Source organism: Pseudomonas fluorescens (genome assembly GCF_000967965.1).
In the GTDB taxonomy this organism is placed as follows: Bacteria; Pseudomonadota; Gammaproteobacteria; order Pseudomonadales; family Pseudomonadaceae; genus Aquipseudomonas; species Aquipseudomonas grandcourensis.
Genome location: NZ_LACC01000031.1, coordinates 57,672 through 101,629, shown reverse-complemented (window position 1 = coordinate 101,629; position 43,958 = coordinate 57,672). Strand labels below are relative to the sequence as shown.

The window sequence follows — 43,958 nt, the reverse complement described above, 5'->3', positions numbered from 1 at the left end:
TAACTGACTGGCATTAGGCGCAAGGGCCGGTTTATTTTTGTCCGAGATTTGCGTCGTGAGGGCCGGCCTCATCGCGAGCAGGCTCGCTCCTACAATTGGAATGCGTTCCCCTGTAGGAGCGAGCCTGCTCGCGATAGGGCCATCAGCCCCACCATAAAAACATCAGGCTGCCGCGAAACGCTTGTCCAGATAATCAATGATCACCTTGGACTCATACATCCAGGTGGTCTGGCCATTCTCTTCAATGCGCAGGCACGGCACCTTGATCTTGCCGCCTTGCTCGAGCAAGGTCTGGCGATCCTGTTCGTTGTTCTTCGCATCGCGAAGGGCCACCGGCACATTCAGGCGGCGCAGGGTGCGGCGGGTCTTCACGCAGAACGGGCAGGCGTGGAATTGATACAGCGTCAGGCCCTTGGCAGCCGAGTTGACCTGTGCCTGAACTTCCGCCGGGCGCTGCTTCTTGCCTGGGCGGGTAATGAAGTCAATGAAGATGATCAGTTGGCCAAGGCCGACACGAAGCGCTTTTACGAACACGTTGAAAGCCTCACGGTGCAAACGAAGAAGGGCGCGCAGCTTACCTGATTTTTTGCAGACGAAAAAAAACCAGCGATGAACGCCGGTTTTCTTCGTGCGACGAATTACTTGATGAGGCTGAGGAATTCGCTGCGGGTGGCAGCGTTCTCGCGGAACTCGCCGAGCATCACCGAGGTGATCATCGTCGAATTCTGCTTTTCCACGCCGCGCATCATCATGCACATGTGCTTGGCCTCGATCACCACAGCAACGCCCAGGGCACCGGTGACCTGCTGGACCGCATCGGCAATCTGGCGGCTGAGGTTTTCCTGGATCTGCAGGCGACGGGCGTACATGTCGACGATCCGCGCGACCTTCGACAGGCCCAGGACCTTGCCGCTCGGGATGTAGGCGACGTGAGCCTTGCCGATGAACGGCAGCAGGTGGTGTTCGCACAACGAGTACAACTCGATGTCCTTGACCAGCACCATTTCGCTGTTGTCGGAGCTGAAGAGGGCACCGTTGGTGACCTCTTCCAGTGTCTGTTCATAGCCGCGGCAGAGGTACTGCATGGCTTTGGCGGCACGTTTTGGCGTGTCGAGCAGGCCTTCGCGGGAAACGTCCTCGCCGAGCTGACCGAGGATCGCCGTGTAATTCTGTTCCAGGGACATGAAACTACCTGTGGGATTTTACGCAAAGGGCAAGGGTACGGTGACGGACACGACGCTGCAAGCGTGACGCGTCAGCTTTACTCGTCGCGACCTTCCATCATGGTGCGTTTGAGCATCACATAAACCGCGCCGGCACCGCCGTGTTTCGCCTGGCACGAGGTGAAGCCTAGCACCTGTGGATGCTGGCGCAGCCAGGTGTTGACGTGGCTTTTGATCATCGGCCGCTTGCCGTCAAGGCGAACAGCCTTGCCATGGGTGACGCGCACGCAGCGGATTTCGAATTTGGTGGCTTCGGCCAGGAACGCCCAGAGGGTTTCCCGGGCCTTTTCCACGCTCATACCGTGCAGGTCGAGACTGCCCTCGAACGGAATCTGTCCGATCTTGAGCTTGCGCATCTGGCTTTCCTGCACGCCATCGCGAGCCCACATCAGCTCGTCTTCAGGGCCGACGTCGATGACGAACTGATCAGACAGCCCGTCAACGGTGGTGGATTCGGTGCGTACGGTGGCCGCTAGACGCAGCTTGGCAATCTGCGCGCGGTCAGCCTTGGGTTTGCCGGTTTCGGCGCGATCGTGCTTGATCGGCTTGACGCCTTGGATCGCGCTTTTGAACAGGGAAAAATCGTCGTCTTGCATGTCAGCCTCCGCGAAGGGCGGCCAGTTTACCCAACTCGAAGCGAATCGGGCGCGACAAAAACGCGCGCGACGCCAGGCTCAGTCGTGTTTTTTCATCAGGTGCGGCGACATGGCCAGTTCCCGGGACTGCCGCGAGCGACGACGGCAACGGCGCCACAGCCAGACACCGAGGTACAGCACGAACAGGCCGATGGCCAGGATCACGGCAGCACCGGTGCGGCTGGTGTTCAATTCACCCAGGGCGGGTGCGTGGCCGAGCAGGCTGGCGGCGCCGGCCATGGCGAGCAACACGCCGCACATCGCCAGCAACGCCGCGAACGTCGCGCCGATTCGAAAACGCCAGTTGCTTTGGCCTTTGGGCCGCAAGCGGCGAGCGTCAAAACCATCGGATAACTTCATTCCGACCTTCCTCAATGGGTATCGGCCCTTCGACCGGGAGTTGACCGGGATGTTCCTGAGGCTAAGACAATTACGGCAAATGGGAGGCTTTTGCGGATGAGCGGCGTTCCCGGCCGCTCATTGAGCGTCGATCAGATCAGTTCACGGGTCAGCGCGAGGGTGGCGAAGTTGTCGCCCATGATCGCCATTTCCGTCTGATGAACGTGTGCGGCACTGAGCACGCCGCCCTTGTAGGGCAGGTCGCGGGTGGCGCAGGCGTCTTCCACCAGGGTGCAGCGAAAGCCCAGGTTCTTGGCGGCGCGCACCGTGGTGCTGACGCTGGAATGGCTCATGAAACCGCAGACGATCAGGTCAAGGGCACCGAGGTCTTCCAGGCGTTTTGCCAGTTCGGTGCCGTGAAACGCGCTTGGCAACAATTTGCCGATGACGGTTTCATCGCTCTGTGGCTCCAGGCCCGGAATGAACTCACCACCTACACCCTGGGGGTTGAACAACCCGCCGAGCGTGCCGAGGTGGCGGACATGCACGATCGGCCGGCCGGCGGCGCGGGCAGCGGCGAGCAGTTGCTTGATGTTCGCGACAGCTTCATCCATGCCGCTCAGGGCCAGGGGACCGCTGAGGTATTCTTTCTGGGCATCGATGATGACCAGTGTGGCATGGCTCAGATTGGCCGCTGCATAACCGCGGCCGCTGAGTTGAAACATCGTTTTTGGAACAGACATTCTGGGGCTCCTTGGAGTGGGGCTTTTGCGCTATTGTCCTCTGGCTGAGCGGTTCTGTGAATCGCTACGATCACAGGTGCCGTCGTTGCTGGCCTGTAGCCTTGTCAATAGTCACGTTTTGTTCAATAGCCTAGCGAAAAAATGGATAACTCCTACATTTGAATCGGTAGTTTCCCGCGTCGTCGTGACGTCGTTTGACTGGTAGAATCGCCCGTCGATTTTTCTGGAGTTTGCCGTCGTGATCACTTCCCGCCTTCGCACCCTGCGTGACCATATCCGTTGGGCCGTCAGCCGCTTCCATGGGGAGGATCTATTTTTCGGCCATGGCACTGACAACGCCTGGGACGAAGCCCGGCAATTGGTGTTGGGCGCGCTGCACCTGCCGTGGGAAATCGCCGACAGCTACCTCGACTGTAATCTGGAAGAGGACGAAGTAGTTCACCTGCAGCTTTTGCTCAAGCGCCGCGTCGAAGAGCGGGTGCCTACCGCGTATCTGCTGGGCGAGGCCTGGTTCTGTGGCATGTCGTTCATCGTCGATGAGCGCGTTTTGATCCCGCGTTCACCTATCGGCGAGTTGATCGAAAACCGTTTTACCCCGTGGCTGGCTACCGAGCCGGCGCGGATTCTCGACCTGTGCACCGGTTCCGGCTGCATCGGCATCGCCTGCGCCTACGAGTTCCAGCATGCCGAAGTGGTGTTGGCGGACCTGTCGTTCGAAGCACTGGAAGTGGCCAATCAGAACATCGAGCGCCATGGTGTCGATGAGCGCGTGTACACGGTGCAGGGCGACGGTTTCGAGGGTTTGCCGGGGCAGCGTTTCGACCTGATCGTGTCGAACCCGCCCTACGTCGATGCGGAAGATTTCGCCGACATGCCGGACGAATACCAGCACGAACCGGAATTGGGCCTGGCCTGTGGTGATGACGGTTTGAACCTGGTGCGGCGCATGCTCGCCGAGGCGGCGGATCATCTGACCGAGAAGGGCTTGCTGATTGTCGAAGTGGGCAACAGCCAGGTGCACGTCGAGGCGTTGTACCCGGAAGTCGACTTCGCCTGGCTGGAGTTCGAGCGTGGCGGCCATGGTGTGTTCATGCTGAGCGCGCAGCAATGCCGTGAGCATCAGGCGTTGTTTGCTTCCCGCGTCTGACCGGGCATTTGTGGCGAGGGGGCTTGTCGGAGCGCCGAACCGCCCCGTTCGAGCGCGAAGCGGTCGTAAAACAGCTACCACAGGCTTACCTGGATAAATCTGGTGGGAGGGTTCAGGGCTGCTTTGCAGCCCAACGGGGGCAAGCCCCCTCGCCACAAAGTGCAGTAACTCAAGCCTTCAGCGGTGCGTGGCAATCCAGATCAACAACCCCGCCTGAAACACCGCAAACGCCACCAGGCAGGTGATGGTGAATCGCAGCCCGGCGTCTTCGCGTTTGTACTTGCTGACTTTCTCTTCGTGTTTCTTGAGTTTGACTTCCTGCTCGGCCAGGTTCTGCTCGGCTTGCTGGAGCATCTGCGCCGCCTCGAGAATTTCCACGACCTGCAGTTTTTCGCTGTTCCAGTCGCCAGAAAGGTCGCCGACCTTGACCGGCTTGACGCTGCCTTTCAAATGCTGGGCATCGGCATACACCACGTCGAAACCGTGCGCATGCAAAAAATGATCGCGGCGCAGGCGGGTGTCTTCGTTCAGTGCATCCTTGTTGTTCAGGTCAAAGCCGTCGACGGTGTAGGTCGGCCAGCGCTTTTTCGCCCAGTTGATGCCCTGGGCCGCCATGTAGCGGCCAATGCCACGGTTCAGCGGTTCGATCTGCAAACCGCTTTCCGGTCCGAAATGCACGCGTTTTTCGGCGTGATCGACCCACACGTCCAGATGATTCTGTTCCTTGCGTACGCGCTGACTGGGCAGGGTGATGCTCATGCGCATCAGGCTGCGTTCCTTGTCGTTGCGTTCGGCATAGCCTAATTCGACAAAGCGCAATGGGCGTCCACCGGTGTTGCGGTCTGTCTGCAATGGCGCCAGACGGAGCATCTTGTGGTGCTCGACGTGGACGTCCGCCCAGGGCAGCTCGACCGCTGGCGGTGCGTCTTTTTCAGCGCTGGTGTCGGGTGAAGTCTGGGTGTCAGTCATAACGGCGAGATCCTGTCCAAGCTCAGCTTGTCGCCAACCAATGTGTTGGCGACAAAGGCTTATCGGCCGCTTTTTTCAAGACTGGAGGTTAACTGGCGCGAAGTCCGTCAATAAAACCGAGGATTCGCGTGCCCAGTTCCGCCGCCAGGGGCAACTGCGGGTCCTTATAGGAGGCCATCTGGCGTTTGACGTCGTTGGGCACGATGCGCATGACATGGTTCATGCCCTCGATCAGCGCCAGTTCGGCGTCCGGCTTGGCCGCCTTGAGCAGCCTTGCGTCATTGACGCCGACCTGGATGTCGTTGCTGCCCTGAATGATCAGCGCCGGCATCTTCAGCCTGGCAAACGCCGCGGCCGGGTCCTGGCGGAACAGGGAAATCAGGTAAGGCTGCACGCTCGGGCGGAAAATCGCTTGCAAGGGTGGCGGCACATTGTCGTCGGTTTTCCCGGCCTTGAGGCTGTCGAGCAGTTCATTGCTGCGTAGCATCAGCGGTGGGGGCAGGCGATTGCCCAGTTGCTCGCGAATGACCTGATCCACCGGCCTTGCGCTACCCGAGACAGAAATCACCGCGTCGGCATCGATGTCCGGGGCAGCGAGGCTGGCGATCAAGGCGCCTTCGCTGTGACCGAGCACAATCAATTGGCCGAAACGCGGATCGGTCTTGAGCTTGCGGCCCCAGGCCTGGGCGTCGCCCACGTAGGCGTCCACCGTCAGATTGCGTTCATCCGGGGTCGCGGCCAGGCTCGCCGCCACGCCGCGCTTGTCGTAGCGCACGCTGGCGATGTTGTGTTTGGCCAGCACCCAGGCCAGGCGCTTGAGGCTGTCATTGCGCCCGCCGTCGGTGTTGTTTCCGTCACGGTCCGTAGGGCCGGAACCGGAAATGATCAGGACAACCGGCACCGGATTGTCGGATTTTGGTAGCAACAGGGAGCCGAAAAGCTCGCCGGTGCCCGTATCCAGTGTGATAGGTCGTTGCAGGACGGTCGCCTGGGCGAAGCCGGAAATCAGGGTAAGGCTCAAGGCTAGAACTCGCAGCATCATCGCGCCATCATCAAGAAGATGCCGGTTGGACTCACAGGCACCCATAAGGTTCGAGGATGAACTACTCGGGTAGCCTGCGTATACTGGCGCGCATTACGTATTCAGGTTCATTTCACGGAGCGTCCTGCATGTCCGGCAATACCTACGGCAAGCTGTTCACTGTCACCACCGCGGGCGAAAGCCATGGCCCGGCGTTGGTCGCCATTGTCGATGGCTGCCCGCCGGGGCTGGAGATATCCCTGGAGGATCTGCAGTGTGACCTGGACCGCCGCAAGCCCGGCACCAGCCGCCACACCACCCAGCGCCAGGAAGCCGACGAAGTCGAAATCCTCTCTGGCGTGTTCGAAGGTCGCACCACCGGCTGCCCGATCGGCCTGCTGATCCGCAACACCGACCAGAAGTCCAAGGACTACTCGGCGATCAAGGATCTGTTCCGCCCGGCTCATGCCGACTACACCTACCACCACAAGTACGGTGAGCGCGACTACCGCGGTGGCGGTCGCAGTTCGGCCCGCGAAACCGCGATGCGCGTGGCGGCCGGTGCGATTGCGAAAAAATACCTGGCCAGCCAGGGCATCGTCATTCGCGGCTACATGAGCCAGCTCGGGCCGATCGAAATCCCATTCAAGACCTGGGATTCGGTCCAGCAGAACGCCTTCTTCAGCCCGGACCCGGACAAGGTGCCGGAACTGGAAGCCTACATGGACCAGTTGCGTCGGGACCAGGATTCGGTCGGCGCCAAGATCACCGTGGTCGCCGAAGGCGTGATGCCGGGCCTGGGTGAGCCGATCTTCGACCGCCTCGACGCCGAACTGGCCCATGCGCTGATGAGCATCAACGCGGTCAAGGGTGTGGAAATCGGCGCCGGTTTCGCCAGCGTCGCCCAGCGTGGCACCGAGCACCGCGATGAAATGACCCCGGAAGGTTTCCTCAGCAACAACGCGGGCGGCATTCTCGGCGGCATTTCCTCCGGTCAGCCAATCGTTGCTCACCTGGCGTTGAAGCCAACCTCGAGCATCACCACGCCGGGCCGCTCCATCGACATCCATGGCAACCCGGTGGAAGTGATCACCAAGGGCCGCCACGATCCGTGCGTCGGCATCCGCGCCACGCCGATTGCCGAGGCGATGATGGCCATCGTGCTGATGGATCATCTGCTGCGCCACCGTGGGCAGAATGCCGATGTGCGTGTGAGCACGCCGGTGCTGGGTCAGCTGTAAATGGCTGACTTCATGGTCGCAGCCGTCTGATGGCGACTGCGGCGCTCCCGTACTGGCGGCTCTCCAGTTTCTATCTGTTCTATTTCGCCTTGCTCGGTTCGACAGCGCCGTTTCTGGCGCTGTATTTCGATCACCTGGGTTTCAGCGCCGCGCGCATCGGCGAGCTGGTGGCGATCCCGATGTTGATGCGCTGCGTGGCACCGAACATCTGGGGCTGGCTGGGCGACTACACCGGTCGGCGGCTGGCCATCGTGCGCTTTGGCGCGGTGTGCACGCTGCTGACCTTTTCGCTGATTTTCGTCAGCAAGACCTACGCCTGGCTGGCGATGGTCATGGCCTTGCATGCGTTCTTCTGGCACGCGGTGTTGCCGCAGTTCGAAGTCATCACCCTGGCGCACTTACAAGGGCAGACCTCACGCTACAGCCAGATTCGCCTGTGGGGCTCGATCGGTTTCATCATCACCGTGGTCGCGCTGGGCCGTTTGTTCGAATGGCTGAGCCTGGACATCTATCCGGCGGCGCTGGTGCTGATCATGGTCGGCATCGTGATCAGCAGCCTTTGGGTGCCCAATGCCCAGCCGGCGCCGGGCAACCGGGTGACGGGGGAAGGATTCCTCAAGCAATTGCGCAGCCCCGGCGTGTTGGCGTTTTACGGCTGCGTGGCGCTGATGCAGATGAGCCACGGGCCTTATTATACGTTCTTGACGCTGCATCTTGAGCACCTGGGTTACAGCCGTGGTGTGATCGGCATGCTCTGGGCGGTGGGGGTGGTCGCCGAAGTTTTGATGTTCTTGGCCATGAGCAAAATCCTCGCGCGGTTTTCCCTGCGCCGGGTGCTGATGGCGAGTTTTCTGCTGGCGGCATTGCGCTGGTTGCTGCTCGGGTCGTTGGCCGAATTCCTTTGGGTATTGCTGTTTGCCCAGGTGCTGCACGCGGCGACATTTGGCAGCTTTCACGCCGCTGCCATTTCATTCGTGCAACGTAGCTTCGGCGCGCGCCAGCAAGGCCAGGGCCAGGCGCTGTATGCCGCATTGGCCGGCACCGGCGGTGCGTTGGGCGCGCTGTATTCCGGCTACAGCTGGAATGCCCTCGGCGCGGCATGGACATTCAGTATTGCCAGTCTCGCAGCCGTCGCGGCTGCCGTTATCATTGCCACACGCATGCAAGAGGACAGGCCATGAGCCTTACCCGTGAACAACTCGCCCAGGAAATCATCGACGCCGGGCGTTTTCTGTATGGCCGCGGCTGGTCGCCGGCCACCAGTAGCAATTACTCGACCCGCCTGTCGCCGACCGAAGCCTTGCTGACCGTGTCCGGCAAGCACAAGGGGCAACTGGGCATGGACGATGTGCTGGCCACTGACCTGTCGGGCAACAGCCTGGAGCCGGGCAAGAAACCGTCCGCCGAAACCCTGTTGCACACCCAACTCTACACCTGGCGCCCGGAGATCGGTGCGGTGCTGCACACCCACTCGGTGAACGCCACCGTGCTGTCGCGCCTGACGCCGCAAGACTTCATCGAATTCGAAGACTACGAACTGCAAAAGGCCTTCAGCGGTGTGACGACCCACGAATCCCGGGTGCGCGTGCCGATTTTCGACAACGACCAGGACATTGCGCGACTGGCCGCCAAGGTGCAGCCTTGGCTCGACGCCCATCCCGATTGCGTCGGCTACCTGATCCGTGGCCATGGCCTCTACACCTGGGGCGCGCGCATGAGCGATGCCCTGCGGCAGATCGAGGCCTTTGAATTTTTGTTCGAGTGCGAGTTGAAGGTGCGCTCGCTCTTTAAAGCATGAACTGTTAAGGAGTTGCCCTGATGAGCAGCCTGTCCGTCTATCACGTCTCCAGCCCTGAAATCCCCAACAAGGTGCTGACCCATTTCGAAGACATCGCCTCGACCCTGGCCGAGCAGGGCGTGCGTTTCGACCGCTGGCAAGCGGCGGCGAAGATCCAGCCGGGCGCCACTCAGGAAGAAGTGATTGCCGCCTACCAGGAACAAATTGACAAGCTGATGACCGAGCACGGTTACGTCACTGTCGACGTGATCAGCCTCAACAGCGATCACCCGCAAAAAGCCGAACTGCGTGCCAAATTCCTCGACGAACATCGCCACGGCGAAGATGAAGTACGATTTTTCGTCGCCGGCCGTGGCCTGTTTACCCTGCACATCGACGATTACGTCTACGCGGTGCTCTGTGAGAAAAACGACCTGATCTCGGTGCCGGCTGGTACCAAACACTGGTTCGACATGGGCGAACATCCGCATTTCGTCGCGATCCGTCTGTTCAACAACTCGGAAGGCTGGGTGGCCAATTTCACCGGCGAAGACATCGCCAGCCAATTCCCGCGCCTGGAGGACTGAGTCGATGCCGATCAAAGCGATTCTCACCGACATCGAAGGCACCACCAGCGCGGTGAGTTTTGTGTTCGACGTGCTGTTCCCCTATGCCGCCAAACATCTGCCGGCGTTTGTCCGTCAGCAGGCCGAGCGCGCTGACGTGGCCGAACAACTGGCCGCCGTGCGCCGCGACAGCAATGAACCGAATGCCGATGTCGAACGGGTCATCGAAATCCTGTTGGGCTGGATCGCTGAAGACCGCAAGGCCACGCCGTTGAAAGCGTTGCAGGGCATGGTCTGGGAGCAGGGCTATCAGGCCGGGCAGTTGAAGGGGCACGTGTACCCGGACGCCGTTGAAGTGCTCAAGCGCTGGCATCAGGACGGCTTTCAACTGTTTGTTTACTCGTCCGGCTCGATCCAGGCCCAGCGGTTGATCTTCGGTTGCTCGGAGGCGGGGGATCTCACGCCGTTGTTCAGTGGTTACTTCGATACGACGTCAGGGCCCAAGCGCGAGGCGCAGTCCTACGCCAACATCAGCCAGGCGATCAGCATTGAGGCGGGGCAGATTCTGTTTCTGTCGGACATCGTCGAAGAACTCGACGCGGCGCGCACGGCGGGTATGGCTACGTGCGGGCTGGCTCGCGAGGGTGGCGAACTGGCGGGGCATGTCACCGTGGACAGTTTTGCGCGGATAAATCCTGCTGCCTTCTAAGCACTACACAACTTGTAGGAGCGAGCCTGCTCGCGATAGCGGAGTGTCAGTCAACATCAATGTTGAATGACACTCCGCTATCGCGAGCAGGCTCGCTCCCACAGAGTTTTTCCCACATTTTCTACAGCGAGTGATAGGTCGGCAGGGCAAACCGTTGCTGGCTCTGCAGCATCGAAATCTGCGGCAGTTCACTGGCTTGTTCGGCGAGGTCGCGGCGAATCGCGCTGATGACCCACGTCAGTTGGTCGCCATTGTGCAATTGCTGGTAGGAAATCGAGCGCTTGAACACTTTGCCTTCGCCGCCGCTCAGGGTCAGCAGGATCCCGCCGTCAGGACGGGCCTGGGTGGTGACTTCGAAGTTGGAGAACAGGGACGAAAATTTTTCCTGAATCAGGTTCATGTCTTTCAGCTCCGTTGGCTCTTGAATAGCAAGCATACGGAGAGGGTTGCAGTGATTGTGCCAGCCTTGGTTGTTTATAAATAACCTTATAAAACAACAAATTAGTATCTATGGTGATTTTTGCTTTCGTGCATTCTGCATGAACGGCCATCGTGCATCCTGCATTTTGCGCGGTCGCTCGGCGATTCGATGGAACCATTGCGTGTGCGTGGGTTCAGGATCGGCCCTGTATCAACAGCGGATCAGATCGCAGATCAAGATCGCAGATACAAAACATTTCAAAAACCGCGTGTACAGCTCAAGAACCGTTGACGTATTTTCGGCCTCAGTCATCGCAGCCCGACAATAAAAAGATCGAACGGGAGCAACATGAGTCGCACGTCGAACGACACGATTACCTGGGGCATGATGCTCCGCAAGCTGCCTTCCATTGCCAAGGCCATCCCCCGGGTGGTGAAGGGCATGAAGGCCGCCAACGTCAAGGACCCGACCCAAGCGTGTGGTTTGGGCTGGAGTTTCGAGCAAGCCACGTTGCGCAACCCGGATGGCCCGGCGCTGTTGCAAGGCGATGTAACGCTCAGTTACTCCGAGGTCAACCAATGGGCCAATCGCATCGCCCATCACCTGATCGGCCAAGGCATCGGCAAGGGTGATGTGGTGGCGGTCTTCATCGAGAACCGCCCGGAACTGCTGGTGACGATCCTGGCGGTGGCCAAGGTCGGGGCGATCAGTGCGCTGCTCAATACCTCGCAGACCCGCGATACCCTGGTGCACAGTGTGAATCTGGTGGCACCGGTGGCGATCATTGTCGGTGAGGAGCTGGTCCCGGCGTACCTGGCGGTGCGTGATCGGGTATCGATCAAGGCTGCGCGAACCTGGTTTGTTGCCGATCAGGACACCTCTCGCCAACCGGGTATCGCGCCTGAAGGTTTCATCAACCTGATGACCGTCAGTCTCGATGATGCCAGCGACAACCCGGCCAGCAGCCGGCAGATTTTCTTCGACGATCCCTGCTTTTACATCTACACCTCGGGCACCACGGGGCTGCCCAAGGCTGGCGTGTTCAAGCACGGGCGCTGGATGCGCAGCTCGGCGAGCTTCGGCATGATCGCCCTGGACATGCGCCCGGACGATGTCGTCTATTGCACCTTGCCGCTGTACCACGCCACGGGCCTTTGCGTGTGCTGGGGTTCGGCCGTCAGCGGTGCCAGTGGGTTCGCCATCCGCCGCAAATTCAGCGCCAGTCAGTTCTGGAACGACGCGCGCAAGTACCGGGCGACCACCATCGGTTATGTCGGCGAACTGTGCCGCTACCTGGTCGATCAACCGCCCGGCGCCGACGACAGCCGGCACGATGTGAAGAAAATGATCGGCAACGGATTGCGTCCCGGAGCCTGGAACGAGTTCAAGACCCGCTTTGCGGTGAATCACATCTGCGAGCTGTACGCCGCCAGCGACGGCAACATCGGTTTCACCAACATTCTCAATTTCGACAACACCATCGGTTTTTCCCTGATGTCCTGGGAACTGGTCGCATACGACCACGACAGCGGCGCACCGATTCGTGAGGCCAATGGCCTGATGCGCAAGGTCGCCAAGGGCGAGCAGGGGTTGTTGCTGGCAAAAATCGACGACAAGGCACCCCTGGACGGCTACACCGATCCGCAGAAAACCGCCAAGGTCGTGCTCCAGGATGTGTTCGAAAAGGGCGACCGCTACTTCAACACCGGCGACCTGTTGCGCAACATCGGCTTTGGGCATGCGCAGTTTGTCGACCGCTTGGGTGACACCTACCGCTGGAAGGGCGAAAACGTCTCGACCACTGAGGTCGAAAACATCCTCCTGCAACACCCGCTTATTTCCGAAGCCGTGGCCTATGGCGTGGAAATCCGCAACACCAATGGCCGGGCCGGGATGGCGGCGATCACTCCCGCCGAATCCCTGGCAACCCTGGACTTCAGTGAGCTGCTGGCCTTTGCCCGCGAGCAAATGCCGGCCTATGCGGTGCCGTTGTTCCTGCGGGTGAAAGTGAAAATGGAAACCACCGGGACGTTCAAATATCAGAAGACCCGACTCAAGGACGAGGCCTTCGACCCGGGTAAAACCGGCGATGACCCGATCTATGCCTGGCTGCCGGGGACGCAGACTTATGTACAGGTCACGGAGCAGTTGTTGTCCGACATTCACGGCGGCAAGTACCGCTATTGAATCTGGCTATGGCGGTCCATGAGAAAAAACAAGTGACAGTGCCGGGGGCGCTCGGGAAACTGTCGGCTTTTACGAATGACAGAAAAGGGAGTGCCCAATGTCAGACAAAAGCCGCCAGATGACCCCCGAAGAAGCCGCCGAATTCACCGAACAGGTATTCAACAAGGCACGGGAGGGCGATGCGGCGATGATGGCCGCGCTGCTGACCAAGGGTTTGCCGCCGAACCTGCGCAACCACAAGGGCGATACCTTGCTGATGCTGGCCGCTTATCACGGTCATGTGGACACGGTAAAAGTACTGCTGGAACACAAGGCCGATCCGGAGATCCGCAACGACAACGGCCAGAGCCCGATTGCCGGCGCCGCCTTCAAGGGCGACCTGGCAGTGATCAAGGCCTTGGTCGATGGCGGCGCCCAGGTTGAAGGCTCGTCCTTCGATGGCCGCACGGCGCTGATGATGGCGGCGATGTTCAACCGCGTCGAAGTGGTCGAGTACCTGGTCAGCAAGGGCGCCGACCCGAAAGCCAAGGACGCCAATGGCATCACCGCGCTGGAAGCGGCTAAAACCATGGGCGCTTCCGATACCGTTGCGCAGCTTGAAAAATTGCTGGGCTGATGTTGAACCCTGTGGCGAGGGGGCTTGCCCCCGTTCGGCTGCGCAGCAGTCGTAAAGTCAGCATATGCGGTCTTTCTGATGTACCCCAATTCAATGTTTTGGGGCCGCTCCGCGACCCAACGGGGGCAAGCCCCCTCGCCACAGGTCCGCATTTCACTCATTAATGCGCTATCCTTCGCGCCCTCAAAATTCACCTCGCTACAGGATCCTCCCCATGAAAACCGCACTCGTCGAACTCATCAGCAAAATCAGCTCCGGGTGCATGGGCGAAGATGAAATCCTCAAGGTCGCGGATGAAGCGGCCCAGGCCTACGCCGATCAGGATGCTTTCCTGACAGCCAATCCGGACATCAACTACGACGAAACCTTCCCGATCCCGCTGGGTGAGTGGGTGGTGGTCGGCAGCCTGCCGGAAACGGTGCTGTTCCAGGCTGACACCTACGTGGACCTGTTCGCCCAGATCGTCGCTTCCTTCGGCCCGGGGGTGGAGTTCAATCTCAAGCCCAAGCAACTGGCCAAGACCGAAGCCCTGACCGCGCTCAACCGCATCCAGGTGCAGATGAGCAGCATGAACAAGGAAGGCGGTGGCTACACGCTGATGAATTTCAGCCAGTTGCTCGATGACGAGTTGCAGGTGGTCCTGGTCTACGGCAATGACCTGCCACGGGTGCTGGAATTGTGCGCCGAAGTCGGCATTGCAGCCGCGCCATCCCTGGAAGCCCTGAAAGTGGCGATCCACGTCTGATCCAGACACTGTCAATAAAAAGGAATCCTCGCGACGACCGTCTATCCTGAGGGGGTATATCACTCTTTGGGAGCGTCACCATGGGTTCCACGTTCAACAGCCTGGTTGCCTTGATCATTTTTGTCCTGGACATCTGGGCCATCATCAACGTCTTCAAAAGTAGCGCCGAGACCGGGATGAAAATCCTCTGGGTACTGCTGATCGCGCTGTTGCCGGTGCTGGGACTGATCATCTGGGCCATCGCCGGGCCGCGGGGCAACGTCAAACTCTGAACAGGCGACACGGGACCTGTGGGTACTTCGATGACGAAGGTTCGACCTGTCATGTTCCGCGACGTAGAATGCGCGCCTTTCCCGGTCAATCGAGACGCTCGATTGGCCATCATGGGCGGGTAACCGTCCGTTGCCACCCGCATTCATCGGAGCACTTCCCATGAGCAACACCCCGACCAGCGACTACCTGGAAACCCTCTACGAAGGCTACGGCCAGCGTTTTCGCATGGAAAAACTGCTGCACGAAGTGCGCACCGAGCACCAGCACCTGGTGATCTTCGAGAACCCGCGCATGGGCCGTGTGATGGCGCTGGACGGCGTGATCCAGACCACTGAAGCCGACGAATTCATCTACCACGAAATGCTGACCCACGTGCCGATCCTGGCGCATGGTGCTGCCAAGCGCGTGCTGATCATCGGCGGCGGCGACGGCGGCATGTTGCGTGAAGTGGCCAAGCACCGCAGCGTCGAGCACATCACCATGGTCGAGATCGACGGCACCGTGGTCGACATGTGCAAGGAATTCCTGCCGAACCACTCCAAGGGCGCGTTCGATGATCCACGCCTGAACCTGGTGATCGACGACGGCATGCGTTTCGTCGCCACCACCACTGAAAAGTTCGACGTGATCATTTCCGACTCCACCGACCCGATCGGCCCGGGTGAAGTGCTGTTCTCGGAAAACTTCTACCAGGCCTGCCACCGTTGCCTGAACGAAGGCGGCATCCTGGTGACCCAGAACGGCACGCCGTTCATGCAGATCGAAGAAGTGAAGACCACCGCCGGTCGCCTGCGCAGCCTGTTCCCCGACTGGCACTTCTACCAGGCCGCCGTGCCGACCTACATCGGTGGCTCGATGACCTTCGCCTGGGGCGCCACCAATACCGCTTATCGCAAGTTGTCCCGCGAAACCCTGCAACAGCGCTTCACGGGCAGCGGCATCATCACCCGCTACTACAATCCAGAAATCCACATCGGCGCCTTCGCCTTGCCTCAATACGTATTGCAGGCAGTGAACAAGCCAAGTAACGACTGATCTTTCAGTCCACGCACCAAACCTGTGGGAGCGGGCTTGCTCGCGAAGAGGGTGTATCAGTCAGCAATTCAGTCAACTGACACACCGCTTTCGCGAGCAAGGCGGAACAATTAGCCAGCTAACAAGGTCGAGATAGAGGTAAGCCCATCCATGGGTTTTATCGAGGAGGCACCAATGCAAAAGTGGAAAGTCACTTTCGTGGATGATCATGGCGAAACCATCAACGAAGTCTTTGAGTGCACCGAGCGCCCGGACTACGAGCGTGCCGCCAAGCTCATCAAGGCCCGGCTTCTTCCTGTCGCCGCCGAACTGGATCTGAACGATCTGGAAGGGCGGACCAGTGACGCGAGCGTCAAAGAGCTCAAGTCCCAGAACAGCATTCAAATCCTCGGCATTACTCCAATCTGAACGGCACCTGTCGCATTCACATCCCGGCCTTGGCAGGGGCTCTGTCTTGAGGCTACTCTGCAAGCGAGATCAGCGAATGAATCGCTAAGGTCTGGTCTTGTCAGCTCCATGCTTGTTTCCCGCCGGCACATCGTTTGCCGTCGCTCGCGCTGTTCGGTTGCGGGTGAGGGAGTACGGAAAGTCTATCCATCGTTTTGAGGAGGACGTTTCATGAGCACAGCCTATCAAGAAGACATCAGCAGCAGCGTGCTGCGCCGCATGAAAGAAGGCGGTTTTGACTTTTCGCGGTTTCATCCCATCGAGTTCTACGCCATTTTCCCGGACGAGGAGCGGGCACGCAGGGCAGCAGGTCATTTCCACCGTGGTGAATCCCTGGATGCGCAAGTCAGTGTGCGCGACGACGGCGCCTGGGCGCTGGAGCTGTGCAAGGTCATGTATGCCACCTACGACGATATCGGCGACTTCGAACAGGGTTTCGAAGCAGTGGTCGAGCCTCTGGGCGGCATCATCGAAGGCTGGGGTGTGAAACAGGAGGTACGAGGGCGACTCGCATAACCTTATGAACAGTGACAATCAGCAATGACGGCTGACCTTCGGGTTGGCCGTTTTCGTTTCAGCACGTTGCAGAAAGGAAAAAAACCGCCTGGGCAGGCGGCTATAAGGGGAGATCGGCAGGTTTCCCAGCGAATGCATGAATTATCCACAGCGACTGCCGGGCAGTGAAATCAACTCTGGCTATGCTGGTGATAGGCGACCACCACGCCTTGCAATGAAGCGGGGGCAATCAGGTTGGGGCATTTACCGCACAGGATTGGTGCGGTGCGTGTGTCTTGATTATCCAACCGATTGAAATTTAAGCGTTTATGCCGATGGCACGGGCCTTGCGAAGGTCTGGACGTCCGAGTGACAAGGAGTACGGCATGATCCGCACCTATTTTGATGAGATGTACGATGCCGGCGGCCTGGTCCGCCCGCATTATCGGGAGTTTGCCCGTTGGCTGGCCGAGACGCCTGACGAGCTTTTGGCACAACGGCGACGCGAGGCCGATCTGCTGTTTCATCGCGCCGGGATTACTTTCACGCTCTACGGGGACGAGCAGGGCACAGAGCGCCTGATTCCCTTCGACACCATCCCCCGCAGCATCCCCGCCAGCGAATGGCGGATTGTCGAGCGCGGCTGCATCCAGCGGGTCAAGGCGTTGAACATGTTCCTCGCCGATCTCTACCACGAGCAGCGCATCATCAAGGCCGGCATCATTCCGGCCGAGCAGGTGCTGGCCAACGAGCAGTACCAGTTGGCGATGCAAGGGCTGGATCTGCACCGCGATATCTATTCGCACATTTCCGGCGTCGACCTGGTGCGTGACGGCGACGGCACCTACTACGTGCTCGAAGACAATCTGCGTACACCGAGCGGCGTCAGCTACATGCTCGAAGACCGCAAGATGATGATGCGCCTGTTCCCCGAGTTGTTCGCGGCGCAACGCATTGCCCCCATCGACCACTACCCGAACCTGCTGCTCGACACCCTGAAAAGCTCAAGCCCGATCGATAACCCGAGCGTAGTGGTGCTGACGCCGGGGCGCTTCAACAGTGCGTTCTTCGAGCATGCGTTCCTGGCGCGGGAAATGGGCGTGGAACTGGTGGAGGGTGCGGACCTGTTCGTGCGTGACGACAAGGTCTACATGCGCACCACCGACGGGCCGAAAGCGGTCGACGTGATTTATCGTCGCCTCGACGATGCCTTCCTCGATCCCCTGGCCTTCAACCCGGAATCGATGCTCGGCGTGCCGGGGCTACTGTCGTCCTACCGTTCCGGCAATGTGGTGCTGGCCAATGCCATCGGCACGGGCGTGGCTGACGACAAGTCGGTGTATCCATTCGTTACCGACATGATCCGTTTCTACCTGGATGAAGAACCGATCCTGAAGAACGTTCCTACGTGGCAATGCCGTAATCCGTCTGAGCTTTCCCACGTGCTGGCCAATCTTCCGGAACTGGTGGTCAAGGAAACCCAGGGCTCCGGCGGGTACGGAATGCTGGTGGGGCCGGCGGCGACGGCGGCGGAAATCGAAGCCTTCCGCGCGCGGATCATCGCCAAGCCCCATGCGTATATCGCGCAACCGACGCTGTCGCTGTCGACCTGTCCGACCTTTGTCGAAAACGGCATTGCGCCACGCCATATCGACTTGCGGCCGTTTGTCCTATCAGGTCGTGAAACCCGGGTCGTGCCCGGCGGCTTGACCCGCGTCGCCCTGCGCGAAGGCTCCCTGGTGGTCAATTCCTCCCAGGGCGGCGGAACCAAGGACACCTGGGTTGTCGAGGATTAAAGGAAGCCTGTCATGTTAAGTAGAACTGCCTCGGATTTGTATTGGATGTCGCGTTATCTGGAGCGCGCGGAAAACCTCGCACGGATGCTCGACATCAGCTACTCGCTGTCGCTGATGCCGCAAGACGGTCGTGGCGACGGTTTGCACGAACTGGCCATGCCGCTGTTGATCACCGGCACCCTGGACGATTACCTGGAGCGCCATGGTGAACTGCATGCCGAACGGCTGCTGCATTTTTTCGCCCTGGATGCGGCCAACCCGGCGAGCATCTACAGCTGCCTCGGTGCAGCACGGGCCAGCGCCCATGCGGTGCGTGGGCGCATCACCGCCGACATGTGGGAAAACATCAACGCCACCTGGCTGGAAATTCGCGGCATCGCCGAACAGGGCCTAAGTCGCTACGGCATGAGCCGTTTCTGCGAGTGGATCAAGGAACGTTCACACCTGTTCCGGGGCGCGTCCTACGGCACCATCATGCGTAACGACGCGTTTCGCTTCATTCGTCTGGGGACCTTTATCGAACGGGCGGACAACACTTTGCGCCTGCTCGATGCCCGCTACGAAATGGCCGGCGATCAGGCCGAAGCGGTCAGCGATGGCACCGCTCATGCGTATTACCAATGGAGCGCGTTGTTGCGGGCGTTGTCGTCGTTCGAGGCCTACACGGAAATCTACCGCGACGCCCCCGGCGCCCGGCATGTCGCCGAATTGCTGTTGCTGCGGGCCGATGTACCGCGATCCCTGCGTGCCTGCACCGAAGAAATCGACCAGATCCTCGCGCAATTGCCGGGGGCCAACGGTCGTCCCGCACAACGCCTGGCGGCAGAAATGGACGCACGCCTGCGCTACACCGGCATCCATGAAATTCTCGAAGAAGGCCTGCACGCCTGGCTGACCGAGTTCATCCCGCTGGTGCGCCAGTTGGGTAACGCGATTCACAGTTCTTATCTGGAGGCCGCATGAGACTTTCCATTAGCCACGAGACCACCTATCACTACGAAGACAAGGTGCGGGCGAGCATCCAGTATCTGCGCCTGACTCCCCACGACAGCGAGCGCCAGCATGTGCTCAGCTGGCAGCTCGATCTGCCGCGTCCGGTGCGGGCGCAACTCGATCCGTTCGGCAACATCCTGCATGTGCTGACCATGGACGAGCCCCACGAGGCGATCATCATCGGCGCCCGTGGCCAGGTCGATATCGACGAATGGCGTGAGGCCGAACACGAGAGCCAGTCGGCACTGCCGTTCCTGCGCTTTACTCGTTTGACCGAAGCCGACGCCGCCCTGCGTGCGTTCGCCGAGAAGGAGTGCAAGCAACGCCGCGATCGTACGGCGCTGATCGATCTGATGCATGGGCTCAATCAGCATATGACCTATACGCCGGGCTCCACGGAAGTGGACACCAGCGCGGCCCAGGCCTTTGCCGGAGGCTCCGGCGTGTGTCAGGACCACACCCACGCGTTTCTCGCCTGCACCCGCAGCCTGGGCATTCCAGCGCGTTATGTGTCGGGCTATCTGTACAGCGAAAGCAGCGAACACCTGGCCAGCCATGCCTGGGCGGAAGCTTGGTTGGATGATGCCTGGTACAGCTTCGACGTGACGAATGAACTGGCCCGGCCGGAACGCCACCTGAAGCTGGCGGTGGGCCTGGACTACCTGGATGCCTGCCCGGTGCGCGGCATGCGCCGGGGCGGCGGGTGTGAGCAGATGCACGCCAAGGTGCTGGTGTCACCGACGCCCGCGCCGGTGATCTCAGTGCAGCAGTAATCGCGGTCCATTGATGCAAGAGGGAGTTCTGTGGCGAGGGAGCTTGCTCCCGCTCGGCTGCGCAGCAGTCGCAAACCTGGTGAATGCAATTTACCTGACGGATTGCATCGCCTGAATTGAGGGCCGCTTCGCGCCCCAGCGGGAGCAAGCTCCCTCGCCACAGATATGTGTTACTTGGCGGAAACCTGTTTACGCCCAACCATATGCTGCAAATACCCCACCAGCATCTGCAGATCCCCATCCGGCAACACCTCGGTCGAGAACCCGGGCATCTTCGCCTGCGGCCACTGGCGCAAACTCTGTGGATCGCGAATGTAGCGCTTGAGGAAGTCCGCGCCGAAGTACTCGGTCGGGTTGTACGGAACATTCAGGTCCGGCCCGAACTGCGCGTCCCCGGCGCCATTGAGTCGATGACACGCCAGGCAGTTCTTCTGGAACAACGCAAAGCCCTTGTTCACCGGATCATCCGCCTTCAAGGCCGGATCGGGCAGCAGGGCAGGGAAGCGCTCGGCTACGGGCGACAGGCGTTTGATGCTCGCCACCTGGAACGGCCATTGCTCGGGGCTGATGTTGCCGGCCTGCGGATTGCTCCAGACCAGATAGAACGGCCCTGCACCTGGCTTGCCTTCCGATAGCGGCGGCCAGGGTTTGGCCGGGTCTTCGATCGCCAGCCAGGCCTGTGCCCCCTGGGTATTGAGCAACGGCGCCGCGGCCATTTCCGCGGCAAAGCCGTCCAGGGCCACGGCTTGCAGGTGGTCTTCAGGCTTGATGCCGGTCAGCAATGCGGACAGCGGCACGGCGCGGTAACTCATGTCCCGTTTGTAGGAAACGTCGTTGCTGATGTTGATGGTTTGAACCTGAGGATGCGTGAGCAATTGCTCGGTCTGCCAGGTGCGACTGTTCGCGCCCAGCTCCAGGTTCAGCTGTGCGGCATACAGGGGCGAGCCGAACAGCATGGCCCCGAGAAGAATGAGCATTTTCAAGTGATCGCCGTCCATGTCGTGCAAGTGCCGTAAAGATTGGCACAGCCACGCTGGCCCGGGTAGCGGGCCAGTCACATTTTGAGAGTGGCAATTCAAAAACTGTGACGCCGTATCTTTTAGACGCGACTAGCCGATGACCTTGGTCAGGTTCGGCAGTATCAACAACAGCGTGGTGGCGAAAAGGATGAGCCCGGCTTGACGTACTTTCGATTGTTTGAACATGGCTTGACCGCCTTTTTTGTTATTTCCTGATGCCTGCCCACATAGCTCCATGATGGCAGCGCGTTGCACTTCCTGTAGTGACGAGCGCCTCGGCAAAACCCGACGACAACTTCGTACAAGTTCACCTTAGAGCCCGCGTTAAGCTTGGCTTAGATCCATTTCGTATGGTGTTCTTGCAATTCGCTTTAAAAAAGGCATGAGGCCTATTGCCAGCTTCTTTGCCGCCCGTTGGCTAGACAGCTTGCTGTCGTGAATCGGTTAATCCGGTAGCTGACTACCGTCCGTCTGAGCGTGAGCGTCAACGTCTGTGAGCGCTGCGGTCATTGAATCAAACGCGGCTCGGGCCAAGAGTGGGCACTCGGTATTTACCCACATGCACTGCGGTTCGAGGATGTCATGACCCAAGCATTGATTTTCGACGCGTTACGCACGCCCCGTGGCAAAGGCAAGGCCGATGGCGCCTTGCACAGCGTCAAGCCGGTGAACCTGATTGCCGGTTTGCTCACCGCACTGCAGCAGCGTACGGCACTGGACACCAGCCAGGTCGATGACGTGGTGCTCGGCTGCGTGACACCGGTTGGTGATCAAGGTTCCGACATCGCCAAGACCGCCGCTCAGGTGGCCGATTGGGATGTCAGCGTGGCGGGAGTACAGATCAACCGTTTCTGCGCTTCGGGGCTGGAGGCCGTGAACCTCGGCGCGATGAAAGTGCGTTCCGGCTTCGAAGACCTGGTGGTGGTCGGTGGTGTCGAGTCGATGTCCCGGGTGCCGATGGGTAGCGATGGCGGGGCCTGGGCGCTGGACCCGGCGACCAACCTGCACAGTCACTTCACGCCACAGGGCGTGGGCGCCGACCTGATCGCCACCCTTGAAGGTTTCAGCCGTCAGGATGTCGACGCCTACGCGCTGCATTCCCAGCAAAAGGCTGCGCGGGCACGGGCCGATGGTTCGTTCAACAAGTCGCTGGTGCCGGTGCGGGACCAGAACGGCATCATCCTGCTCGATCACGATGAGTTCATCCGCGCCGAATCGACCCTGGAAGGCCTGGGCAAGCTCAAGCCGAGTTTCGAGATGATGGGGCAGATGGGCTTCGATGCCACCGCACTGCGGGTCTACAGCCATGTCGAGCGGATCAACCATGTGCACACCCCCGGCAACAGTTCCGGGATTGTCGATGGCGCGGCGCTGATGCTCATCGGCTCCGAAGCCAAGGGCCGGGCGCTGGGCTTGCAGCCACGGGCGCGGATTGTCGCCACGGCAGTCACCAGCACCGATCCGACCATCATGCTCACCGGCCCCGCGCCGGCGACCCGCAAGGCGTTGGCCAAGGCCGGGCTGCGGGTCGAAGACATCGATCTGTTCGAGGTCAACGAGGCGTTCGCGTCGGTGGTGTTGAAATTCATCAAGGACATGGCCGTCGATCCGGACAAGGTCAATGTCAACGGTGGCTCAATCGCCATGGGCCACCCGCTGGGCGCCACTGGTTGCGCCATTCTCGGCACGCTGCTCGATGAACTGGAAGCCCGGCGCCTGCGTTATGGCCTCGCGACCCTGTGTGTCGGCGGCGGCATGGGCATTGCCACCATCATCGAACGCCTCTGAGCCCGGACTTCAAGGAACCCCGTTATGAGCGAAGCCATTCGTTACGAAAAAGACCAGGACCAGATCGTTGTCCTGACCATCGACATGCCGGGCCAGAGCGCCAACACCATGAACGCGGTGTATCGCGAGGCCATGGCGGACTGCGTTGCGCGCCTGGTGGCCGACAAGGACAGCATCGCCGGCGTGATCATCACCTCGGGCAAGAAGACCTTCTTCGCTGGCGGCGACCTCAACGAATTGATCAAGGTCGGCAAACCCCAGGCCAAGGCCTTCTACGACATGGTGCTGAGCCTCAAGGGCCAGTTGCGCACCCTGGAAACCCTTGGCAAGCCGGTGGTTGCGGCGATCAATGGCGCCGCATTGGGCGGCGGCTGGGAAATCTGTCTGGCCTGCCATCACCGCGTGGCGCTGGACAACCCGTCGGTGCAACTCGGCCTGCCGGAAGTCACCCTCGGCCTGCTGCCGGGCGGCGGAGGCGTGGTGCGCATGGTGCGCATGCTCGGTCTGGAAAAAGCCCTGCCTTATCTGCTTGAAGGCAAGAGGCTGCGACCGCAACAGGCGTTGCAGGCAGGATTGATCGACTCGCTGGCGAGCGATCACGAAGACCTGTTGGCCAAGGCGCGAGCGTGGATCCTCGCCAATCCGGCGGCGGTGCAGCGCTGGGACGTGAAGGGCTACCAGATTCCTGGCGGCACACCGTCAAACCCGAAAGTCGCGCAGATGCTGGCGATTGCGCCGTCGATACTGCGCAGCAAAACCCAGGGTACGATGCCCGCGCCGGAGAAAATCCTCTGCGCGGCGGTCGAGGGCGCCCAGGTGGACTTCGACACGGCGCATCTGATCGAAACCCGCTACTTCACCGAACTGACCACCGGCCAGGTCTCGAAAAACCTGATTGGCACATTCTGGTTCCAGCTCAATGAAATCAATGCCGGCGGCTCGCGGCCTCAAGGCTTTGCGCCTTATGTCACCCGCAAGGTCGGCGTGCTCGGTGCCGGAATGATGGGCGCCGGTATCGCCTTTGTCAGTGCATCAACGGGGATCGATGTAGTGCTCAAGGACATCAGCCTCGCGGCGGCTGAGAAGGGCAAGGCGCATTCGGCGGCGCTGCTGGACAAGAAGGTCGCTCGCGGACAAATGAGCATCGAGCAACGCGACACCGTTCTGTCACGCATTCAAACCAGCGAAAGCGATGCCGACCTGGCCGGTTGCGACCTGATCATCGAGGCCGTGTTCGAGGATCGGGATTTGAAGGCCAAGGTCTCGTTGGCGGCGCAGAAGGTCGTCGGCGCGGACGCGGTGATCGCCTCCAACACCTCGACCTTGCCGATCAGCGGCCTGGCGTGCGCCGTGCCCGATCAGAGCAAGTTCATCGGCCTGCACTTTTTCAGCCCCGTGGAAAAAATGCCGCTGGTGGAAATCATCAAGGGCGCCAACACCAGCGACGAAACCCTGGCCCGCGGCTTCGATTACGTCCTGCAAATCAAGAAAACCCCGATTGTGGTCAACGACAGTCGCGGTTTCTTCACGTCGCGGGTGTTCGGCACCTTCACCAACGAAGGCATCGCCATGCTGGGCGAGGGCGTGAGCGCGGCGATGATCGAGACTGAAGCGCGCAAGGCCGGCATGCCGGTAGGACCGCTGGCGATCTCTGACGAAGTTTCCCTCAGCCTGATGAACCATATCCGTCTGCAAACCGCCAAGGACCTGCAAGCAGAAGGCAAACCGCTGACAGAACACCCGGCATTTGCCGTGATTGACTTGTTGCTCAATGAGTTCAAGCGTCCGGGCAAGGCTGGCGGTGGAGGTTTCTACGAGTATCCGGCGGGCGGCCAGAAACACCTGTGGCCTGAGTTGAAAACCCGCTTCGAGAAAGCCGACGGTCAGATTTCACCTAAAGATGTGCGCGATCGCCTGCTGTTCGTGCAAGCCATTGAAACCGTGCGTTGCGTGGAGGAGGGCGTGCTGACCTCGACGGCGGATGCCAACGTTGGCTCGATCTTCGGCATCGGTTTCGCCGCCTGGACCGGCGGTGCACTGCAGTTCATCAACCAGTACGGCGTGCAGGACTTTGTTGCCCGCGCCCAGTATCTGGCCACGCAGTATGGCGAGCGGTTCGCGCCGCCTGCACTGCTGTTGGAAAAAGCGGCGAAAGGGGAGATCTTCTAAGGGTGCGATGATGCATTTCGGGGCTTGCCTTGACGCAGTGTTTCAAGGCAGGCTCTGGGGTGTGCATTATTCCCATCACGTGTCAGGTATTTTTTATGTCGTTACGCATCTGCATTCTGGAAACCGACCACCTGCGTCCGGAATTGGTTGACCAATATCAGGGCTACGGGCAGATGTTCAAACACCTGTTTTCGCAGCAACCGATTGCCGCCGAGTTCACCGTCTACAACGTGGTGCAGGGTGAATACCCAAGCGACGACCTGACGTTCGACGCCTACCTGGTGACAGGCAGCAAGGCCGATTCCTTCGGCACCGACCCGTGGATCGAAACCCTCAAGAAATATCTGCTGACCCGCTACGAGCGCGGCGACAAGTTGCTGGGCGTCTGCTTCGGTCATCAGTTGCTGGCGCTGCTGCTCGGTGGCAAGAGCGAGCGTGCGACCCAGGGCTGGGGCGTCGGCACCCACAAATACAAATTGGCCGCCAAGGCACCATGGATGAGTCCGGTGCGCGAAGAGCTGACGCTACTGATCAGTCACCAGGACCAGGTTACGTCACTGCCGGAGAACGCCACGGTTATTGCTTCCAGCGATTTCTGCCCGTATGCCGCCTACCACATCAACGATCAGGTGCTGTGCTTCCAGGGGCATCCGGAGTTTATCCACGACTACTCCCGCGCTCTGTTGGAGATTCGCCAGCAGGCACTGGGTGAGCAGGTCTACTCCAAGGGTATCGCGAGCCTGGAACAGGAACACCACGGCGCCACGGTTGCCGAGTGGATGATGCGGTTTGTGGCGCACAAGCCGAAATCAGAAGCTGTTTAAAGCTGAAACCCGCTCCCTCAGGTGTACCGCAGACCTGTGGGAGCGTGGCTTGTCGGATCGCCGCACCGCCGCGATCGAGTGCGAAGCACTCGCCTTGGATTTAAAGCCACCCCGACTTCTTGAAACTCGCCCACAACCCCAGACAACCCACCGTAATAAAGCCCAGCACCCCGAAATACCCGTAGTGCCAGTTCAACTCCGGCATGTTCTGGAAGTTCATCCCGTAAATCCCAGCCACTGCTGTCGGGAAGGCCAGGATCGCCGCCCAGGCCGCAAACTTGCGTTGCACCACGCTCTGGCGAGAGGCCTCCAACAGCACCCCGACTTCAATCGTCTGGCTGGCAATATCCGCCAGCGTCGTCAGGTCTTCCATCTGCCGCGTTACATGAATCTGCACATCGCGAAAGTACGGCCGCATGTTCTTGTCGATGAACGGGAAGCTCAGTCTCTGCAGCTCCTCTCCTATCTCAATCATCGGGGCCACATAACGACGCAAGCGCAAAACATCACGACGCAGGCCATGCAGCCTTTGGATATCGTAGTCATTCAACGAGCCACATAACACATTGCCCTCCAGCTCATCGATTTCCGCGTGAATGGCTTCGCCCATCGGCTGGTAGTTTTCGATCACGAAATCGAGGATGGCATAGAGTACGAAATCTTCCCCGTGCTCTAGCAATAGCGGACGCGCCTCACAGCGCTGTCGGACATGGGCGTAGGACGCCGAGTGACCGTTGCGGGCAGTAATGATGTAGCCATTGCCGGCAAAGATATGCGTCTCGATGAACTTGAGTTTGCCTTCATCCCGGATGGGCGAATAGGTCACGATGAACAACGCATCGCCGAAGGTTTCCAGCTTCGGCCGACTGTGCTTTTCCAGGGCGTCTTCGATCGCCAGTTCGTGCAGGTTGAACTGGCGCTGCAGGTTGTAGAGTTCCTCGGCGTTCGGCTCTTCAAGGCCGATCCAGACAAAGTGCCCTGGCTTGGCAGCCCAGGCGGCGCCTTCGTCGAGGGTGATATTGGTGACTCTTTTACCGGCGCTATAAACCGCAGCAGCAACAACTCTACCCATGATGGTGGTTCACTTCTTATGGCAGCTTTTAATAGGCAGCAAATGCAATGGCAGTGTGGATCAGCTTAGCCTCGCAGTGTTTGAGAGTCAGTTAAATCTGCCGAGTTCTGGGGAAAGACTCGCAGGCAAAAGAAAACCCGCACCAGGCGGGTTTTCTTTTTCAGGCGGCTTGCAGTTGCCGGTCCATCGATTCGATGCATTCACGCATTTGCTCGCGGCACTGTGCGATCAGCAGGGGCATGTCGTCCAGGCTCAATCCGGCGGTGGGAATCGCCGGCAACGAGCGAATCAGAATTTTCCCGCTGCGCCAGCGGTTCAATCGCATGTGTTTGACGTAACTGCTGACACACACTGGGACAATCGGCACCCCGGCGGCAATGGCCATCTGAAAGGCGCCTTTCTTGAAGGGCAGCAAGTCCTCACCCAGGTTGCGTGTGCCTTCCGGAAAAACCCAGATCGAGGTGTCTTTGTTTTGCAGGGTGTGAGAGGTGGTCAACATCGACTTTCGCGCCTTTTGCGCATTGCCACGGTCGATCAGCACATTGCCGGCCAGCCAGAACAACTGCCCGAACAGCGGCACCCACTTCAGGCTCTTTTTGCCGATGCACACGGTACGGCGGGGCACCACGTTGCCAAACACAAACAGGTCATAGTTGGACTGGTGATTGGCGATGATCACGCAACTGTCAGGTTTATCCATCAACGGCCCGACTTCGGCCTTCACCCGCAAACGCAAAATACACATGGCCGGCCATGCGTACAGGCGTGCACACAGGCGGCTGTTGTCCGGATTGAATGGCCGGCACAGGCCGAGAATCACCCCCAGCACACCCGCCATGATAAAGTGCAGGCCCATCAATGACATACGCAACACAAACAGCATTTACAGGCCCCACCGGGACAAAAGGTGGCGCAGTGTACGGATGTGCACTGTTTTCGGCAATTGCTCCCAGGGAAGTAGGAGATGGCCGATGTTTGAGCTGATGTTTCCAACTATTTGGTCAGATGCGGTCTAGAGCGTTTACAGACGTATAACGCAGGCATGTATGAAAAAGCCCGACACGACGGTCGGGCTTTTCGTTGCAGCAGATCCGGGCTTAGCCCAAATGTTCCTGATCCTGGATGATCGCGTTGTCCAGGGCCTCCAGCAGCGCTTTGCGCACTTTCAGCTTGGTGTTCTTGTGCGCGGTCATGTTGATCTTCTTCAACTGACGAGCCGCCGCCAGTGCCGCGCCTTGCAGTTCTTCAGGCGAGACCACCACATCAAGGAAGCCGGCAGCCACGGCGCCTTGTGGATTGAACATCTCGCCGTTGACCACCGAGCGCTGCAACGCCACCTTGTTCAGACGGTCACGGGCAATCTCGATGCCCGCGTGGTGCATGGTCATGCCGATCTGTACTTCGTTCAGGCCAATGCTGAACGCGCCTTCTACGCCGATGCGATAGTCGGCCGACAACAGCAGGAACGCGCCCTTGGCCACAGCATGCCCCGGGCATGCAACGATCACCGGGAAAGGGTGAGACAGCAGGCGGCGGGCCAGGGTCGAGCCGGCGGTCACCAGTGCCACGGCTTCTCTAGGACCGGCCGTCATCACCTTCAGGTCATAACCGCCGGAGAGAATGCCCGGCTGGCCGGTAATGATCACCACAGCACGATCAGTCACGGCCCGATCCAGCGCAGCGTTGAACTCGGCAATCACATCCGGGGAGATGGCGTTGACCTTGCCATTGCTCAAGGTCAGGGTCGCGATACCGTCTTCGAGATGGTAGGAAATCAACTCACTCATGACGCTATTCCTTTCAATAAAGTTGGGCAGACGTTACCCACCGCCGCAAGCCAGGTAAAGCGCCGTGACTGACCCGCCAGTCACCCTTTTCCCGCCCGCCAAGCGTAGCCCGCCGAGCCTGCCGCGCATTCCCCTCTATATAGAAGAGAGCACGAAGCCGGAGATTGGCCGGTTTGCCATGGCCCGGAGCGACCGGAAACACTGAATCGCGTTAACCGCATGAAAATTCTGAAAAAAATGTTTGCCATCGGAAAAGCTTTCGACTACATTAGCGCGCCTCGACAGACAGAACTTGTTTGAAGAGATACGGTGAAGTGTCCGAGTGGCTTAAGGAGCACGCCTGGAAAGTGTGTATACAGGAAACTGTATCGAGAGTTCGAATCTCTCCTTCACCGCCAAATTCGATGTAGACAAAACCCCTGGTTTCGAAAGAAGCCGGGGGTTTTGTGTTTTTGGCATTTGATTTTCGGCACGTAAGAAACAAGAGGCGTCTACCGTACTGGCAGTGACCTGGCAGGTCCGGCTGTTAGACTGCTCAAACTCTTCGAACGGAATCGACATCATGCTCCATCCTCGCGCCATCTTTCGCGGCGCAGCCAGGCTCATCGCGGCTGTGTCGTTTGTTGCCAAGTCATCACTGGCCCTTGCATCCGCCCCTGCAACTTTTCCCGACGCTGAAGCCAGTGACCCGGCCAGACTCGGGTGGATGGTCGGTTCTCCACCCCCTGCCGATCGCACCGTGCGATTTGAAGACGGCAGCTATTTCCAGTTCCCGGCAATGCGCTGGAGTGTTTCGAATTTCCGGCAACTGATGCCGACGATCAACGTTTCACGCGGCCTGGGGGCTCCGGTTCCACTGGAGATAGCACTACGCAAAGATATCGACGGGATCAGTTTTGTCCCCCTTGGCGCCAAGGCGCCTATGACCTGGGAGCAATCCCTCGCAGCCACGTACACCGATGGCATTGTTGTGATGCACCGCGGGAAAGTTGTCTACGAACGTTACTTCGGCGTGTTGAAGCCGGACGGCCAGCACGCGGCGATGTCAGTGACCAAGTCCGTGGTCGGCACGCTGGGTGCCATGTTGGTGGCGCAGGGACGCATCGATGCTGACAAGCGGGTTGCCGAATATGTACCTGAGCTGACGGATTCTGCGTTTGGCAACGCCACGGTGCGGCAGGTGCTCGACATGACCACAGGCCTCAAATACAGCGAGGACTACGCAGACCCGAACGCCGAGGTCTGGGCCCATGCCAGGGCAGGCAGTCCGTTGCCAAAACCCAAGGGTTATGACGGCCCTCGCAGTTACTTCGAATTTTTGCAGACGGTGCAACCACAAGGTGAGCACGGCAAAGCGTTCGCCTACAAAACCGTCAACACCGACGTGTTGGGCTGGGTCATCGCCCGCGTCACCGGCCGCAATGTTGCGCAACTGCTGTCGGAGAACATCTGGAGCCGCTTGGGTGCCGAACAGGACGGCTATTTCACTGTGGACTCCATTGGCACGCCGTTCGCCGGTGGTGGCTTGAATACGGGATTGCGGGATCTGGCGCGTTTTGGCGAGATGTTGCGTAACGGCGGTCGGTTCAACGGTCAACAGATCGTGCCAGAGGCAGTGATCGACGATATCCGTGGTGGCGGTGATAGGCAGGCTTTCGCCAAGGCGGGGTACGCATTGCTCAAAGGCTGGAGTTACCGGTCGATGTGGTGGGTGACGGACAAGGAGGGCGGGGCATTCATGGCGCGTGGGGTCCACGGGCAGCGCATTTATGTCGACCCGAAGGCCGAGATGGTCATCGTCCGCTACGCATCCCATCCGGTGGCCAGCAACTCGGCCAATGATCCCGTCACTTTGCCGGCGTTTGATGCGTTGGCTGAATATCTGAACAGGAAGGAACACCCATGATCATCACCACAACCCACTCCATCGAAGGCCGGCAAATTACCGCCTACCTGGACATCGTCAGCGCCGAGTCGGTGCAAGGGATCAACGTTGTCCGCGACGTGTTTGCCGGGATGCGCGATTTTTTCGGTGGGCGCTCCCAGACTCTGGAGCGAGCGTTGAAGGAAGCACGCATTCAGGCCACCGATGAGATCAAGGAACGGGCGCAGGCGCTTCAGGCGGACGCGGTGGTCGGGCTTGATTATGAGATCAGCATGCCGGCCGGCAAAGGCGGGATGGTCGTGGTGTTTGTGACCGGGACGGCGGTCAAGTTGAGGTAAAAGGTGAGAAGCCATTCGTCGGTCACGGGAAAATCCGAACGGCAGGTCCGTTAGTGACCGGCTAGTCTAAAAAACCTTGGCGATCGGTATTCTTTCAGGCAAAGGGCTTGCCGGTGTCGATCGCATTTTTTGAAAGGGGTGAAGAGATGGCTGATCCGTATATCGAGGACGATGGCGCAGAATTTCCGATCAACAACTCCGTGCGGTGTGGTCAGACCCAGTATGTGGCCAGTTTCGGCGAGGACCAGACTGAGGTCGACAAGATCAAGACCAGGGCGTGCCGGGTACTGAAGGGCAAATTCTTACCCAAGGTGACAGCACCGGTCAGGAAGTAAACGAACGCAGGCATAACCCCGTCATTGAGCGAGGTTTTCATGTCTGAAAGGGTTTTATGACAAGTTTTTTAAAGTGACGATCTTTCACAAACTTTTCACAGCCCCCTCCGTAGTCTCGATTCATCCGTTAGAAAGCAACACCTGGCCCGTTTCCCCAGCGGGCTTTTTTTTGTCCGCGATAAAACCTTTTCGGTAAACGCTGTCCAACCGTCGCCAATCGCGAAGTTGGACCGGCGTGCTGGACTTTTTCCGCGCAAAAGCATTCAATCTCGCCCCCTTTTTGTGTACCCCTATTTTTTGAGGTTTTTGTCATGCGTTTAACACTGCCCGCTCTGGTTCTGGGGCTTCTGGTTGCTCAAGGTGCAATGGCTGGCGACGGCACTGCCGCGCTTGGCGGTGGCTTGGGCGGCGCATTGGGTAACGTGGTCGGCCAGAAGATGGGTGGCAGCACTGGCGCCGCGATTGGTGCGGGCGTTGCTGGCGCGGCGGGCAGCGCAGTTGCCGCCAAAAAAGGTCATCGCACCAGCGCTGCTATTGGTGGCGGTGTCGGCGCGGCCGGTGGTTCGGTGATCGGCAATAGCCTTGGCGGCAAGTCTGGTGCCACCATCGGTGCTGGCCTGGGCGGTGCATTGGGCGGCGGCGTAGGCAGCAACCTGGCCAATGGTCACAAGCGTCACTGATCCTGATTCAGATTTGAAAAGAGCCCGGCTTGATGCCGGGCTTTTTCATTTATGAACGTTTCACGCCGCAGCAGCTCAAATCTTCCATACCCTGGAAGAATGCGAGGCGTGCCATGAACCCGAAAACCAACGGCAAAAAAAACGGAAGCCTGAATGCTCGACTATTGATGGTGCCTGCGATTGTTTTTGGATTGCTGGTCTCTCAGGTGGCGCTGGCGGGAGGTAATGGAGATGCCGCGGTAGGCGGTGGTCTTGGTGGGGTGTTGGGCAACGTTGTCGGTGGCCAGGTGGGCGGCAGTACGGGCGCAGCGATTGGTGCAGGTGTCGGCGGAGCGGCCGGTAGTGCCATTGCCGCGCCCAAGCATAGTCGCACCGAGGCGGCGGTAGGCGGTGGTTTGGGCGCTGCGGGTGGATCGGTGGTCGGCAATAGTCTTGGCGGTTCGACTGGATCAGCCATCGGTGCAGGCCTGGGCGGTGCAGCCGGCGGTGCGGTCGGCAATGATCTGGGGAGTGACAGCGGTCATTCCCATTCCGGTAACGGTTATAAACACTCGAACAAACACCACAAAAAGCATCACTAGTTGAGCGAGGCATCCCATGACTGCGAAAAGCGAAGGCAAGGAAGAAAAGGGCCCGAGCGGACTGCCATCTATCAACGATCCCGGCAATGAAGATCCGGGATCGCTGATGGATGATGCGACTGTGCCGCTTAACGATGCTGATGATGCGGGCGATGTGGGGAATATCGAGTTTGAAGATGAGGAAGAGGACGAAGATTGATCGAATCGTGCTGGCGGATTGACCGGTTGTCTAGCTGATCGAACGTGTCCATCGTCCGGTCCTGGACATGTCGTGGCCTGAGTCTGCGCGATGTAAGTATTGGTTTGGAGGTTTTGGTGAGGGCACATTGGGCTCACCCTCATCAACTTTTGCCTCACCCACCCCATCTCGCGCCGAGCCTCCTGCCTTGTTCGCCAGTGGACAGTTCCCGCTCAACCCCAACGGACCCACCCACCCCGTCGGGTTCCTGGTGTACCGATACGGGTTCAGCCCACCGGCCAGCTTGACCGGATCCGGCGTCAGATAACGACCGATGTCCGGATGGTAGTAGCGATGCCGATTGTAGTGCAGGCCGCTTTCGACGTCGAAGTATTGCCCCTGAAACCGTAGCGGCTGTTCGAACCGTTCGCCGTCGCCGTGGCTTACTTCGCGGAGTTTTCCGTGGGCGGTGTATTTCGCCGACCAGACGATGGCGCCACCGTAGCTGGTCAGTTCCTGCGGGGTGCCGAGGTGGTCGAGTTGGTAGTAGAACGGGCAGACGTCTGCCCGGCCCTTGCCGTCGAGCAGCGCCAGCGGGCGGAAGCTGCCGGGTTCGTAAACGTAACTGCGGTAGTGCCGGGGAGCGCTTTCGGCGATGAGCTGGTCACCTTGCCAGAAGAGTTGCATTGTCTGGCCGTCGACGGTTTTGCGGATGCGCCGGCCGAAGGCGTCGTAGCGGTAGCTGACACTTTTACCGTCCGGGCTGCTGACGCCAATCAGGCGGTGCTGGCTGTCGTAAGAGTATTCTGTGACCTGGGTCGGCGTACCGCGGCGTTCACGGATCAGGTTGCCGAAGGCGTCGTAGTCATAGTGACTGTCGTAGCGGCGGCACAGGCGATTGCCCTTTAGCACGCACGGACCTGGGCAGTCCTGGATCAGCAGGTTGCCGGCCGGGTCATGGGTGAAGTTCTCCGCGAACTGGTCGCGGGTGTGGCGTACGCCGGTCAGGCGGTCGAGCGCATCGTATTGATAGTGGCGTTGGCCCTGACGGCTGTCGGCAATCTGCAGGAGATTGCCCTTTGCGCTGTAGGCATACTCGCGGCGGTACAGGGGTCGTTGCTTTTGGCTGACGGCATGGACTTGCAAACGACCTTGCTCGTCGTAGGCGTAATCGCTGAGCAGCAGGCCCTGTTGGCGTTGCTGTTCGCGCCCGCCGACAAAACGGTGGCTGGTCAGGCGCGTGCCGTTGAGATCGATGGCAGTCAGGGCGCCCCCTTTGGCGTGGTGGTAAGCAAGGACACAGCCGTCCGGCAGGCGCAGGCGCTTGAGCCGCCCGCAGGCGTCGTAGCCGTAACGCAGAGTAGCCCAGCCCTGATGCTCGGTGATCAGCCGGTCCTGGCGGTCGTATTCGAACGCCAGCGGATGGTCCTGGCCGTCGTCGACGCTGACCAGCCGCCCGAAGTCGTCGTAGTGGTACTCGACCTTGACCCCGTCGGGCAGGGTCTTGAGCAATAAGCGCCCGGCACTGTCGCGTTGGTACTGCGTGACGAGTTGCGAACCGTCGTCGCCGAGCTCGGTTTTCTCCAGCAACTGGCCATTACCGTCATACGCATAGCTGGTACGACGGCCATCGAAGCCGGTTTCCTGTCGGATCAATCCGCCCGGCGTGTAGTCCAGTCGATAGGTGTCGCCGACTTCATTTTCGATCTCGGTGAGCAACAGTTGCGCATGGTCGTAGCTGTACTTCAGTGCGCTGCCGTCGGGGTTGATCCGACGGCTGACCAGGTGCAGATCGTCGGCGAATTCGTAACGGGTTACCCGTCCCAGTTCGTCGGTTTCGGCGGTGACCTGGCCGTAGGCGTTGTAGCGATAGGCACGGCAGGCACCGGTGGGCAGCGTGGTCCTGGTCAGTCGACCCACGGTGTCCCACTCATAGCCGGTGATGGCACCGTGTTCGTCCTGCCGGCTAATCCGCCGGCCCAGCACATCGTAGGAAAAAGTGTGCTGGGCACCGTCTGGCAAGGTCTCCTCCAGCAGTTGCCCCAAGGCATTCCAGGAAAACCGGTGACCGCTCTGGTCGGGGAATCGAATTGCCAGCAAGCGTCCCTGCGGGTCGTAGAAATTGCGGGTGATCTGTCCGTCGGGATCGGTGACGGCAGTGATTTCGCCCTGGGCATTGCGCTGACAGGTCCATGTCGCCTGACCACGGCTGAGGGTGTGCAGGAAACCGTGGCGATAGTCACAGGACATGGGCGCCTCATCGGGCGCAAGCTGCGCGACCAACAGGCCGACTTCGTCATATTGGTAGTCGGTGACAGCACCGAGGGCGTCCTGCTCGGCGATCAGGCGGCCCTGATCGTCGTAGGCCTTGTGCAGCTCACCGCCGTCGGGCCCGACCTGGCGCACCAATCGTGCGCGATCGTCATGAACGTAAGACTCTTCTCTACCGTCGGCGTAGTTCACTGTCACGCAGCCTTGATCGTCCCAGGCGTAACGCGCCTCCATTTGCGTAAACGAGGCCCAATGATGGATGCAGCGGGCTGCCTTGCCGGAACGTTCCCACGCCCAGAAAAAACTCGCGCCGCCGGCCAGTTGCCGTTGCAGGATGACGTGCTGCTCGTCGTAGTCATAGCGCTCGCTTTCACCCGCGGCGTTGGTTGCCTCGATCAAGCGCTGGCGGGCGTCGTAGCGGTAGCTGACCAGTGTCTGTTCGGTGCTCCAGGTGTTCGCCTCGGGGTCGCCGCGCTGAAGCACCTGATAGTCGACGGCCACCAGATGCTTGAAGTCGTAACGCAGCAATAAGGCGCGGTCGGCGCCGTTGTCCAGGCGCTGGATCCGGTCACAGCGGTCCCGCTGCACCGTCAGGCGGTTGCCGTAGGCGTCGCTGATCGCGCTGAGCCGGCCGTCATGAAAGTGGTAGAACCGCGCGCGGTCGCCGGCCAGGGCAAGGATCAGTTCGTCCGGCTTCTTGCCGAGGTAAATCGCCGCTCGCGACAGGCTGTTGTGGATCACCGGGCGCTCCGCCGTCGGGCGTGGAAACGGCGTGCGGCGGTTTTCGGGATCGATCCACAGCACTTGCTCGCCGTGGAATTCCAGGTGCTGGGACAGCGAATGGCTCCAGCCAAAACCGAGGCCGCTATCGATTTCGACGGCGCTGGTGCGATAGAGGCGGGTGAAGTAGAAGGGCTGGATCCCGTCGAGGGTACCGTCGGTGAGGGGCAGCAGTCCTTCGCCGGTTACCATCGACACCGGGCCGTTGTGAGCGGTGGTTCGCTCGACGGTGTCGGCGCTGTCGCCATTGGGGTTTTTCGCCTGTCTGGAGGCGTCCTCGTGGCGTTCCTGCCTGCCGGAGCGAAGTGTCAGGGGACCGCTGGCGGGGCATGCCAATACCTCTTGGGGATCGAACATCTGCTGTCTTTCGCTTGGCGGCGTGTGGAGCGCGAAACTCTGCGGCGGATCGGCAAGGAAAGAAGTCAGGAAAGGTGGCGCTTGCTGTAGGGCGATTCGCTTAATCGCGGAGGGCCATTCGGCGTCGATCGGGATTTCATCATTGCCCTGAACCGGCGGGGCTCGCTATGCTGCTGAATCCTTTAATCCATGGGGCATTGGCCGTACCTGAGCTGCCCGGGATGCCTTAGAAAACGGATCAGATTCGATGAATGCACCACTGAAAGCATTCGGCCCGATCAAGGCCGTGATTTTCGATATGGACGGCTTGTTGCTGGATACAGAGGGCATCTACACCGAAGTCACGTCCATCATTGCCGCGCGTTACGGCCGGACGTTCGACTGGAGCATCAAACAGAACATCATTGGCCGGGGCGCGGGCGATCTGGCGCGCTATGTGGTTGAAGCGCTGGACCTGCCGATTACGGCGCAAGAGTTCCTGGTGATCCGCGAGCCGCTGATGCGCGAGCGTTTTCCTACAGCGCAGGCAATGCCCGGTGCACAGGAACTGGTACGGCATCTGAAGGCCAACAACATTCCCATTGCCGTGGGAACCAGTTCCTCGAGCCAGTCGTTTGGCCAGAAAACCACCTTGCACCGCGACTGGTTCGCCTTGTTCGACTTTATCGTCACCGCCGATGACCCCGAAGTGGGCGCGGCCAAACCGGCACCGGATATTTTCCTGACGGCGGCGCGGCGCCTGGGTGTTGCACCCGAAGATTGCCTGGTGTTCGAGGATTCGCCCTTTGGTGTCACTGCGGCGAAGGCGGCAGGGATGACGGCGATTGCGATTCCGGATGCGGCAATGGCCGACGCAAAGTACGCACATGCCGATGGCATTCTTCGTACGTTGAAGGCGTTCGAGCCGGGCGCATTTGGTTTGCCGGCGCTGGAGCGGACCTAGCTAAAAAGACGGGTCGACACTGGCAAATGTGGGAGCGAGCCTGCTCGCGAAAGCGGTGTTTCAGACAACATCAACGTGTCTGATACTCCCTCTTCGCGAGCAGGCTCGCTCCCACAGTTATTGCAGTTGGCAGATACGAATCAGGCGCCGAAACCACCGTCGATGGTCAGGCTGGCCCCAGTGATATAGCCCGCTTCAGGGCTGGCGAGGTAAGCAACGAAGCTGGCGATCTCTTCGGCCTTGCCGTAACGGCCCACGGCCATCAATGGGATCAGGCTTTCTGCAAAGTCACCGTGGGCCGGGTTCATGTCGGTGTCGACCGGCCCCGGTTGCACGTTATTGATGGTGATGCCTTGCGGGCCGAGATCACGGGCCAGGCCTTTGGTCAGGCCGACCAGTGCCGACTTGCTCATAGCGTACGGGCCACCACCGGCGAAGGGCATGCGATCGGCGTTGGTGCTGCCAATGTTGATGATGCGTCCGCCTTCGGTCATGTGTTTAGCGGCGGCCTGGGTGGCGATGAATACGCTGCGCACGTTGATGGCGAGGGTCTGGTCGAAGTCTTCGAGTTTGAACTCGGCCAGCGGTGCGACCGCCAGTACGCCGGCATTGTTGACCAGGATATCCAGGCGACCGAAGGCTTCTACCGTGGCGGACACAGCACTGCGGATCGCGTCGGCGTCGGCGCTGTCGGCCTTGATGGCCAGGGCCTTGCCGCCCTTGGCGGTGATGCTGTCTTGCAGTTCTTCGGCCTTGGCCGTGGAGCTGACGTAAGTGAAGGCAACGGTCGCGCCTTCAGCAGCCAGGCGCTTGACGATGGCTGCGCCGATACCGCGAGAACCACCTTGAATCAATGCCACTTTGCCGCTGAGGTTCTGAGTAGTCATGTCGATCTCCAAGTCCCGAGGCGAGATGTCCCGGTTGATGGAGCCTAGTATCGATTCAGGATTACCTGCTGTGTAGACCATAATTACGATAGTCTGTGTAAACCAAAAGTTTATAGTGGCGCCTATGGAAACCTTCAGCAGTATCGAATGCTTTGTGCGCAGTGCCGAGGTCGGCAGCTTTGCTGAAGCGGCGCGACGCCTGAGCCTGACACCGGCGGCGGTGGGCAAGAGTGTTGCCAAGCTCGAGGCGCGCCTGGGCGTCAGATTGTTCCAGCGCAGCACTCGCAGCCTGACGCTGACGGAGGCCGGTCAGTTGTTTCTCGGCGAAGTCAGCGGCAGCCTGCACACGATCCAGAATGCCGTGGCCAATCTTGCCAGCGCCGGAGGGCAGCCGGCGGGCACCCTGAAAGTCAGTATGGGGACGGTATTTGGCTGCCTGTACATTGTGCCGATGCTCGGCGAGTTTCTGCGGCGATTCCCGGCGATAAACCCGGACTGGCACTTCGACAACCGCCAGGTCGATCTGATCGGGCAAGGTTTCGACGCGGCAATCGGCGGCGGCTTTGAATTGCCCCAGGGCGTGGTGGCGCGCCGGCTGAGTCCCGCGCATCGGGTGTTGGTGGCTACGAAGGACTATCTGGAGACACATGCGGCAATCAGCGAGCCGGATGACCTCAAGCACCATGACGGGATTCTGATTCGCTCACCGCAGACCGGTCGGGTGCGCTCCTGGCAGTTGACCCATCGCAATCAGCAACACAGCCCGTTGACGCTCAAGGCGAGGATGACCATGAGCGATTCCGAGGCCGCCTGCGCCACGGCCGCGCAGGGTCTGGGCATTGCGCTGGTGAGCATGCCGTTTGCCTCGGGTTATCTGGAGTCGGGAAGGTTGCAGCGGGTGTTGCCGGACTGGTACATCGATGACGGCTATACCTCCATCTATTACGCCGAACACAAACTGCTGCCCGGCAAGACCCGGGCGTTTGTCGAATTCGTCATTGAGCAGTTTGCCGAGCGGGGATTGGGGCAGAGGTTCAGTGCCATTTGAGGCAGGCTCAAGACCGAGGCGAGGCCATCGCGGGCAAGCCACGCTCCCACAGGTTTTGCGTCGTACACCTTACCGTCATACGACGTAGATCCTGTGGGAGCGTGGCTTGCCCGCGATGAACGATAACGCGGTCTACCGGGCAAACCGCGCCGGCCAGCCAATGATGTTTTTCGGCCGCGGCGTCGCATAAGTCCGCACCTTCGACGTCGACAACCCCAGCCGCACCAGCGACTCGGCAATAGTCACCGCCGCCGTCACCCCATCCACCACCGGTACCCCGGTGCGCCGGCGAATCTGATCGTCCAGCCCGGCCATGCCGCCGCAGCCCAGGCAAATCACTTCGGCCTTGTCCTGGCTCACCGCCAGTTCGGCCTGATGCACGATGGCCTCCAGTGCGCGCTGCGGTTCGTGCTCCAGCTCCAGCACTGCCAAACCACTGGCCCGTACCGAGGCGCAACGGTCCCACAGGCCGGAGAGCTTGAGGCGATCTTCGATCAGCGGCACGGTGCGGTCGAGGGTGGTGACCACGGAATAGGCGTGACCGAGAAACATCGCCGTGCTGGCGGCGGCATCGGTGATGTCCACCACCGGCACATTGAGCAGTTCCTGCAGGCCTTCACGGCCGTGTTCGCCGTAGCCGGCCTGGATCACTGCGTCGAACGGCTGGTCATAGGACATCACCCGGTCCATGACCGCGATGGCCGCCAGGTAACTCTCGAAATTGCCTTCAATGGAGTCGGCGCCGAAGTGCGGGGTGAGGCCGACGATTTCCGTGCCGGGCGACGCGACGGCCTGCGCCGAGCGGGCGATGGCCTGGGTGATGGATTCGGTGGTGTTGACGTTGACCACGAGAATGCGCATGGGAAGTCCTTATTGCAGTTGGTTCTGCGGCCCGACCACGCCGGGCCGCGACAGGATCAGTGGCTGGCGTTGTCGACCGCGATGGCTTCGCCGCTGACATCGGCGTAGTGCGGTTGGCGCTTGGCGATGATCAGGTAGAGCATCCCGGCGATGCCGGCACCAATCAGCCAGGAGAACGGCGATACGCTGTGGAACCCCGGTACCAGGGCCAGGACGATGGCGATCAGGGCGGCGGGAATGAACGCCGCCACGGCGCGCAGATTGACCCCGCGGCTGTAGTAATACGCGCCGTTCGGGTCTTCGCTGTACAAGTGCGGCACGTTGACCTGGCCTTTTCGAACCAGCCAGTAGTCGACCATGATCACCCCGTACAACGGGCCGAGCAGGGCACCGAGGCCGGACAGGAAATACACGATCACCAGCGGACTGTTGTAGAGGTTCCACGGCAGGATCAGCACGGCGATGGTCGCGCTGATCAGCCCGGCGCGGCGGAAGGTCAGGTACTTGGGCGCCAGATTGCTGAGTACGAACGCCGGGGCGACGAAATTGGCCATGATGTTCACCGCCACGGTGACGATCAGGAACGCCAGGCAGCCGAGCACCAGGAAGAAGGTGTTGGGGATCGAGGCGATGATTTCGGTCGGGCTTTCGATGATCCGGCCATTGATCTGAAATTGCGCGCCGCACAGCAGGACCGTGATGCTGGCGAACACCAGGATGTTCACCGGCAAGCCCCAGAAATTTCCGACCTTGATGGTCTTGCGGCACGGCGAAGAGCGGGCGAAGTCGCAGAAGTTGAGGATCAAGGTGCCGTAGATCGCCAGCCACAACGCGCCACCGGCAAAGATGTTGCGCCACATCTCACCGCCAGTCAGCGGCTCACGGATCGACCAGGCAATCGTCGCATCGGCCTGGGTGTACATCCACGCGGCGAGGGCGGCGACGGTCAGCAGAATCACCGGGCCGGCAAACGCCTCGTAGCGCCGCACCATCTCCATGCCATAGGCAAGGATCGCCAGTTGCACGAACCAGATCACGACGAAACACACCCAGCCCAGGGTCGACAGGCCGAGGATCGAGTCGTGATCGTAGTCGGCGAACCCGGGATGGACCGCCGTCAACAGCACGCGAAAGACCACGGACGCCAGGTACGTCTGAATGCCGAACCAGGCGATGGCGATAACGGCGCGGATCAATGCAGGAATCTGCGCACCGTGAATGCCGAAACTGATCCGGCTGATGACCGGAAACGGCACTCCGGTTTTCTGGCCCATGTAGCCAGACAAGTTCATGAAGAAGTAGACCAGTGCCGCGCCGATCCCCAGGGACAACAGGATCTGCCAGCCACCCAGGCCAAGGGCATACAGGCCGATGGCAAACGAGTAGTTGGCAATGTTGTGCACATCGTTGGTCCACAGGGCAAAGATGCTGTAGCGGCCCCAGCGCCGGCCTTCGGACTTGGTCGGTGCCAGGTCCTTGTTGTGCAATCGGGGGCTGAGTACCACGGGGGCGTGATGCGCCTGATTGTCGGCGGTGTGGGTGGATTGGGAGGAGGGTAGATCCAGCGCGATGTTGTTATTGGAGAGACTAGTACGCATTCCGGCAGGCTCCTGATGCTCGACGCCGCGATGACTGTGCATGAGCGTTGGCTCGACAAATCTTCGTCGCGGGTGGCGAATATCATTGGTTACGGGGCATCTGCAGCCTGTACGGGATAGGGCGCTTCAGGCTTGCGGATCTAAAGTGTGTGTATGTTTTGATTTGATTGTATACAAAACATGTATGCACTTAAGCCAGATCCATGCCAGTCGCGATTCTATAAAAATCAGTGCTCATTTCGTTTTGTTATCGGTAACGGATAACTGACTGAAAAATAGAAAATATAAATTGACCGATTGAACAGGTATTTATTTTTGGAGAGGGAGATGAAGGCGAGATGATGAGAAAGGAGATGTAACTTTTTGGGGCGCTGAAACTAAAAGTGCACACACAAATGGCACCGATGGTGACATTCGTGTGTACACATTTTTTGTGGGCTCCCACAGGGGGGATTTCACAAGGCTTGGGATCAGGCTTTCGACTTGCTGATGATATTCCCCGCATGCAGCCCGCATTCCTTCTGCGTCGCTTCTTCCCACCACCAGCGGCCTTCACGCTCGTGCTGGTTCGGCAGTACCGGGCGGGTGCAGGGTTCGCAGCCAATGCTGATGAAACCGCGTTCGTGCAGGCTGTTGTACGGCAGTTCCAGCATGCGGATGTAGCCCCAGATCTCTTCGCTGGTCATTTGCGCCAGCGGGTTGAACTTGTACAGGGTGCGTTCCGGGGTGGAGAACGCGGTGTCGATTTCCATCACCGCGACGGCGCTGCGAGTACCGGGGCTCTGGTCCCGACGCTGGCCGGTGGCCCAGGCCGTCACGCTGGACAGTTTGCGGCGCAGCGGTTCGATCTTGCGGATGCCGCAGCATTCGCCATGGCCGTCCTTGTAGAAACTGAACAGGCCTTTTTCCTTCACGAACGGTTCGAGTTTGGTGTAGTCCGGCGACACCAGTTCGATGTCGATCTTGTAGTGCTCACGCACCTGATCGATGAAACGATACGTCTCGGGGTGCAAGCGGCCGGTGTCGAGGCTGAACACCTTGACGTTCTTGTTCAGCTTCCAGGCCATGTCCACCAGCACCACATCCTCGGCGCCGCTGAAAGATATCCACAGGTCATCGCCGAACTCGGCAAAAGCGAGTTTCAGAATGTCCTGGGCGGATTTGTTGGCATAGGTCGTGGCGAGTTCCACGAGGTCGAACGTTGGGCTCATCAGGGCGGCTTCCTACAGGTCGGTGGCGCTGGGCGCTCTATATAGGGTCGATGGTAACAAAAAGCTGCACGGGCCGGGGCATCCTCTGCGTTGCGCAGGCAGGCCCGAGTCGCTAGAGTTCGGCAGTCTTTTTGCTCGCTCGACTCAATAATCAATACAAATGGGAGTGTCTTGTGGAAATTGCCTGTCTGGATCTTGAAGGTGTACTGGTTCCGGAAATCTGGATCGCCTTCGCCGAAAAAACCGGGATCGAATCCCTCAGGGCCACCACCCGGGACATTCCCGACTACGACGTGCTGATGAAGCAGCGCCTGCGGATCCTCGACGAGCACGGCCTGAAGCTCTCCGACATTCAGGAAGTGATCGCCACGCTCAAGCCGCTGGACGGCGCCATCGAGTTCGTCGACTGGCTGCGCGAGCGTTTCCAGGTGGTGATCCTGTCGGACACCTTCTATGAGTTCTCCCAGCCGCTGATGCGCCAACTGGGCTTCCCGACCTTGCTCTGCCATCGTCTGATTACTGACGACACTGGGCGAGTCACTGACTATCAACTGCGTCAGAAAGATCCCAAGCGTCAGTCAGTCCTGGCCTTCAAGAGCCTCTACTACCGGGTGATCGCGGCGGGGGATTCCTACAATGACACCACTATGTTGGGCGAGGCCGATGCCGGGATTCTGTTCCATGCGCCGGATAACGTGATTGCGCAGTTCCCGCAGTTCCCGGCGGTGCACACGTTTGAAGAGCTGAAGCAGGAGTTCATCAAGGCTTCGAACCGCACTTTGAGCCTGTAAGTACATTTCCTGTCGGAGCGAGCTTGCTCGCGATGGTCGTCAACGATAACGCGGCAAGCCTGACACCCCGCAGCGTTTTCAGGTTCATCGCGAGCAAGCTCGCTCCTACAGGGACGGGTTCGGTGTCAGAGGTTTTGCAAGGTTTCGAGCAACACCTTCACCTTGGTGATCGACTCCTGATACTCAGCCTGCCATTCCGAGTCCGCGACAATCCCGCCACCACCCCAGCAGCACACCTGCCCGTCCTTGACCAGCAGACTGCGAATGGCGATGGAGCTGTCCATCTCGCCGCGCACGTCCAGGTAGATCAATGAACCGCAATACAGTCCGCGCCGGGTCGGTTCCAGCTCATCGATGATCTGCATGGCGCGAATCTTTGGCGCGCCGGTAATCGAGCCGCCGGG

Annotated in this window: 46 protein-coding genes and 1 tRNA gene (1 of these 47 only partly in view); 29 read left to right on the top strand and 18 right to left on the bottom strand. The window is 59.9% G+C overall.

What is annotated here, in order from left to right:
- Window positions 1–162: 162 nt before the first annotated feature.
- The 5 genes from VC35_RS23885 to VC35_RS23865 form a co-directional block, all read right to left on the bottom strand.
- A complete protein-coding gene (locus tag VC35_RS23885) occupies window positions 163–534 on the bottom strand; it encodes a glutathione S-transferase N-terminal domain-containing protein (RefSeq protein WP_046042961.1) in 372 nt (123 codons plus the stop codon).
- Between the two features lie 104 nt (window positions 535–638).
- A complete protein-coding gene (folE, locus tag VC35_RS23880; protein WP_007988130.1) occupies window positions 639–1,184 on the bottom strand; it encodes a GTP cyclohydrolase I FolE in 546 nt (181 codons plus the stop codon).
- A 77-nt stretch (window positions 1,185–1,261) separates the two neighbouring features.
- Window positions 1,262–1,819 carry a Smr/MutS family protein gene (locus VC35_RS23875; protein WP_007988128.1) on the bottom strand — a complete coding sequence of 186 codons (558 nt, stop codon included), beginning with the start codon at window positions 1,817–1,819 and terminating at the stop codon, window positions 1,262–1,264.
- Between the two features lie 78 nt (window positions 1,820–1,897).
- The gene (locus VC35_RS23870; protein ID WP_008048404.1) at window positions 1,898–2,218 is read right to left on the bottom strand and encodes a hypothetical protein; all 321 of its coding nucleotides are present in this window, start codon (window positions 2,216–2,218) and stop codon (window positions 1,898–1,900) included.
- Window positions 2,219–2,349: 131 nt separating this feature from the next.
- Window positions 2,350–2,940, bottom strand: coding sequence for a cysteine hydrolase family protein (locus tag VC35_RS23865; protein ID WP_046042958.1), 591 nt, complete (start codon window positions 2,938–2,940; stop codon window positions 2,350–2,352).
- Between the two features lie 238 nt (window positions 2,941–3,178).
- Between VC35_RS23865 and prmB the strand changes: the two genes are divergently transcribed.
- Complete coding sequence (prmB, locus tag VC35_RS23860; protein ID WP_046042957.1) at window positions 3,179–4,087, top strand: 50S ribosomal protein L3 N(5)-glutamine methyltransferase; 909 nt, start codon at window positions 3,179–3,181, stop codon at window positions 4,085–4,087.
- 177 nt (window positions 4,088–4,264) lie between these two features.
- Here prmB and VC35_RS23855 read toward each other — a convergent pair whose 3' ends face one another.
- Window positions 4,265–5,056: a hypothetical protein gene (locus VC35_RS23855; protein ID WP_046042956.1), complete on the bottom strand. Its 792-nt coding sequence runs from the start codon at window positions 5,054–5,056 to the stop codon at window positions 4,265–4,267.
- Between the two features lie 88 nt (window positions 5,057–5,144).
- Entirely contained in the window at window positions 5,145–6,143 is a 999-nt protein-coding gene (locus VC35_RS23850) for an alpha/beta hydrolase (RefSeq protein WP_046042955.1), read from the bottom strand.
- Between the two features lie 83 nt (window positions 6,144–6,226).
- On the opposite strand from VC35_RS23850, the gene aroC reads away from it, so the two are divergent.
- From aroC to mtnC, 5 genes are read left to right on the top strand one after another with little or no spacing between them, the layout of a single operon-like run.
- Complete coding sequence (aroC, locus tag VC35_RS23845) at window positions 6,227–7,318, top strand: chorismate synthase (protein WP_046042953.1); 1,092 nt, start codon at window positions 6,227–6,229, stop codon at window positions 7,316–7,318.
- A gap of 29 nt (window positions 7,319–7,347) precedes the next feature.
- Window positions 7,348–8,499 (top strand): MFS transporter, encoded by a 1,152-nt coding sequence (locus tag VC35_RS23840; RefSeq protein ID WP_046042952.1) that lies wholly within the window; start codon window positions 7,348–7,350, stop codon window positions 8,497–8,499.
- Window positions 8,496–9,116, top strand: a complete 621-nt coding sequence (locus VC35_RS23835; protein WP_046042950.1) for a methylthioribulose 1-phosphate dehydratase — start codon at window positions 8,496–8,498, stop codon at window positions 9,114–9,116. The genes VC35_RS23840 and VC35_RS23835 overlap by 4 nt, the downstream gene beginning before the upstream one ends.
- Window positions 9,117–9,136: 20 nt before the next feature.
- On the top strand, window positions 9,137–9,682 hold the full coding sequence (locus VC35_RS23830) for a 1,2-dihydroxy-3-keto-5-methylthiopentene dioxygenase (protein ID WP_046042948.1): 546 nt from the start codon (window positions 9,137–9,139) through the stop codon (window positions 9,680–9,682).
- A 4-nt stretch (window positions 9,683–9,686) separates the two neighbouring features.
- Window positions 9,687–10,370, top strand: coding sequence for an acireductone synthase (gene mtnC / locus VC35_RS23825; protein WP_046042947.1), 684 nt, complete (start codon window positions 9,687–9,689; stop codon window positions 10,368–10,370).
- A gap of 121 nt (window positions 10,371–10,491) precedes the next feature.
- On the opposite strand, the gene VC35_RS23820 is transcribed toward mtnC, so the two are convergent.
- Window positions 10,492–10,770 (bottom strand): DUF3509 domain-containing protein, encoded by a 279-nt coding sequence (locus tag VC35_RS23820; protein WP_046042946.1) that lies wholly within the window; start codon window positions 10,768–10,770, stop codon window positions 10,492–10,494.
- Between the two features lie 369 nt (window positions 10,771–11,139).
- On the opposite strand from VC35_RS23820, the gene VC35_RS23815 reads away from it, so the two are divergent.
- The 10 genes from VC35_RS23815 to VC35_RS23770 all read left to right on the top strand — a co-directional run bounded on the left by VC35_RS23815 (window position 11,140) and on the right by VC35_RS23770 (window position 20,151).
- Window positions 11,140–12,978 (top strand): long-chain-acyl-CoA synthetase, encoded by a 1,839-nt coding sequence (locus tag VC35_RS23815; protein ID WP_046042945.1) that lies wholly within the window; start codon window positions 11,140–11,142, stop codon window positions 12,976–12,978.
- Window positions 12,979–13,075: 97 nt separating this feature from the next.
- Window positions 13,076–13,594 (top strand): ankyrin repeat domain-containing protein, encoded by a 519-nt coding sequence (locus VC35_RS23810; RefSeq protein ID WP_046042943.1) that lies wholly within the window; start codon window positions 13,076–13,078, stop codon window positions 13,592–13,594.
- A 214-nt stretch (window positions 13,595–13,808) separates the two neighbouring features.
- Window positions 13,809–14,339, top strand: coding sequence for a hypothetical protein (locus VC35_RS23805; protein WP_046042942.1), 531 nt, complete (start codon window positions 13,809–13,811; stop codon window positions 14,337–14,339).
- A gap of 80 nt (window positions 14,340–14,419) precedes the next feature.
- A complete protein-coding gene (locus VC35_RS23800; RefSeq protein WP_046042941.1) occupies window positions 14,420–14,611 on the top strand; it encodes a PLD nuclease N-terminal domain-containing protein in 192 nt (63 codons plus the stop codon).
- Between the two features lie 160 nt (window positions 14,612–14,771).
- Window positions 14,772–15,647 carry a polyamine aminopropyltransferase gene (speE, locus tag VC35_RS23795; protein WP_046042939.1) on the top strand — a complete coding sequence of 292 codons (876 nt, stop codon included), beginning with the start codon at window positions 14,772–14,774 and terminating at the stop codon, window positions 15,645–15,647.
- Between the two features lie 174 nt (window positions 15,648–15,821).
- Complete coding sequence (locus VC35_RS23790; protein WP_046042937.1) at window positions 15,822–16,055, top strand: hypothetical protein; 234 nt, start codon at window positions 15,822–15,824, stop codon at window positions 16,053–16,055.
- A 210-nt stretch (window positions 16,056–16,265) separates the two neighbouring features.
- Window positions 16,266–16,610: a ribonuclease E inhibitor RraB gene (locus tag VC35_RS23785; RefSeq protein WP_007971898.1), complete on the top strand. Its 345-nt coding sequence runs from the start codon at window positions 16,266–16,268 to the stop codon at window positions 16,608–16,610.
- A gap of 365 nt (window positions 16,611–16,975) precedes the next feature.
- Complete coding sequence (locus VC35_RS23780) at window positions 16,976–18,385, top strand: circularly permuted type 2 ATP-grasp protein (RefSeq protein ID WP_046042936.1); 1,410 nt, start codon at window positions 16,976–16,978, stop codon at window positions 18,383–18,385.
- Window positions 18,386–18,397: 12 nt separating this feature from the next.
- Window positions 18,398–19,348, top strand: a complete 951-nt coding sequence (locus VC35_RS23775; protein ID WP_007971901.1) for an alpha-E domain-containing protein — start codon at window positions 18,398–18,400, stop codon at window positions 19,346–19,348.
- Window positions 19,345–20,151 (top strand): transglutaminase family protein, encoded by an 807-nt coding sequence (locus VC35_RS23770; RefSeq protein ID WP_046042935.1) that lies wholly within the window; start codon window positions 19,345–19,347, stop codon window positions 20,149–20,151. Before VC35_RS23775 ends, VC35_RS23770 begins: the two co-directional genes overlap by 4 nt.
- Before the next feature lie 170 nt (window positions 20,152–20,321).
- On the opposite strand, the gene VC35_RS23765 is transcribed toward VC35_RS23770, so the two are convergent.
- On the bottom strand, window positions 20,322–21,149 hold the full coding sequence (locus tag VC35_RS23765) for a c-type cytochrome (RefSeq protein WP_046042934.1): 828 nt from the start codon (window positions 21,147–21,149) through the stop codon (window positions 20,322–20,324).
- Between the two features lie 603 nt (window positions 21,150–21,752).
- Between VC35_RS23765 and VC35_RS23760 the strand changes: the two genes are divergently transcribed.
- The 3 genes from VC35_RS23760 (at window position 21,753) to VC35_RS23750 (ending at window position 25,951) form a co-directional block, all read left to right on the top strand.
- Window positions 21,753–22,958: an acetyl-CoA C-acetyltransferase gene (locus VC35_RS23760; RefSeq protein ID WP_046042933.1), complete on the top strand. Its 1,206-nt coding sequence runs from the start codon at window positions 21,753–21,755 to the stop codon at window positions 22,956–22,958.
- Window positions 22,959–22,982: 24 nt separating this feature from the next.
- Window positions 22,983–25,127 carry a 3-hydroxyacyl-CoA dehydrogenase NAD-binding domain-containing protein gene (locus tag VC35_RS23755; protein ID WP_046042932.1) on the top strand — a complete coding sequence of 715 codons (2,145 nt, stop codon included), beginning with the start codon at window positions 22,983–22,985 and terminating at the stop codon, window positions 25,125–25,127.
- 95 nt (window positions 25,128–25,222) lie between these two features.
- Window positions 25,223–25,951 carry an amidotransferase gene (locus VC35_RS23750; protein WP_046042931.1) on the top strand — a complete coding sequence of 243 codons (729 nt, stop codon included), beginning with the start codon at window positions 25,223–25,225 and terminating at the stop codon, window positions 25,949–25,951.
- Between the two features lie 100 nt (window positions 25,952–26,051).
- Here VC35_RS23750 and VC35_RS23745 read toward each other — a convergent pair whose 3' ends face one another.
- The 3 genes from VC35_RS23745 to VC35_RS23735 form a co-directional block, all read right to left on the bottom strand.
- A complete protein-coding gene (locus VC35_RS23745; RefSeq protein WP_046042930.1) occupies window positions 26,052–27,023 on the bottom strand; it encodes a magnesium and cobalt transport protein CorA in 972 nt (323 codons plus the stop codon).
- 160 nt (window positions 27,024–27,183) lie between these two features.
- The gene (locus VC35_RS23740; RefSeq protein WP_046042929.1) at window positions 27,184–27,906 is read right to left on the bottom strand and encodes a lysophospholipid acyltransferase family protein; all 723 of its coding nucleotides are present in this window, start codon (window positions 27,904–27,906) and stop codon (window positions 27,184–27,186) included.
- A 214-nt stretch (window positions 27,907–28,120) separates the two neighbouring features.
- A complete protein-coding gene (locus tag VC35_RS23735; protein ID WP_008048453.1) occupies window positions 28,121–28,810 on the bottom strand; it encodes a crotonase/enoyl-CoA hydratase family protein in 690 nt (229 codons plus the stop codon).
- 308 nt (window positions 28,811–29,118) lie between these two features.
- Here VC35_RS23735 and VC35_RS23730 point away from each other — a divergent pair.
- From VC35_RS23730 to VC35_RS23700, 7 genes are all read left to right on the top strand, one after another.
- Window positions 29,119–29,208: transfer RNA gene (locus VC35_RS23730), tRNA-Ser, on the top strand.
- A 164-nt stretch (window positions 29,209–29,372) separates the two neighbouring features.
- The gene (locus VC35_RS23725; protein WP_046042928.1) at window positions 29,373–30,716 is read left to right on the top strand and encodes a serine hydrolase domain-containing protein; all 1,344 of its coding nucleotides are present in this window, start codon (window positions 29,373–29,375) and stop codon (window positions 30,714–30,716) included.
- Window positions 30,713–31,033, top strand: coding sequence for a YbjQ family protein (locus VC35_RS23720; RefSeq protein WP_046042927.1), 321 nt, complete (start codon window positions 30,713–30,715; stop codon window positions 31,031–31,033). The genes VC35_RS23725 and VC35_RS23720 overlap by 4 nt, the downstream gene beginning before the upstream one ends.
- Before the next feature lie 146 nt (window positions 31,034–31,179).
- The gene (locus VC35_RS23715) at window positions 31,180–31,368 is read left to right on the top strand and encodes a hypothetical protein (protein ID WP_032829518.1); all 189 of its coding nucleotides are present in this window, start codon (window positions 31,180–31,182) and stop codon (window positions 31,366–31,368) included.
- 311 nt (window positions 31,369–31,679) lie between these two features.
- A complete protein-coding gene (locus VC35_RS23710) occupies window positions 31,680–32,048 on the top strand; it encodes a hypothetical protein (protein WP_007988063.1) in 369 nt (122 codons plus the stop codon).
- Window positions 32,049–32,161: 113 nt separating this feature from the next.
- The gene (locus tag VC35_RS23705; RefSeq protein ID WP_007993042.1) at window positions 32,162–32,629 is read left to right on the top strand and encodes a glycine zipper domain-containing protein; all 468 of its coding nucleotides are present in this window, start codon (window positions 32,162–32,164) and stop codon (window positions 32,627–32,629) included.
- Between the two features lie 16 nt (window positions 32,630–32,645).
- Complete coding sequence (locus VC35_RS23700) at window positions 32,646–32,828, top strand: hypothetical protein (protein WP_046042925.1); 183 nt, start codon at window positions 32,646–32,648, stop codon at window positions 32,826–32,828.
- A gap of 30 nt (window positions 32,829–32,858) precedes the next feature.
- Here the strand turns inward: VC35_RS23700 and VC35_RS23695 are convergent, their stop codons facing one another.
- Entirely contained in the window at window positions 32,859–36,050 is a 3,192-nt protein-coding gene (locus tag VC35_RS23695) for an RHS repeat-associated core domain-containing protein (protein ID WP_311132825.1), read from the bottom strand.
- Window positions 36,051–36,462: 412 nt separating this feature from the next.
- Between VC35_RS23695 and VC35_RS23690 the strand changes: the two genes are divergently transcribed.
- Complete coding sequence (locus VC35_RS23690; RefSeq protein ID WP_046042922.1) at window positions 36,463–37,158, top strand: HAD-IA family hydrolase; 696 nt, start codon at window positions 36,463–36,465, stop codon at window positions 37,156–37,158.
- Window positions 37,159–37,298: 140 nt separating this feature from the next.
- On the opposite strand, the gene VC35_RS23685 is transcribed toward VC35_RS23690, so the two are convergent.
- On the bottom strand, window positions 37,299–38,045 hold the full coding sequence (locus tag VC35_RS23685) for a 3-oxoacyl-ACP reductase family protein (protein WP_046042921.1): 747 nt from the start codon (window positions 38,043–38,045) through the stop codon (window positions 37,299–37,301).
- A gap of 124 nt (window positions 38,046–38,169) precedes the next feature.
- On the opposite strand from VC35_RS23685, the gene VC35_RS23680 reads away from it, so the two are divergent.
- Window positions 38,170–39,093: a LysR family transcriptional regulator gene (locus VC35_RS23680; protein ID WP_046042919.1), complete on the top strand. Its 924-nt coding sequence runs from the start codon at window positions 38,170–38,172 to the stop codon at window positions 39,091–39,093.
- Window positions 39,094–39,225: 132 nt separating this feature from the next.
- Here VC35_RS23680 and VC35_RS23675 read toward each other — a convergent pair whose 3' ends face one another.
- The 3 genes from VC35_RS23675 to VC35_RS23665 form a co-directional block, all read right to left on the bottom strand.
- Entirely contained in the window at window positions 39,226–39,954 is a 729-nt protein-coding gene (locus VC35_RS23675; RefSeq protein ID WP_046042917.1) for an aspartate/glutamate racemase family protein, read from the bottom strand.
- Between the two features lie 56 nt (window positions 39,955–40,010).
- Window positions 40,011–41,552: an NCS1 family nucleobase:cation symporter-1 gene (locus VC35_RS23670; RefSeq protein WP_046042916.1), complete on the bottom strand. Its 1,542-nt coding sequence runs from the start codon at window positions 41,550–41,552 to the stop codon at window positions 40,011–40,013.
- A gap of 470 nt (window positions 41,553–42,022) precedes the next feature.
- A complete protein-coding gene (locus VC35_RS23665; RefSeq protein WP_046042915.1) occupies window positions 42,023–42,763 on the bottom strand; it encodes a phosphoadenylyl-sulfate reductase in 741 nt (246 codons plus the stop codon).
- Window positions 42,764–42,936: 173 nt separating this feature from the next.
- Between VC35_RS23665 and thrH the strand changes: the two genes are divergently transcribed.
- Entirely contained in the window at window positions 42,937–43,554 is a 618-nt protein-coding gene (gene thrH / locus VC35_RS23660) for a bifunctional phosphoserine phosphatase/homoserine phosphotransferase ThrH (protein ID WP_046042914.1), read from the top strand.
- Window positions 43,555–43,679: 125 nt separating this feature from the next.
- Here thrH and pabB read toward each other — a convergent pair whose 3' ends face one another.
- A protein-coding gene (gene pabB, locus VC35_RS23655; RefSeq protein WP_046042913.1) for an aminodeoxychorismate synthase component I crosses the window boundary here: on the bottom strand, window positions 43,680–43,958 show its 3' end. It continues 1,065 nt past the right edge of the window; the window shows 279 of its 1,344 coding nt (coding positions 1,066–1,344); its start codon lies beyond the right edge, outside the window — the gene reads right to left on this strand; it ends in the stop codon at window positions 43,680–43,682.

Excerpts from the sequence above, each read along its gene's own strand:
- folE (WP_007988130.1), bottom strand. The coding sequence starts at position 1,184 with ATGTCCCTGGAACAGAATTACACGGCGATCCTCGGTCAGCTCGGCGAG.
- VC35_RS23875 (WP_007988128.1), bottom strand. The coding sequence starts at position 1,819 with ATGCAAGACGACGATTTTTCCCTGTTCAAAAGCGCGATCCAAGGCGTC.
- VC35_RS23870 (WP_008048404.1), bottom strand. The coding sequence starts at position 2,218 with ATGAAGTTATCCGATGGTTTTGACGCTCGCCGCTTGCGGCCCAAAGGC.
- VC35_RS23865 (WP_046042958.1), bottom strand. The coding sequence starts at position 2,940 with ATGTCTGTTCCAAAAACGATGTTTCAACTCAGCGGCCGCGGTTATGCA.
- VC35_RS23855 (WP_046042956.1), bottom strand. The coding sequence starts at position 5,056 with ATGACTGACACCCAGACTTCACCCGACACCAGCGCTGAAAAAGACGCA.
- VC35_RS23850 (WP_046042955.1), bottom strand. The coding sequence starts at position 6,143 with ATGGGTGCCTGTGAGTCCAACCGGCATCTTCTTGATGATGGCGCGATG.
- aroC (WP_046042953.1), top strand. The coding sequence starts at position 6,227 with ATGTCCGGCAATACCTACGGCAAGCTGTTCACTGTCACCACCGCGGGC.
- VC35_RS23840 (WP_046042952.1), top strand. The coding sequence starts at position 7,348 with ATGGCGACTGCGGCGCTCCCGTACTGGCGGCTCTCCAGTTTCTATCTG.
- VC35_RS23835 (WP_046042950.1), top strand. The coding sequence starts at position 8,496 with ATGAGCCTTACCCGTGAACAACTCGCCCAGGAAATCATCGACGCCGGG.
- VC35_RS23830 (WP_046042948.1), top strand. The coding sequence starts at position 9,137 with ATGAGCAGCCTGTCCGTCTATCACGTCTCCAGCCCTGAAATCCCCAAC.
- mtnC (WP_046042947.1), top strand. The coding sequence starts at position 9,687 with ATGCCGATCAAAGCGATTCTCACCGACATCGAAGGCACCACCAGCGCG.
- VC35_RS23820 (WP_046042946.1), bottom strand. The coding sequence starts at position 10,770 with ATGAACCTGATTCAGGAAAAATTTTCGTCCCTGTTCTCCAACTTCGAA.
- VC35_RS23815 (WP_046042945.1), top strand. The coding sequence starts at position 11,140 with ATGAGTCGCACGTCGAACGACACGATTACCTGGGGCATGATGCTCCGC.
- VC35_RS23810 (WP_046042943.1), top strand. The coding sequence starts at position 13,076 with ATGTCAGACAAAAGCCGCCAGATGACCCCCGAAGAAGCCGCCGAATTC.
- VC35_RS23805 (WP_046042942.1), top strand. The coding sequence starts at position 13,809 with ATGAAAACCGCACTCGTCGAACTCATCAGCAAAATCAGCTCCGGGTGC.
- VC35_RS23800 (WP_046042941.1), top strand. The coding sequence starts at position 14,420 with ATGGGTTCCACGTTCAACAGCCTGGTTGCCTTGATCATTTTTGTCCTG.
- speE (WP_046042939.1), top strand. The coding sequence starts at position 14,772 with ATGAGCAACACCCCGACCAGCGACTACCTGGAAACCCTCTACGAAGGC.
- VC35_RS23790 (WP_046042937.1), top strand. The coding sequence starts at position 15,822 with ATGCAAAAGTGGAAAGTCACTTTCGTGGATGATCATGGCGAAACCATC.
- VC35_RS23785 (WP_007971898.1), top strand. The coding sequence starts at position 16,266 with ATGAGCACAGCCTATCAAGAAGACATCAGCAGCAGCGTGCTGCGCCGC.
- VC35_RS23780 (WP_046042936.1), top strand. The coding sequence starts at position 16,976 with ATGATCCGCACCTATTTTGATGAGATGTACGATGCCGGCGGCCTGGTC.
- VC35_RS23775 (WP_007971901.1), top strand. The coding sequence starts at position 18,398 with ATGTTAAGTAGAACTGCCTCGGATTTGTATTGGATGTCGCGTTATCTG.
- VC35_RS23770 (WP_046042935.1), top strand. The coding sequence starts at position 19,345 with ATGAGACTTTCCATTAGCCACGAGACCACCTATCACTACGAAGACAAG.
- VC35_RS23765 (WP_046042934.1), bottom strand. The coding sequence starts at position 21,149 with ATGGACGGCGATCACTTGAAAATGCTCATTCTTCTCGGGGCCATGCTG.
- VC35_RS23760 (WP_046042933.1), top strand. The coding sequence starts at position 21,753 with ATGACCCAAGCATTGATTTTCGACGCGTTACGCACGCCCCGTGGCAAA.
- VC35_RS23755 (WP_046042932.1), top strand. The coding sequence starts at position 22,983 with ATGAGCGAAGCCATTCGTTACGAAAAAGACCAGGACCAGATCGTTGTC.
- VC35_RS23750 (WP_046042931.1), top strand. The coding sequence starts at position 25,223 with ATGTCGTTACGCATCTGCATTCTGGAAACCGACCACCTGCGTCCGGAA.
- VC35_RS23745 (WP_046042930.1), bottom strand. The coding sequence starts at position 27,023 with ATGGGTAGAGTTGTTGCTGCTGCGGTTTATAGCGCCGGTAAAAGAGTC.
- VC35_RS23740 (WP_046042929.1), bottom strand. The coding sequence starts at position 27,906 with ATGCTGTTTGTGTTGCGTATGTCATTGATGGGCCTGCACTTTATCATG.
- VC35_RS23735 (WP_008048453.1), bottom strand. The coding sequence starts at position 28,810 with ATGAGTGAGTTGATTTCCTACCATCTCGAAGACGGTATCGCGACCCTG.
- VC35_RS23725 (WP_046042928.1), top strand. The coding sequence starts at position 29,373 with ATGCTCCATCCTCGCGCCATCTTTCGCGGCGCAGCCAGGCTCATCGCG.
- VC35_RS23720 (WP_046042927.1), top strand. The coding sequence starts at position 30,713 with ATGATCATCACCACAACCCACTCCATCGAAGGCCGGCAAATTACCGCC.
- VC35_RS23715 (WP_032829518.1), top strand. The coding sequence starts at position 31,180 with ATGGCTGATCCGTATATCGAGGACGATGGCGCAGAATTTCCGATCAAC.
- VC35_RS23710 (WP_007988063.1), top strand. The coding sequence starts at position 31,680 with ATGCGTTTAACACTGCCCGCTCTGGTTCTGGGGCTTCTGGTTGCTCAA.
- VC35_RS23705 (WP_007993042.1), top strand. The coding sequence starts at position 32,162 with ATGAACCCGAAAACCAACGGCAAAAAAAACGGAAGCCTGAATGCTCGA.
- VC35_RS23700 (WP_046042925.1), top strand. The coding sequence starts at position 32,646 with ATGACTGCGAAAAGCGAAGGCAAGGAAGAAAAGGGCCCGAGCGGACTG.
- VC35_RS23695 (WP_311132825.1), bottom strand. The coding sequence starts at position 36,050 with ATGGTAACCGGCGAAGGACTGCTGCCCCTCACCGACGGTACCCTCGAC.
- VC35_RS23690 (WP_046042922.1), top strand. The coding sequence starts at position 36,463 with ATGAATGCACCACTGAAAGCATTCGGCCCGATCAAGGCCGTGATTTTC.
- VC35_RS23685 (WP_046042921.1), bottom strand. The coding sequence starts at position 38,045 with ATGACTACTCAGAACCTCAGCGGCAAAGTGGCATTGATTCAAGGTGGT.
- VC35_RS23680 (WP_046042919.1), top strand. The coding sequence starts at position 38,170 with ATGGAAACCTTCAGCAGTATCGAATGCTTTGTGCGCAGTGCCGAGGTC.
- VC35_RS23675 (WP_046042917.1), bottom strand. The coding sequence starts at position 39,954 with ATGCGCATTCTCGTGGTCAACGTCAACACCACCGAATCCATCACCCAG.
- VC35_RS23670 (WP_046042916.1), bottom strand. The coding sequence starts at position 41,552 with ATGCGTACTAGTCTCTCCAATAACAACATCGCGCTGGATCTACCCTCC.
- VC35_RS23665 (WP_046042915.1), bottom strand. The coding sequence starts at position 42,763 with ATGAGCCCAACGTTCGACCTCGTGGAACTCGCCACGACCTATGCCAAC.